This is a genomic window from Defluviitalea raffinosedens, from assembly GCF_016908775.1.
In the GTDB taxonomy this organism is placed as follows: Bacteria; Bacillota; Clostridia; order Lachnospirales; family Defluviitaleaceae; genus Defluviitalea; species Defluviitalea raffinosedens.
This window is the reverse complement of record NZ_JAFBEP010000001.1, coordinates 57,672-115,342: the sequence shown is the minus strand read 5'-3', so window position 1 is coordinate 115,342 and position 57,671 is coordinate 57,672. Positions and strand designations below refer to the sequence as shown.

Below are 57,671 nucleotides of genomic sequence, written 5' to 3'. Positions count from 1 at the left end.
TAATTTGGCAGTAGATAAATCTGTAGAAATTGGGGTTGCAAAAACTGGAGACATTATCGTTATTACAGCCGGTGTACCTGTTGGCATATCTGGTACAACGAACATTCTGAAGGTTCATATTGTAGGAAATGTATTGGCAAAAGGAGAAGGAATTGGAAGCAAGGTTGTTTCAGGCACAGCAAGTGTGATTAAAGTTGTTGAAGAAGCCGAAAAGTATTTCAAAAAAGGAGATATATTAATTACTCATAGAACAAACAATGATTTTCTCCCATATATGAAAAAAGCTTCTGCAATTGTTGTAGAAGATGGAGAAGAAGGAGAGAACAGTCACGCAGCGATCGTGGCAAGAGCATTAGATATTCCTGTTATTATAGGTGCCAAAAATGCAGTAACCTTAATCAGAAGTGGTACTTTAATAACCGTAGACAGCAAAAATGGCTTCATTTACAACGGCATACCTGAAAAAAAGACAAATTCTAAATAATATTATTAGTTAATAAATATTATTTGACAAGAGGAATATAATGGTGGTATATTATGCATAAGAGATAGGCATATTTAATATAGCATAGATTTTGGATTCTAGAAATCTGTGCTATATACATAAATACTATCATAGAAAAGAGGTATGCGTATGAGTAAATGGGTTTGTTTAGTATGTGGATATGTTTATGATCCTGAAGAAGGTGACCCAGATAACGGAGTTCAACCAGGAACAGCTTTCGAAGATCTTCCTGAAGACTGGGTTTGTCCTGTATGCGGTGTAGGCAAGGATGAATTTGAAGAACAATAAGAATGAGTAGGGTAACCCCCTACTTATTTTTTAATTTAATAAATCAAAGACGGAGTGATATTATGGGGCAAAACACATATAATTCTAAGGAAATTTTAAAACTAGCGATCAGCATGGAAGAAGAAGGCGTCCAATTCTATGAAGCCTTAGCACAAAAAACTAAAGGGGAAGTTAAGGAAGGGTTGCTTTCTCTGGCTGAAGATGAAAAAAGACATAAAAAGATTTTTACAAAATGGTATGAAGATTTTGATAAAGAAGAAGACGATTATCTCTTTGAAGAAAGTGTGGATTTATTCTTTCGCAATTATGCAAAAGCAAAGGGATTTGAGAAAAGAGCCTCTGTTCCGGATTCTTTGGAAGAAGCCATTGATACAGGAATGGAAACAGAAAAAATTACGATTGAATATTATAAAAGTTTATTGGACCATGTAAAATCTCCAGCTGACGAGATTTTGAAGAAATTAATTGCTGAAGAAGAAGGACATTATAATAAATTAAAATCTTATAAATCCAATTTAAAAAAGTAGGGTAAAGACCCTACTTTTTCTTTGTGTCTGAGGAACATTTTTTGAAAAAAGAACAACCCTTACATTCTTCGCATTTTTTGTACGGATAAGCAACGATGGTATTGCACCTGGGACATCTAGGGGTTAATTTTACATCGACTTCATTGCCGCAAGTGGGGCATTTCATTCAATCACCTTCTGAATTTTAAATATATAGTCTTTTTATACCAATACAAATGCTAATAGTCCTCCTACCAAAAATGCGATCAACATACTGCCAAACCAAATGATCAGGGCTTCTTTTAAGCTGCGTTCTTTAAATATAACCAGGATAGCAGCGATACATGGTACGAACAAAGTAATGACCACAAGAGAAATTAAAATCTGTACAGTACTAAGCAGGCCTTCCTCAGCCAGCTTAAAAAGACCTGCAGCTCCAAAATCCCGTCTTACAATCCCCATAATAAAAGCATTTGCAACTTCTTTAGGAAGTTTTAAGAAACCTTCAGTTAAAGGTGCGACAGCATTTTGAATAGCAAGAAGAATTCCAAAGTAATCCATGAAGGTTATGAGCACCGCTCCAATGACAAATAAGGGAGAAGCTTCTTTTAAAAATGCTACAGATTTAGAATAAGTTTTTGATAAAACATTTTTAATTCGTGGCATTCTAAGGGGTGGAATATCAATTAAAAGGTCCGTAGATTCCCCAGGCACCACGAGATTTAAAAGAGTTCCGGCAAGTATGAAAACAATCATAATGGTTGCTAAATAAATCAGGAAATACACCGGTCCTATGGCGCTGATCATACCTGCAATAACGCCCAATTGAGCAGAACAGGGAATAGCAAGTCCAAGGAGCATTGTAGCAATAAAGCGTTCTCGTTTTGAGCCTAGAATCCTGGTTGTAATTGTTGCCATCGTTACACAACCAAAGCCCAGAATAATAGGAATAATCGCCCGACCATTTAATCCTAATTTGGTCAGGACCCTGTCCATCAATGCTGCAATACGTGGAAGATATCCTGAGTCTTCTAATATGGATAAAAGAAAATAAAAACCGATAACCAGAGGAAGCAAAAGCCCAACGATATAAACAGGAACCATGGTTAATACACCAAATTCACCAATTAAAAACTTTTCTAAAAAGTCATAGCCCTTTACCAAAGGACTAAATACATTCATAATGAAGTTATTATAGTAAGTGCCCATAACCACTTCTTCTGTAAAGCCTACAACTATTTGGGCAATTAATACCCCAAGAAATTGATACATAATAAAAAGGGTCAAAAGCAATATAGGAATTCCTGTAAGGGGCTTTAGCATCCATTGACTTAAACGTGTCTTAAAGGAAGCACCTTTTGAAGTTTCGGTCACCACAGAATTCACAATTTCATTAACCCTTTTACGTCTTTGAAGATAGATTTTTTCTCTAAAAGGATATTTTTCATCTATATGGTTTCTTTCTATGACATTTTCATCTTCTTCCAACACAAGAAGAGCTTCAGCAGGATTGGATACTTTTGGTATCACAGATTGCATAAGATTTTTAATGCCGCTTATGGTATTACCTGTAGAGGCTGTTTCGAGCTTACTTTTAAGTTTTTCCATTCCCTGTTTGCTGACTGCGATTGTTGGAATCACAGGAACGCCAAGTAATTCTGACAGCTTTTTAACATCTATTTGCAGTCCGTTACGCTCTACATCATCCATCATATTCAGGGCAACGATTACTCTTTTGCCCATATCGATAAGCTGCTGGGTAAGAAACAAATCCCGGTCCATATGGACAGCATCCACAACGTTTAAAATAATATCTCCATTAAGAATCACATCTCTTGCAACTCTTTCTTCATCATTAAAAGATGAAACCCCATATACTCCCGGGGTATCCAGAACAACATAATTTTTATACACGCCTTGACTGATATCTACAGTTGTACCGGGGAAATTGGATACATCCACATACATCCCTGTTAAAGCGTTAAAAAATACCGATTTACCGACATTAGGATTTCCAGCTAAAACAAGCTTAGTTTTATCCTTATGATTTTTAAGATCAACTTCGGTATTAGTATGACACGAACTCATTATGGTACCTCCCATAAGCTATGAAACAGCTTTGATTTGAATTTTTTCAGCTAATCTATGACCAATGGCAATTTCTTGCATACGATTTTGTAGAATAACTGGACCTGAATGAATCACATAAGAACATTTAACCTGAGCACCTTCATAAATACCAAAACGAATAGCCTGGGCTCTGATAGAAGGGTCAGGGATAGATATAATTTCGATCATTTGGCCAGGGCTTGCATCTGACAGAAGCATGAAAATCCTCCTTGTTTAAAATGATAATTATTTTCAGTAATTGTTAATAAAATGTCCATCGACAGTATATTACAAATGATAATAAAAGTCAATGTAACTTGATAAGAGTTCGTAGAGTTATAATTTATTGACAAGTGTCTATTGGAATATTATTATGGTCTTAGCAATATTTCATAATAGTAGGAGAAAAGTATGGTAGCACATAGGAATATAGGCATTATAAGGATTATGTTATTTCTTGTGAATTTTATAACCGTAATTTTTTTAGCAGGAATCATTTACCGCAGTACCAAACTGATTATATGGGATTTTCATGCTAGAGATTTTTTGGAGAGCATTCAGTATATTCCTGTTATTCCTTGGAAAGTCCCTGCCTATTCTATCCTACTATTACTTATATTTCTACTGAGTATTGAACTTAGGGAACGATTGCTTAAAGAAAGCAGCACAATGCAAATTCTATGGTGTATATTTGACCTTTTCATATGTATTGTTATCATTTATTTATTAAATATGGGGCATAAAGGTCTTTTGCTTTTACCTCTTACGAATATCATTGTTTATATTGACAGTAAGAAAAGCAGATCTCTTTTTATTGCATTTACCTTGGCTCTATACAGCATTTTCGATTATGACATTTTATCTGTAAAGTTTAATATGGTCTCTATTAATGAATACATCCAATATTTTAATCCTGCCCAAAGATTGTATTTGCAAGGCATAAAAAGTATTCTCTTTTCTGCTAATCAAATGCTTTTCATTATATTCATGATTTTTACTGTGCAAAAACAAATTGACGAGAATGAAAAAATTAGAGAGTTGTATAATAAATTAGTCAGAACTACTGAAGAACTCAGAGTTGTTAACATTCAATTGGAGGATTATGCAAAGAAGTCCGAAGAGATGGCGAAGATAAAAGAGAGAAACAGGCTTGCCAGAGAAATTCATGATATTATTGGACATACTTTAACGAGTATTTCTACCGGATTGGATGCATGCTTGGAATTGATTGATATTGATAGCGCAAGAACCAAACATCAACTGACAAAGATTGCAGATCTGGCGAGGCAGGGATTATTGGATGTAAGAAAATCAGTAAAGCAGCTTAGACCCGATGCTCTTGAAAGATATTCCTTAGTTTCAGCAATACAAAAATTGGCTGACAATATTAATGAATGTACCAGTACCAAGGTAGAAGCTCAAATCAGCGGAGAGGAAATCCGACTCAGTGGTGATGAGGAAGAAGCCGTATATAGAGTGGTGCAAGAAAGCATTACCAATGCGGTTCGTCATGGCCAGGCCAAAAATATAAACATATCTCTTAGATTTGATACAGATAAAGTTGAAATAAAGGTTATAGATGATGGAGTTGGCTGCAGTAATATCCATCAGGGATTTGGACTAAAACACATTACAGAAAGAGTCCTTATGCTTCAAGGCAATGCAAGGTTTAGAAGTGAGGAAGGCAAGGGCTTTCAGGTTATAGTGGATATTCCTGTCAGGAATAGAGCTGTATAGTTGGAAGTTCAGTTGGAATAATGGGGGAAAGTGTATGATCAAAGTGATGATAGCAGAAGATCAGGAATTGATTCGTCAAAGTCTGGAATTTGTGATTTCCAATAAAGAAGATATGAAAATTGTAGGTCTGGCAGCAACCGGCAAGGAAGCAGTGGAGCTGGCAAAGGATAAGAAGCCGGATGTCATATTAATGGATATAAGGATGCCAGAGATGGATGGAGTAGAGGCAACCAAGGTTATTAAGAAAATGAATCCAGACATTAAAATCATTATATTGACTACTTTTGATGATGATGAATATGTTTTTGATGCACTAAAAAATGGGGCCAGTGGATATCTCTTAAAAGGGATATCATTAAATGAATTGGTTGAATCCATTCGGATTGTAATGAATGGCGGCTCATTAATTAATCCTTCAGTGGCTACTAAAGTATGCAAGTTTTTTTCTCAAATGGCTGAAGCGGATTATACAAGTAAAATCCAAAATGATGCACTTTCGTCTTTAAATAAAAACGAACTTAAAATTATGAAACTTATTGGGATGGGGCTTTCAAATAAGGAGATTACAAAAGAGCTTAATTTCAGCGAAGGAACAGTGAGAAATTATATCAGCAATATATTAAGTAAATTAAATTTAAGAGACAGGACTCAAATTGCTATTTTGGCAGTGCAGAGTGGAATTACCATGGGAAATAACATAGATAGTGATTGAACAGGACCCTTAAATATAGTTCATATATTTAAGGGTTTTATTTTATATTAAATCAAAAATGCTGTAAGAAACTTGTACATATTTTAGAAAGCAGACAAACAGATATTGTGAAAATACACAAATGTAATTTAGATGATGACAAATGTAATTATAATTAAATGACATAATACACATGATGTATTTTGCATTTAGCTGTATAATTTGCACATATAAAATTCAATTTTAACTTTTAGGAGGGGTTTTGATGAAAAAGAGAGTTTTCCCAATTCTAATGGTGCTTACCATGGCATTTTCCTTGTTTGCAGGGTGTGGTACAAGCAATCAAAAGTCGACAGTCAGTGAGCCTGAATCTACATCTGCTGAAATTGAGGCATCCAAAGCGTCAAAAGATGAAAACAAGCAAAGAAGATTTGGTGCAACATTTATGACCTTAAACAATCCATTCTTTGTAACTTTAAACGAAGGATTAAAACAAGCTATTGAAGCCAACGGAGATAAATTAATCACCCTTGACCCACAGTTAGATCTTAACAAACAAATAGCAGGAGTAGAAGATTTGATTGCACAAGGTGTTGATGGAATCTTCTTAAACCCTGTTGACTGGAAAGGAATTAAGCCAGCATTAGAAGCAGCCAATAAGGCAGGTGTGCCTGTATTCGTAGTGGATGCCCCCGTATTTGATGATGATTTGGTAGTCACAACAGTAGCATCGAATAACTGGGAAGCAGGAGTATTGGCTGCTAAACACTTAACAGAAACCTTAGGGATTACAGAAGGTAATGTGGTTATTCTGGAGCATCCAACAGCAAAATCTGCTATAGAGAGAACAGACAGCTTTATTGAAACGATTAAGCAATATCCGGGACTTAAAATTGTAGCACAACAATCTTCGGAGGGACAATTAGAACAAGCAATGCCTGTCATGGAAAACATCATTCAGGCAAATCCGGACATTACAGTGGTTATGGCGTTGAATGATCCAACGGCCTTGGGAGCCATTGCAGCTTTAGAAGCGGCTGGAAAATTAGATGATGTAAAAGCAATCTATGGAGTAGACGGCTCAGAAGATGGAAAGAAGATGGTTAAAGAAGGAAAATTGACTGCAACAGCTGCACAATATCCTTCAGAAATAGGAAGGATAGCAGTAGAAGCAGCATACAAACACCTCAATGGAGAAACGGTAGACCACGAAATTAAGGTGCCTGTAAAACTATTAACGAAGGAAAATGTAGATACAGATGGAAATAACGGTTTCTAATCAGGATGTATGAAAAATGCTTGTGGATTTACTGTGGGTAAGTCCACAAGCATTTCTAAGAGGAGGGGTGAAATGGACGAAGTCATTTTAAGCATGAGAAATATTCATAAACGATTTCCGGGAGTATATGCACTAAAAGATGCCAAATTAGAATTGAAACAGGGTGAAGTTCATGCATTGCTTGGAGAAAATGGAGCTGGGAAGTCCACGTTGATGAAAATTTTAGGCGGCATCTATCAGGCAGATGAAGGAGATATTTATATAAAGGGAAGAAAAGTAGAAATAACAGGTGTTCACAGTGCTCACGCCAATGGAATCAGCATTATTCATCAGGAGTTGTGTCTGGCGCCTAATATGACTGTAGCAGAAAATATCTTTTTAGGAAGAGAAGAGATTAAAAAAGGGTTAGGATTTGTAAACTTCTCTGAGATGAATAAAAAAGCTCGTAATTTAATGGATTCTCTAGGATTAAGTATTGAGCCTACAGAGATTGTTGGCACTTTAAGTGTAGCAAAGCAGCAAATGATAGAAATTGTAAAAGCACTTTCTGTGGGGGCAAATATTCTTGTGATGGATGAACCGACAGCATCCCTTTCTAAAAAAGAAGTAGAAATGTTGTTTAAAACCATTGAGGAGTTAAAGAAAAAAGGCATTTCGATTATTTATATCTCTCACAGAATGGAAGAACTCTTTAGAATTACTGATAGAATTACTGTCATGAGAGATGGGCAGTATATCGGCACCAAAATAACGAAAGAAACCTCAAGAGATGAGCTTATTACCATGATGGTAGGCCGTGAATTAAAAGATTTATATGTAAAATCAGACCATGAAATAGGAGAGATTGTTCTTGAGGTCAGAAATCTTAATAGAAAAGGCGTTTTAAATAATATCAGTTTTTCCCTTCGTAAAGGGGAGATTTTAGGCATTTCCGGCCTTGTAGGAGCGGGAAGAACAGAATTAGCCAGAGCAATCTTTGGGATAGATAAATATGATTCAGGTACCATTATGATTGAAGGGAAGGAAGTTAAAATAAATTGTCCGTTAGATGCGATGAACAATGGGATTGGTCTGGTACCGGAGGACAGAAAGAAACAAGGTTTAGTATTAATTAGGAGTATAGGATATAATGTTACACTTCCGGTATTAAGCAAATTCATTAAAGGACCACGGGTGAATAAAGCATTAGAAGAAGAAATTGCTCAAGACTTTATTTCAAAACTATCTATAAAAACTCCCTCTATGAATCAAGCTGCCAAAAACTTAAGCGGTGGCAATCAGCAAAAAGTGGTTATTGCTAAATGGCTGGCGACCAACCCTAAAGTATTGATTCTGGATGAACCAACAAGAGGTGTTGACGTAGGAGCGAAAGCAGAGATTTATGGGATTATGAGCATGTTGGCAAAACAAGGGGTTGGAATTATTATGATTTCTTCTGAATTACCGGAAGTCATTAACATGAGTGACAGGGTTTTGGTTATGTACCAAGGAAACATAACAGGAGAATTAAGGAGGGAACAGTTAAATCAAGAGTGCATTATGCATTATGCTACAGGAGGGATGAAAAATGTCGGCTAAAACAGATGCAGCAATTGGGAATCATAACTTAAATAATAAGATTCTCGATAAACTTCAACAGGGTATTATGGGCTATGTTAAAAGATATGGAGGCATATTGATTGGGTTTATTACAATGTGTATTGCATTGAGTATATTGTCGCCAGTATTTTTAACAGCCAGTAATATTTTAAATGTATTAAGACAAATTTCAACCAATGCCATATTAGCTTTTGGGATGACATTTGCAATTATTATCTGTGGAATTGATTTATCTGTCGGTTCGGTATTGGCATTATCAGGAACATTATCAGCAGGATTGATTACATTATCGGGAATACCTACGCCGATCGCTGTTTTAATTGGGTTAACTTTAGGGACACTGATTGGATTACTAAATGGAGTCATTATTGCAAAGACTGGACTTCCGGCATTTATTGTAACATTATGTACAATGCTTATGGCCAGAGGGGCAGCTTATGTGTATACAGACGGAATGCCTGTCCGTACCATTGAAGAAAGTTTTAATTTCATAGGTAACGGCTATTTAGGCCCTATACCTTTACCCATTATCTATATGGCTGCTTTTTTTGTATTTACAACGATTTTATTAAATAAAACAAAATTCGGCAGACATGTATACGCTGTAGGAGGTAATGTGGATGCTGCAAAATTCTCGGGGATAGATATTCAGAAAGTCCAAATAGGCGTATTCACTCTTCTTGGATTCTCATCGGCTTTTGCAGGAATTGTATTATGTGCCAGAATGTATTCAGGACAGCCGACAGTAGGTCAGGGCTTTGAGATGGATGCCATCGCAGCCTCTGTACTGGGTGGAACCAGCATGTCCGGTGGAATTGGTACCATTGGTGGAACCATGATCGGAGCACTGATTATAGGGGTATTAAATAATGGGCTTAATATCTTAAATGTTTCATCTTTTTGGCAATCTATTATAAAAGGAGCGGTTATATTAACTGCTGTATACGTTGATTCTGTTAAAAAGAGAAAAGAAATAAAGTAAAATATTAGGTATATTTTACTAATAAAGTTATTGAACAGGCTGATATTTTATAGTATAATTAATAAAAATTATACTTTTGGTAATATTCAATCAATTTTGTTTCTTCTTATTAATTTCATTTGATGGAGTGAAAAAAATGTATGACGTTGTGGCACTTGGAGAGTTATTAATCGATTTTACTCCTGCAGGATTATCTTCAGACAAATGTTTTTTATTCGAGCAAAATCCTGGAGGTGCACCGGCGAATGTATTGGGTGTTCTGGCTAAACTCAATATGAAAACTGAATTTATCGGAAAAGTAGGTAAAGACCAATTCGGATACTTTTTAAAGGGTGTACTGGAAAACATTCGAGTTGGAACTAAAAATCTTATATTTAGCGATGAAGCGAATACGACATTGGCTTTCGTGCACTTAGATGAGAATGGAGATAGAAAGTTTAGTTTTTACCGTAATCCAGGAGCAGATATGTTGCTTAGGGAAGAGGAGATAAATTTTAGCATTATTGAAAATGCAAGAGTGTTTCATTTTGGCTCTGTTTCAATGACACATGAACTTTCCAGAAATGCTACGTTAAAAGCAGTAGAATATGCTAAAGAAAAAAAGGTCCTTATATCATATGATCCCAATTACAGACCTTTGCTTTGGAAAACGGCCGATGAAGCTAAGAAATACATGGAAAAGGGACTGGCGTATGCTGACGTTTTAAAAGTATCGGAAGAAGAGCTGCAGCTTTTAACGGGTATGACTGCAATAGAAGAGGCTGCAGGATATTTGGAAAAAAAGTATAGCATACCTCTTATTGTTGTGACATTAGGAGAGAGAGGAAGTTATTTTAGAAAATCCGGTTATGAAGCCTATATACCTTCCTATAAAGTTAAAGCGGTGGATACAACCGGAGCCGGAGATGGATTTTTAGGAGGCTTATTGTATCAAATATTGGCCAGCGGAAAAGATTTCTGCGATATAGAAGGAATGGAATTTGAAAAAATGCTGAAATTCGCCAATGCAGTGGGAGCCTTCATAACAACAAAAAGAGGAGCAATCCCTGCCATTCCTGAATTGAAAGAAATTGAGGAATTCATAAATAATCACATCAATAAATAATTGCTAAAGACGGGGAGAGAGCAATGAAAGTGTTTGATATTCGTTCCATAGGAAGAAAGATAAAGTTAGGATTAATAGTAGCTATTCTTCCATTGCTATTTGCAATTATAATTTCGCTTATAGTATCTATTCAAAATAATAGGGCTTATAATGAAGTTTGTCAGACAATTTTGATAACAAATCATATAGAAAATGTCATTAATGAACATATCCCCACTTTAGTAAGACAGCTGGCGATAGAGAGAGAAAATATATATGAAAATTCAAAAGAAGTACATGAAATTTTAGAAAGAGACCTGAAATTTTTAAGCCAAAGTATCACTGAAGAAAATAAAGAAAGCAGAAAATATTTAGAAGGCATAGAGGGATTGATTGGCACTTATTTTGGTCATATAAAAGCAATTGCAGAAAACAAACAGATGTCAATGGCAGAAGTAAGTGCAAAGTATGATGAGATTAAGAAAACGGCAGAATTTATAAATAACCAAGTGGATAATCTCATCAACAGCCAATTAACCTATAGTGAATATATTATGGAACACATTAATAAAAAGTTTCAAATGATGATTATAATATTCACGAGCATTATTATAGGGGCTATATCCATTTCTGTTATATATTCTATTTATTTATCCAATAAAATCACCCAATCTTTTAAGAAGCTGACTAAAGGGGCTATAACTATTGGCACAGGAGATTTGACAGGAGACGATATTATAATTGATTCTGATGATGAGTTAAAGATACTGGCAGATTCTTTTAATCAGATGAAAAACAATATAAAAAATATCGGTATGAGAGTTCATGAAGCTTGCTCTAATCTTGCGGTACTTGCAGAACAGTTAAACAAGAGCATAGAGCAATTTGCCAATGGAAGCAGGCAAATTGCAGAAGCAACAGAGGAAACTGCCAAAGGGGCAGAAGATCAAGTTATACATGCAAATATCTCTACAAAGATAGCAGAATCTGTCCATAAAGAACTTCTAAAAATTGCCGCAAGGTCTCAACAGATTATTAAATTATCTGATTGCTCCAATGTGCTAACTCAAGAAGGGATGGCCTCCATACATAATTTTATTCAAAAAATTGATGGCATTAATGTTGTAATGAAAAGAATAGCGTTGCAAATGGATGGGCTTAATAAAAAATCCTGTGAAATAGAAACGAGTATCCAATCCATTGGGCAAATTGCTGAACAGACGAATTTATTAGCTTTAAATGCCTCTATAGAAGCGGTAAGAGCTGGAGAAGCAGGGAAAGGGTTTTCTGTAGTAGCCAGTGAGGTAAAAAAACTTGCAGAAGAAACTGAAAAGGTAACCAAAGGAGTAATCTATGCAATTAGTGGAATTCGGTCCGAAACCATGAGCATTTCAGAGACTATTGCAGAAGGAATGAAAGAAGTATCAAATGCTGTATGCTTTATAAAAGATGCAGATGACAGCTTTAAAAATATTGAAGCCTCCAATGAAACGGTCTACAAAGAAGTTAAAGAAATTTCAAAGAGTATTGACGATTTGCTGCAGAATGTAGATAAGCTTAGTAAAGCCAGCAAAGAAATTACCCATATAGCAGAATTGGTTGCGGCCAGCAGTGAAGAAGTAGCAGCATCAACCCAGGAACAGAGTGAAAGCTTACGGGAAATGGTGCTGAATTCTAATACTCTGACCAAACAGGCAGAAGCCTTGGAAGAAACAATCAAATATTTAAAAATAGTTTGAAATTTAAACAATATAAAATCATCAATAAAAGACTTAAGGTGATTACTTTGCAGAAAGCTAAAAAGATATCAGTAAAAATTGCTTTGATTATAGCCGTACTAATAATTATAGGCTCAATTGGAAATTATAAGAAAAATCAAGAAATAGTTCTGGAGTTTGGGATATTTTCGGGAAATGCATATGATGTTCCAAATACCAACATAAACAGCTACCAAATTGTAGATGAGGCAATAGAAGAATTTCAAAAACTACATCCCGGAATAAAAGTAAAATACAGCAGGGTAGGAATTTTAAAAAATGATTACCCTGAATGGTTATCGGGAAAAATAATAGAAGGTAAAGAACCCGATGTATTTGTGGTTCAGGAAGGAGATTTTAATACTTTTGCATCCATCGGCATTATGAAAGATTTAGGCCCTTTAATAAGTAAGGACAAAGATTTTGATATCAGCAGAATGTATGAAAATGCTGTCCGATCAGGACAACTTGACGGAATTCAGTATGCTTTGCCCAGAGAAGTGGAACCTACATTAATGTTTGTGAATAAAACCCTTCTGGAAAAAGAGAATATAGAAATGCCTAAGAATGATTGGACCTGGAATGATTTTTATGAAATATGTAAAAAAGTAACAAAAGATACGGATGGTGATGGAAAAATCGATCAATTTGGGGCGGTAGATTTTACCTGGGAAGATGGTGTTTATACCAATGGACAGCAATTGTTTACTACCGACGGGAAAAAAGCCTTATTTACGCAGCCGGAGGTATTGGAAGCCATTCAATTTGTTAAGAAAATTAATGACTTAAACCAGAATATGAAAGTTACGATTGATGATTTTGATAAAGGGAATGTTGCTTTTCGTCCTTTTCCATTTTCCTGGTACAGAGTTTATAAATCTTATCCTTACCGAATTATCAGATATGACGATTTTGAATGGGAATGTGTCAAACTTCCCAAAGGGCCCAATGGAAACAATGCTTCGGAGCTTCACAGTTTTTTAATAGGCATTAGTTCAAGATCAAAACATGAAAAAGAAGCATGGGAATTTTTGAAGTTTATGGTCTGCCATCCTCAAAGTCAAAGGAATGTATTCAAATATTCCCAGGGCGTACCTGTCCTTAGGGAAGTAACAGAGTCAAAGGATGCCGATGAGGAATTGAGAAGGTACAATCCTGATGAAGAGCTTGCGGTGGATACCAGAGTTCTGGGTGAGGTGATTGAGCATTCTATTGTGACGCCTCGTTTTCATAAATACGAGAAGGCAATGGATATGGCAGATAAAGCAATTTATCAGATTATCAATGGAGGCGCTGAAATAGAAAAAACTTTAAAAAAATTAGACGATGATTTAAATGAATTTCTAAAGTAAGGCACAGGAAGAGGAGGAAAACAATGTTAATTAATAAAAATCTGATTACGCTTCATCTTGATTCTCGTACAAAAGAAGAAACTATCCGAAAGATGGCTCAAATGGCTGCTGATGAAGGCAGAGTGGTGAATATTGAGGACTATGTTAAAGCTGTATTAAGAAGGGAGGAAGAATACAGTACGGCAGTTGGTTTTGGCGTTGCCATACCCCATGGAAAAACGGATGCGGTTAAGGAGCCTTTATTGGCCTTTGCAAGAGTTAATAATATTGAATGGGGGGCTCCTGATGGAAAACCTGTCAATATGGTTTTTCTTATAGGTGTTCCGGAAAGTCAGGCTGGAACAGAACATCTAAAAATACTGGCTAATATTTCAAGAAAGCTTATGAAGCAGGAATTCAGGGATTCTTTAAACAATGCAAAAACCCCGGAGGACATTCTGAATGTTTTGGGAGAGGTCTAAAAACATAATATATAAAAGTTTGAAAGATGCCACAGGAATATATTTGGGGCAACTGCCTCATATATATAAAAATTTAATATGGGGGTTGAGAATATGAAGATTTTGGCAGTTACATCATGTCCAACAGGAATTGCCCATACCTATATGGCAGCAGAAGCCATTATGGATGCGGCAAAGGCTAAAGGTTATGAAGCAAAAGTTGAAACCAGAGGATCAGTAGGCGTTGAAAACGAATTAACGGACGATGAAATCAAACAAGCAGACGCCATTATCGTAGCAGCAGACACAGATGTTCCTATGGATCGCTTTGCCGGTAAAAAAGTTTTACAAGTTTCTGTAGGAGATGCTATAAAAGATCCAGCTGGCTTGATTGAAAAATCTCTAAAGGCACCAGTGTATGGAAAGAGCAGAGATGCATTTGATGAAGTAGAGAAAATCAAAGCTCAAAGAGCTCAGGAAAGAAAAGGTGCATATAAGCATTTGATGAATGGAGTTTCCTTTATGATCCCCTTTGTAGTAGCCGGAGGAATCGCTATCGCAATCAGCTTTATTTTTGGATATGATGCAGCAAGCAATGCAGGAACTTTGCCGGCTTACTTGAATGCAATTGGTGGTGGCAGTGCCTTTGCATTAATGGTCCCGATATTGGCTGGATATATCGCTTATTCTATTGCTGACAGACCGGGCTTAGCTCCAGGTATGGTTGGAGGAATGATCGCCAATACAATGGGCGCAGGATTTCTAGGCGGAATTATTGCAGGTTTTCTTGCAGGCTATATCGTTGTAGCTATTAAAAAATACATTAGATTGCCAAAGACTTTGCAAGGAATCATGCCTGTACTTGTTATTCCGGTATTGGGAGTTATATCCACAGGCCTTATATTATTTTATATAGTAGGAACTCCTGTAGCAGCCATAAATACGGCAATGAATAACTTTTTGGCAAATATGCAGGGTGCTAATGCAGTTGTTTTAGGAATCATTTTAGGCTTAATGATGGCGTTTGATATGGGAGGACCGGTCAATAAAGCGGCATATGCATTTGCAACCGGAACTTTAACAGCTGCAGCAGGTACAGGCTCTATGGTTATGGCAGCAGTCATGGCAGCGGGTATGGTGCCTCCTTTAGGTTTGGCTTTGGCAACTGTATTATTTAAAGACAAATTTACTCCGGCAGAAAAAGAGGCAGGAAAAGCTGCATGGGTACTTGGAATCAGTTTCATTACAGAAGGGGCAATTCCATTTGCAGCAGCAGATCCGATTAGAGTTATTCCATCCATTATGCTGGGTTCAGCTGTAACTGGTGCATTATCTATGCTGTTAGGTTGTACTTTGTCAGTACCCCATGGTGGAATATTCGTTACATTTGCAGTAACTAATATTTTGGGCTACGTTATAGCTCTTGCAGCAGGAACTGTTGTAACTGCTTTCGTTGTAGGATTTTTAAAGAAATCACAATGAATGAGACGATAGAATAAATGAGGAACGCAAAACAGCGTTCCTCATTTTGGACTGTTTTTTCAGTAAAGGAGGAGAAGGTTTTGAAACGAATTTTAGACTTAAATGCTTCCGACTTAGCTTCCATGACTAAAGAAGAAAAGCTTTTAAGCATCAAGGCAGCAGAAGGAAGAACTCTTGTTAGTGAAATTATTGGGGTATTTCCACCGATTCTTTATGACGTCAGTAACGTTGAAGTAGCGTGTGCTTTTGGCGCAGATATTATTCTTTTGAATTTTTATGATGTGGACAATCCTATGGTTTTGGGGCTTCCAACAGAAAAGGGAGAATCGGTGATCAAAGAAATCAAGCGTCTTACAGGGAGAATGGTAGGGATCAATCTGGAACCTGTGGATGAAAATGCTGTGGTGATTGATGAAAGAGTCAATCTTTCAAAAGGAAGGATGGCTTCTGCCGAAAATGTTCAAAAAGCTATTGAACAGGGAGTGGATATGGTAGTGCTCACTGGTAACCCCAAAACAGGTGTGACCAATGAAGCGATCGTAAAGAAGATTAATGAAATTTCCAGTGTTGCGGGTGATAAAATAATTATAGCTGCAGGGAAAATGCATGCTGCAGGCAGCAGAAATGAAAGCGGAAAAGGGATTATTGATCAGGAAACGGTCCTTCAATTTATTAAGGCGGGGACGGATATATTGCTTTTACCAGCGCCGGGCACAGTTCCGGGAATGACGGTAGAATACGTAAAGAGTTTAGTTGATTTTGCCCATGAGCATCATTGTATGGCCATGACAACCATAGGTACATCACAGGAGGGTGCAGACCCCGATACCATTAAGTCCATAGCATTATACAGTAAAATGACAGGAACGGATATGCATCATATTGGTGACTGTGGTATGTCTCCGGGAATTGCAACGCCGGAAAATATTATGACATATTCCATTGTTATTAAGGGGAAAAGACATACTTACAGACGCATGGCCAGGTCTGTTAACCGTTAGAAAGATTATAAGAGTTAATGCTTAAGATTAAAAATATCGAATGCTATATCCTGATATTGTACAAAAAATCAATAAAAGAGTGGGGAGATGATACCCTGCTTTTTTATTGTATAAGAATTCTTTTGAATTTCTTATACAATAAAAAGTCCTCCGCGGGATGCGCAGCCGTATGCGTTGTATTTGGTCCACTTTGCCGACCACGCTCGGTGCAAGAGATGTGTTTGTGAAACTCTTTTTGTGTTATATGAATCTTTTAAGCATTCATTCCATTGTTTTGAAAGAGTTTATTCAATATAATAACTCTAGAGTGATAAGTTTTGAAGGAGGACATTTAATTATGGTTACGATCAAGGAATTGGCACAAAGAGCAGGGGTGTCTCCTACAACGGTGTCGAATGTACTGCATGGAAGAACCAATAAGGTTTCTGTAGAAACACTGCAAAGAGTAGAGAAAGTGATTAAAGAAGCAAATTACGTTTCAAATATGGGAGCCAGATTGTTAGCCAATAATGGTTCCAAGATTATTGGCGTTCTTATTAATTACGGCAGAGAGGATCTTAGCAGCCCTGTACAAGATCCTTTTTTCAGTGAATTGGTAGGTGCATTGGAAGGAGAAATCAGAACTCAGGGTTATTATATGATGTTATACATGGCAAGAAATGTTGAAGAAAATTTAAAAATGGCACTGGCCTGGAATGTTGAGGGTTTAATTGCGGTGGGGTTTGATGCAGATGCTTGTGCAAAAATGAAGCAAAATACCCAAAAACCCATTGTATTTATTGATTGTTACTTCCATGAAGATGATCTTCTTTATACCAATGTGGGTCTTCAAGATAAAGAAGGCGGCTATGAAATGACAAAGTATCTATTGGATAACGGACATCGAAAAATTGCTTTTTTGGCAGACAGAAGAAATCCGATTGGAGTAGATGGAGAACGATTGGCAGGGTACAAACTTGCATTGAAAGAAAGAGGTATTGAGTTTCAAAAAGAAGATTTTATATTTATTGGTCATAACAAAGAGGAAAGAACAAAAGTTTTAGATGGAATTGTTAAAAATGTCATAGGAAAATATACTGCTCTGTTTTTTGCTTCTGATTTTTACGCTGCCAATGCAATTTACTATTTTAATGATCATAACATAAATGTTCCGGAGGATATTTCAGTTGTTGGATTTGACGATAATGTCTATGCAACTTTATGCCGCCCTATGCTGACTACAATGCACCAGGATGTGACACAGAAAGCCACCATTGCAATCCAGTATATCAGAGATTTAATCGCAGGGAAAAAGATCGAAATTCATGATATTAAACTGCCAACGAGATTGGTTATAAGAAACAGCGTAAAAACCATTTAAAAATATAAATGTTTTAAGGCTTATCAACAAATAATATTATTATAATCACTATTGAAATATATTTTTTGTTGTGATAATATCAAGTTATCATCATAGGTGTTTCGAAACACCTATAAAAATCACTGAAAAAATAAGCAGTGATTTAATAATGGTGTAAAAACTTCAATTAATAGGAGTGAGTTTAATGGATAAGAAGTGGTGGAAAGAAAGCGTCGTATATCAGATTTATCCCAGAAGTTTTAAGGATAGTAATGGAGACGGCATAGGTGATTTAAAAGGTATTATAGAAAAGCTGGATTATTTAAAAGAGCTGGGCATAGATGTGATCTGGCTTTCTCCGATCTATAAATCTCCTAATGATGATAATGGGTATGATATTAGCGATTATCGTGATATTATGGATGAGTTCGGAACTTTGGAAGACTTTGATACTTTACTGGAAGAAGCCCATAAAAGAGGTATTAAAATCGTTATGGATTTAGTTGTCAACCATACTTCGGATGAACATAAATGGTTTATAGAAAGCAGAAAATCCAAAGATAATCCTTACAGAGACTATTACATATGGAGAGAGAAATCAGCGGATGGAGGTCCTCCGAACAACTGGGGTTCTGTATTTGGAGGGTCAGCATGGGAATATGATGCAAATACCGATATGTACTACCTGCATTTGTTCTCCAGAAAGCAGCCGGATCTGAACTGGGATAATCCTAAAGTTCGTGAAGAAGTATTTGATATGATGACATGGTGGCTGGATAAAGGTATTGACGGATTCAGAATGGATGTAATCAGTATGATTTCAAAGACCCCTGAAATGCCTGACGGCGAAGTAAAAAACGGACTTTATGGAGATCCATTCCCTTATTGTGTTCATGGCCCGCATGTTCATGAATATTTGCAGGAAATGAATAAAAGAGTACTTTCAAAATATGATATTATGACTGTTGGGGAAACTGCCGGAGTAACTGTAGAGGAAGCAAAAAAATATGCCGGCTATGACCGCTCTGAATTAAACATGGTTTTCCATTTCGAACACATGGATTTAACCCATGGAGAACACGGCAAATGGAGCAATAAACGATTCAAACTGACAGATTTAAAAGAAGTAATGAATCGATGGCAAAAGGGTCTTGCCGGAAAGGCCTGGAACAGTTTGTATCTGAGTAATCACGATCAGCCGAGGGCTGTTTCACGCTTTGGAAATGACTCTGAAGAGTATAGAGAAGTATCTGCTAAGATGTTGGCAACCTTTCTTCATATGCATCAGGGAACACCTTATGTCTATCAGGGAGAAGAACTTGGTATGACCAATGTAAGTTTTGACTCCATAGAAGATTACAGAGATATTGAGACTCTTAATGCTTATGATGAGTTAATCAATAAGAAAGGTTTGGACAAAGATTTGGTGATGGATTATATCCATCATGTCAGCAGAGATAATGCAAGAACACCAATGCAGTGGGATGACAGCACCAATGCCGGATTTACTGCAGGCACTCCCTGGATTAATGTAAATCCAAATTATAAGTGGATCAATGCTAAGTCCCAGGTCCATGACCCAAATTCAGTATTCAATTATTATAAAAGGCTTATTGAGTTAAGAAAAGAGCATGACATTATTGTTTATGGAGATTTTGAGCTTTTATTGCCTGACAGCGAAGAAATTTATGCTTTTGTCAGAACCCTGGGCGATGAAAAATTATTGATTGTATGCAACTTTACAGACAAACATGTAGAATTTGAAATACCAGAAGCGATGAAAGGAAGCAAAAAAGAAATCTTAATTTCAAACTATGATGCGGACAGTATTGACACAACAGAAGAAAAAGCAACTTTAAGGGCATATGAGGCCAGAGTATATAAAATGTAGGAAAGCACAGCTTTCCTACATTTTATATTTTACTAATGGTTTAATCTAATCTCATTTCGTTCTAGTTCTTGGTTTTTGAAGTTTTATGAGATCAATAATATTTTCTTAATCAAAGGTTTAAATTTTTAAATAAATATGTTATGATTATTTGGTATTATTGCATAATTGAGTATAATGATTATTTAAAAACTATACTTTACTCTGCAATCATAGATTGTATAAGAGTTTGCGGCGAATGAATCAAGGCTGAAAGAGTGAAATATGCCTAAACTACTTGTACAATAATCTTTCTTATGAATTTTGATATCTGTAATGCTTAGGTGAAACACCATAAACCTGCTTAAACATCTTGGAAAATGTAAGAGGATTTTCATATCCAACTTTTACAGCGATGTCCTGGATGGACATATTGGTTGTACGAATCAATTCTGCAGCCTTTTTCAGCCGGTAGTTGAGTAAATATTTCTGTGGTGAAATATTGAGATTTTTTTTGAATATGTGGGTTAAATAAGAGCGGTTAATGCCTATATACTTTGCTATATCGCTGACTTTAATATGGTCATAATTTAAAGAGATATACTGCATGGCATAATCAATATAAGCATCGCTGGAATAATCATATTGATTTTTATTACGATTCAGGGCACTTTGAGCTTCTATTAAAATCCCCAATATTTCAAACAAATATCCAACCCGTTTGATTTCATTGGCGTAGGTCAGTTCATTGGCATCCAGGATTTTTTGAACCAGCGGCAAATATACTTTGGTGGGAATAGCAGAGGTAATCACAGGATTACTGTCTGAAAGCCCGGCATAGGAAAAATAATTGGATGCAACTGTACCGTCAAAGGTTACCCAGATATATTCCCATGGGTCTTCACTGTCCGCAAAGTATTGGATCGGAACCCCTTTAGGGATAATGAATATATCATCTTTTTTAATATGATGGACTTTATTATGAACAATCAATACCCCTTTTCCGTCCAGTACAAAATGCAAGTGGTGTTCGTTGGGAATTTTATGGTCATAAGTATATCCAGGAGGACATTTTTGTTGACCGCAGTGCACCAGGTATAAATCATTGGTTTGCTTCTTTATATTTCTTAAACAACGCAAACCCACCACATTTTTATATGTTGTTTGCTTATTCACAAAATAGTCCCCCTATTCCTTTTATAGTTACTTTCATTATATAAAAGAAAAAGGGGGAATGCAAATAGTGCTTATTTCAGGTGAAAATGTTTCATATAATCTCCGTGAGCTTCAATTAATTCATCACACATTTTTACGATATCGTCAATGCTTAGCTCTGAAGAGGTATGGGGATCTAACATAGCTGCCTGATAAATGTATTGGCGATCTTTGGTTACTGCAGCTTCTATGGTGAGCAATTGAACATTGATATTTGTCATATTCATAGCTGCCAACTGTACAGGTAATCTTCCCACATGACAAGGGGTTATTCCTCTGCCATCCACAAGACAAGGTACTTCTACGCAGGCATCTGAAGGAAGATTATCAATAAGGCCTGTATTTAATACATTTCCGCCTATTTTATAAGGTTTATTCGTAAGGATTGATTCCATGATATAAGAAGCATATTCAACAGAACGAGTATGGGTGATTTGGCCATTATTCAAAATCGCTGCTTTGTCTTTTTCCCAGTTTTCAATCTGTTCGATGCATCTTCTGGGATATTCATCCAAAGGAATATTATAAGCATCGATCAATTCAGGGTATTTTGATTTTATATAAAATGGGTTATACTCAGCATTGTGTTCGCTGGATTCTGTACAGTAATATCCCAGATGCTTTATGTATTCAAAACGCACCATGTCTGAATGTTTTTCTGTGGCATTCTTAGCAGCAGCGCGTTTTTTGATTTCAGGATAAAGATCATTACCGTATTTGTCTTTGATTTCAAGAAGCCAGCCCATATGATTGATACCTGCGATTAATTCCTTTCGGCCTTCCAGTTTATCTTCCATGCCAAGGGATTTTAATAATGTTTCAGAACATATCTGGACACTGTGGCACAATCCGATAGTTTTGACATTTGTATAACGCTGCATATATCCTGTCAACATTGCCATGGGATTGGTATAGTTTAAGAACAATGCATCGGGACATACTTCTTCTATGTCGTGAGCAAATTCTTCCATCACAGGGATCGTGCGAAGGGCTCTCATAATGCCGCCAATGCCTAAAGTATCTCCTATGGTTTGTCTTAAACCATATTTTTTCGGAATTTCAAAATCAATAATGGTGCAAGGATCATATCCACCCACTTGAATGGCATTGACTACAAAAGTTGCACCTCTTAGGGCCTCTTTACGGTTTTGAACCCCGAGATAGGTTTTTATTTTTGCCCTTCCCTGATTAACGTTTTTGTTGATTGCAGAAAGAATGATTTCAGAATCCTTTAAACGATTTTCATCAATATCGTAGAGTGCGATTTCAGCGTCGCAAAGTGATGGTGTACACATACAGTCACCTAATACATTCTTTGCAAAAACAGTACTTCCGGCTCCCATAAAAGTAATCTTTACCATAGCAATCCTCCTTGAATGATTGTGATTTAGATAGATTTATTTTAAAATGTACAGGGGGTATAAGATATAAAATTTGTTTCAAAATAATTGTCGTTTTGTTGCATAGTTGGGGAGAGGGGAAATTATGGGATATAAGAAAAACTTAAGTATCTATTATTGCGGTATGGAAGAGTGCAAACCAGGACACTCCTTCGGACCGGCCATAAGACCTCATTATTTGATGCATTTTGTTTTAAGGGGAAAAGGCATTTATCAGGTGAAAGGTAAAGAATTTAAAGTTAATAAGGGAGAAGCCTTTTTGATTAGGCCCCAGGATGTTACATATTATGAAGCCGATCTGGAGGACCCGTGGGAATATGTGTGGATTGCATTTGATGGAGAAGAAGCAGATGCTATTTTAGAGGAATATCAGTTATTAGAAGACAAATTTATATGCCAGATCGACGAATCTAAAGATTCGGCGCTTTACTTGAGAAAAATTGCAGAGGCCTTTTTAAACCGATATGATGAAAGAGAACTCATGGGATATTTTTATTTAATTATTTCTTCAATTAAGAAAGAAAAATCCGAGCAAAAAAGAGATTATGACAAAAGTTACCTGGATAAAGCCATATCTTATATTCGGTATAATTACAGTTATAACATTAATGTAAGTGATATCGCCCGACATGTAGGGATCGAGCGAACTTACTTATATAAAATCTTTATGCGCTATCAGAAGATGTCCCCAAAGCAGTATCTGACCAGATACCGGCTGCTGGCAGCCAAAGATATGCTCGGCAATACAAAATATACGATTACTGAGATTGCTTTATCCTGTGGTTTTCATAACAGTTCCATGTTCAGTAAAAGCTTTCAGAAGGAGGAGAAGATTTCACCATCACAGTTTCGGAAGCAGTTACTGGAAGCTGATCAGTGAAAAAGACAAAATGACCACACTATGCCATATTTTATAGCTTTATGTGGGCAATTTGCATAAAAAAACAACATTATTCCATAAAAACAGAACATTACTCCATGTTATTTGTAAATTTTGTATAGTATAATAAAATTGACTTCAGAGGAAATAGTCAAAATGACGTAAAGAACCATCATGAAATTAGAGGGAGGAGAAAAAATGGTATTTAAAAAATTAATGGCGGGGCTCTTAAGTTTGGCAATGGTATTTTCATTGACTGCATGCGGTGGAGGAAGCAGCAAGAATACATCGACACAAGAGCAAGGAACTACAACTCAAGATACCACAAAAGAAAGCAGCGCTTCATCTGGAAAAACACTTACAGTGGCAATTTGGGATACAAACCAAGAACCAGGATTAACACAGATTATTAATGATTTTACTGCAGAAACCGGAATTAAAGCTCAGATTCAAGTTACCCCATGGGATCAATACTGGACCATGCTTGAAGCAGGGGCTACAGGTGGTTCACTTCCAGATGTCTTTTGGATGCACTCCAATGAAATAGCAAAATATAGTCAATATGAAATGCTACTGGACTTAACAGATAGAATTAAATCCAGCGATAAAGTTGACTTAAGTAAATTTCCTCAAGATATTGTAGAAATATATAATTGGGATGGTAAGCAGTATGCCGTGCCAAAAGATATCGATACAATAGCTCTTTGGTATAATAAGACCATGTTTGATGAAGCAGGTCTGGAATATCCAAATGAAAACTGGACCTGGGATGATTTTAGGGAAGCTTGCAAAAAACTGACAAAGCCTGATGGCAGTCAATATGGATATGCTATCGATCCATCCAATAACCAGGACGGATGGTACAACATGGTTTATGCTATGGGTGGAGAAATTATTTCAGCCGACAAAAAGAGTTCAGGATTTGATAAAGAAGGAACCATCAAGGCAATTGAATTTGTTACAGATCTTGTAAAACAAGGCTACACACCAAATTATGAAACAATGACAGAAAACAGTGCCAATGCTTTATTTGAAGCAGGAAAAGTGGCAATGATTACAATGGGATCCTGGATGCTTCCAGAACTTTGCAACAATGATTATGTAAAAGAACATGGAGATATTGCAGTTTTACCTAAAGATGCAGCAACAGGAAGAAGAATTTCCATTTACAATGGCCTTGGATGGGCTGCATCCGCTAATACCAGCATGCCTGAAGAAGCATGGAAATTAATCGAATACTTTGGTTCTAAAGAAGCACAGCAAAAACAGTCTGACTTAGGAATAGTAATTTCTGCATACGAAGGAACTACAAGCAATTGGATCAATGCGTATCCTAATTTTAACCTTCAGGCTTATTTGGATATGATGGGAGACCTGGTAATCAGACCTTATTCCAGATCTACAGTAGTATGGGAAAACATGAGTAAAGAAAAATTAATATCAGCTTGGACAGGAGAAAAAGAAGCAAGAGACGTTTGTCTGGAAATTGCCCAGGAAATGAATGCATATTTAGCACAGGAATAATTCAATAGTATTTTAAAGGCAGGCTGAATCTATAAGGGAAAGTCTGCCTTTAAAATTATAACAGGTCTTTTGCTGATCTGAGAATGGGGGATCTGTATGGGAGGGAAAAAATTTAGATCAAAAGAAGCGAAGAAAACGGACTTTTGGCTTAATCCGTTACAAAATATAAGTATTGCTCAAAAGCTCATAGTCTCTTTTATATTGTTAAGCACGATACCGCTCTTTTTGATTGCAGGATTTTCCTATATAAAAGCAGAGAAGACGGTCAGAGATAAGGTGGGATTTTATTCAAAGAAAATGGTAGAGCAGACAGCTGCCAATATTGATTTGAAATTAAAAGAAATCGAAAACATTTCGATGATCATTACTTCCAATACTGAGATCATGGATGCTATAGAAAAAGATATGTATACGAGTATTTCGGAAAAAGTCAGTGATGAGAAAAAGATAGAGAATACCTTATTTTCCATTATAAATTCTAATAAATATATTAAAACTGCCAATATTTACAAAGAAAATGGAACAGTATACGGTTCTGACTTATCCGTAACATCTGGAGAAAGTAAATTTGTGCTTCAAAAAGAAATGGGGAATCAATTTATAGAGATGGTAAAAGCTTCGAATGGGAAGCCTATGTGGATTACAGGGTTTAATGACTCTTATGAAAACATTTATTTGGTAAGGCCTGTGAAAAAGTCCATTACTTCTGAACAGACGGCAGCATTAGTCCTTTCTATTAACAGCAAAGAAATCAACTCAACCTTTGGAGAATCAGAATCTGGTTATTCTGCGGATATTATACTGTTGAACGAGAATGAGCAGATTATTGCTCATACGGATGCAGAGAAATTAGGAACTAAGTTATCAGATATCGATTTTGATGCCATCTATAGTAATAATATCTCCGGTAATTTAATGGACCAGAGCCATGTAATCAGTTATGCAACGACACAAACTGGGTGGAAGGTAGTAACAGTAGAACTTATTGAGTCGCTAATGGAAGAAATGACAGCAGTCCAGCGCGGCATTATTTTGATGGTAATCTCATGTACATTGATTTCTGTTGTTGTGGGAGTAACTATCTCGATTGGTATATCCAGGCCTTTAAAAAGTATTATGAAGCTTATGTCAAGAGTAGAGCAGGGAGATTTAACTGCCCAATCCCCTATTAAAGGCAATAATGAAATCGGGAAATTATCCTATAGCTTTAATAAAATGATCCAAAATGTGAGAAATTTAATCATCGCAGCAGATCATGTTACAAAAAATGTAGAGAAAGATGCTGGTACAATCAAAAATGTTTCTGCCCAATCAGCCATTGCAGCAGGAGAGGTTACCAATGCAATCAATGAACTGGCAGAAGGAGCCCAGAGTCAGGCTAAAGAAGCAGAAGAGACAAATGCTTTAATGGATCGATTAGCAAGCAATATCAATAGTGTTGTAAAAAAGATTGAAGATATGATGAAGGTCATTACATACATTGAAGAAGCCATAAGTGATTCAAGCCATACGATGGTCAGTCTAAATGATAAAACAATCCGTACCATAGAGTCCTTTACTCAAGTAAACCATCACATACAAGAATTAAGTCAGGAAACAAAAGAAATCATTAATGTTGTAAAGGTGATCAATCAAATCAGCGAGCAGATCAACCTTCTTTCGCTAAACGCAGCTATAGAAGCAGCCCGGGCCGGAGAAGCCGGAAGGGGTTTTGCAGTAGTTGCTGAAGAAATTCGTAAATTAGCTGTAGAAACCAATCAATCTACTGAAATGATCAGTAAGATTGTATCCAATATCCAGCAAAAAACCAATAATACTGTATCGGTTGTTAATGTTTCAGGAGAGACCCTGGAAGAAGAAAAGCAAATCGTATTTCAGACAGAGCATGCTTTCCATAAAACTGCAGATTATATAAAGGATTTAATCGGGCAAATAGAAGAAATCAGAATGAAAATGAAACATATGGAGTCTCAGAAAGAACAGGCAGTAGAAGCCATTGAACGCATAACTGCCATCGTCCAAGAGTCTTCAGCATCTATAGAAGAAGTCAATGCCACCAGTGAGGAACAGAATACATTATCAGAACAATTGGCAAACCTGGCAAGTGATTTAGGAGATGCGGTTACGAGACTCAATCAGTCGTTGTCTATTTTCAAGGTTTAGGGATAAAGATTTTGCATTAGGTCATATTGCATAAACTTACATTAGGAAAGAAGTAATATAAACAACATTATTCCATATTACTGCAACATTAGGCTATTTAAGTAGTTTATTTTGTATAGTACTATTGAATTAGATTGAAGATACTTTTGTCTATTTTGTGAGGAGGGGTAGTTTATGGGTCATTCAACGTTAAATCAAAATCAGCCGAAACTCGCTCGAAAAGGAAAATGGTCTGGAAAGAAGCTAAATGAAGCGCTTTGGGGCTGGATGTTTATTTTACCCACGGTGATCGGACTAATTATATTGAACATCATACCTATTTTTCGGACATTATATCAAAGTTTTTTTAAAACAGGAGCCTTTGGGAAGGGTAATATCTTTGTAGGATTAGAAAATTATCGAAAGATGTTTAATGATGAAGCGGTATGGCAGGCATTAATCAATACTTTTAAATATGCAATTGTAGAAGTTCCTTTTTCAATTGCCATAGCTTTGGTTCTGGCAGTTCTTCTTAATCGCGAAATAAAAGGACGAACTATTTATCGAACCACATACTTTTTACCTATGGTAGCAGCACCAGCAGCAATTGCTATGGTCTGGCGATGGCTGTATAATTCAGAGTTTGGATTAATAAATCATATCCTGAATTCATTAGGATTACCTTCTGTAAACTGGATTTCTGATCCCAAGATTGCATACATCTCTATTGCTATTGTGGGCATATGGTCTGTTATCGGGTACAATATGGTACTTTTCCTGGCAGGACTACAGGAGATTCCAACGGATTACTATGAAGCAGCAGAGATAGATGGAGCCAGTGCGGTAAAGCAATTCTTTTCAATTACAATACCACTGATTTCTCCAACCATGTTTTTTGTTACGGTTACTAGAGTCATAGCAGCTCTGCAGGTATTTGATTCAATTTATATGATGATTGGTATTACCAATCCGGCGCTTTATAAGACACAGAGTCTGGTGTATTTATTCTATAAATATTCCTTTGTTGAATATAACAGGGGCTATGGTTCAGCAATCGTAATGTTACTTCTGGCGATTATTATGATTATTACAGCCATTCAAGTCATCTGCCAGAAAAAATGGGTTAACTATAATTAGAAGGGAGATGTGCAGGGGATGAAAAAGGAAAATATATATACTTATTTGGTCCATCTGGTTTTAATTATTGGAGCCATTATTATGATTGTTCCGTTTATCTGGATGGCGTTAACATCCTTTAAGACGATATCAGAAGCGACTCAAATGAATCCGTTTGTGATCTTTCCTTCCAAATGGAGACTGGATGCTTTTAAGTCAGTAATTCGTAAAATGAATTTCTTAAGATTGTATTGGAATACACTGGTTTTAATTGCAGGACGGGTAATTTGTGCCGTATTAACTGCTACGATGGCAGGATATGCTCTGGGACGCCTGAAATTTCCGGGGAAAGATTTAGCTTTTGGTATCGTGTTGTTTCAAATGATGGTACCAGCCCAGATCTTTATCATACCTCAATATTTAATGGTGAGCAAAATGGGGCTTTTAAACACTTCCTTTGCGCTTATATTTCCCGGTCTTGTTACAGCTTTTGGTACTTTCCTTTTAAGGCAGGCGTATATGGGCCTTCCAAAAGACCTGGAAGAAGCAGCAATACTTGATGGATGTAATATTGGACAAATATTCTTGCATGTTATGCTGCCTCTTACCAAATCATCCATGGTTGCCCTGGGAATCTTTACGGCGTTATTTGCTTTTAAAGATTTGATGTGGCCTTTGGTTGTTAATACAGAGCAAACCACCATGCCACTCTCAGCAGCCCTGGCAAAACTGCAGGGACAGTTTGTAACCAACTTCCCAGAATTAATGGCAGCTTCATTGCTTGCATGTATTCCGATGATCATCATATATATCTTGTTCCAGAGACAGTTCGTTGAAGGAATAGCAACATCAGGAAGCAAACTATAATATATATAGAAAAGGGAGATGACTATGCCAGTTATTTATCATGAAACATCACAGGAATTCCACATCTTTAACAATGAAGTAAGTTACATTATTGAAATCATGGAAAACAAGCAATTGGGCAACTTATATTATGGAAAAAGAATCCATGATAAAGAATCCTTTCATTATCTCCACGAGGAAATGCCTCGTCCTCATGCAGCTTTTAGTTGCCCACCCCCTTCAACTTTATGCCTGCAATATACCAAACAGGAATATCCGTCATACGGCATAGGGGATTTTCGTTATGGTGCCTTTACTATAAAACAGGAAAACGGAAGTCATATTACAGATTTTAAATATGTTTCCCACTCCATATACAGTGGAAAGAAAAAAATTGAACCTTTGCCGGCGACTTATACAGAGAAAGACGAAGAAGCAACCAGCCTTGAAATTGTTTTATACGATCAAGTAATTGATACACATTTAATTCTTACTTATACGATTTATGAAGAATTGCCGGTGATTACCCGCCATGCGAAATTCATTCACAATGGGGAAGAAAAGATTGTTTTAACCAATGCTATGAGTGGATGTGTTGATTTACCGGATGCAGATTTTGATATGATCCATTTGTCAGGAGCATGGTCAAGGGAACGCTATGTAAAAGTAAGAAGTCTGGAGCAAGGTGTTCAGTCGATTTATAGCATGCGTGGGATAAGCAGTACAGAGCACAATCCTTTTCTTGCATTAAAGAGAAAAGAAACCACGGAATTATTAGGGGAAGTATATGGATTCAGTCTGGTATACAGTGGAAACTTCCTGGCACAGGCAGAAGTATGTACCCATGATACAACCAGGGTTCTCATGGGCATTCATCCAAATAATTTTGAATGGGTGCTTCATAAGGGAGAATCTTTCCAGACGCCGGAACTGGTTATGGTTTATTCCAATGAAGGTTTAAATAAAATGAGTCAGACCTATCATAAGCTCTACCGCACAAGATTGGCAAGGGGAGTATGGCGAGACAAAGAAAGACCAATCCTTCTTAACAACTGGGAAGCAACTTATATGGACTTTAACGAAGAAAAAATCTTAAACCTTGCGGCGAAAGCCAAAGAAGTAGGAGTAGAATTATTTGTATTGGACGATGGTTGGTTTGGAACAAGAAATGATGACCATCAGGCCCTGGGGGACTGGTACCCAAATCTTGATAAATTGCCCAATGGTATTGCAGGTTTATCGAGAAAAATTGAAGAAATGGGCATGAAATTTGGACTTTGGATTGAACCGGAAATGGTGAATAAGAACAGTGACTTATACAGGAAACATCCTGACTGGATTCTCTCTACTCCGGAACGCTTTGAAAGCCCAAGCCGTCAACAGCATGTATTGGATTTCTCCAGAAAAGAAGTTGTGGATTATATCTATGAAATGATCTCAAAGGTGATCAGAGAATCTAAAATTTCTTATATCAAATGGGATATGAACCGCTATATCACAGAATGCTATTCCAGAGGAGCAAAACCTGAAGAGCAGGGTATGGTGATGCATAAATATATCCTGGGTGTATATGATTTATATACCAGACTTACTACTGAGTTTCCTCATATTCTATTTGAATCCTGTGCCAGCGGAGGAGCAAGATTCGATCCTGGAATGCTCTATTTTGCGCCACAGACCTGGTGCAGTGATGATACCGATGCAGCTGAGCGTATGAAAATTCAATATGGTACCAGTTTTGTATATCCTGTTTCCAGTATTGGTGCCCATGTATCTGCTGTGCCCAACCATCAGGTAAACAGAATTACTCCATTGGACACAAGAGCAAATGTAGCGTATTTTGGAGCTTTTGGATATGAGTTGGATTTGAATAAACTCACTGATGAAGAATTAGAACAGATTAAAGAGCAAATTAAATATTATAAAAAATATAGAAAGCTATTCCAGCAAGGCGTCTTCTATCGCTTAAAGAGTCCTTTTGAAGGCAATGATACGGCTTGGATGGTGGTATCAGAAGATAAAACCCAAGCCATCGCAGCATATTATCAAAAATTGAATAAAGTCAATGCAAGCTGGCTGCGATATAAACTTACAGGCCTCAATCCAGATATGCTTTATAAGGTTACTGCTTTTGGAAAAGCAGATACTTATTACGGCAGTGAACTGATGAATGCAGGGCTTGTAATAGACAGAAGAAAATTTGAAGACATTGGTGATTTTGCATCTGTTTTATTTAATATTGAAAAGGCATAATGTTTATAAACATCTTAAAAAATATAGAGCAGAACAGTTTCTGCTTTTGTGACCCGGTATTAATGTCATAACCCCTGTATATACAGGGGTTATTTTTCTTCCAAGATTGCTTGACCAAATTTTTGGCCGAACTCATAAGCTTGCTTTAATTGGTCTTTTGAAGGATTGAAGTTGATCTTAAGTCCCGGTACAGGTATTTTAAATCTTAATTGCTTTAATCGTCCTTCTATATTGGATACTGCTTCTCCGCTCCAGCCGTAAGATCCAAAAGCTCCGGCCAGTTTTCCCTTATGAATCACCGGATTTAGAGAAGTAAGAAGGTTCCAGATCGGGGGAAGAGTATCGCCAACAATCGTAGGGGAACCAAAGAGTAATCCTTTTGCACTTTGCATTTCCCCTATTACCTTTGAAGGGTTTTCGTAAACCATATCAAATATGAATACGTCCACGTCTCCAGCTGAGGAAACGCCTTTGGCGATTTCTTCAGCCATTTTTTTCGTATAGCCGTAAGCTGAAACATAGGCAATGACGACGCTTGGCTTTTCTCTTTCTTTTACAGAGGACCATTCTCTGTATAGATCCAGGTATTTTTGAATGTCATTTCTAAGAATTAAGCCGTGTCCCGGGCAGACAATCTTGATATCCAAATCTTTAATTTTATCCAATGCCTGAGTGACATAAGACTTAAAAGGACCCATAATCATATCAAAGTAATACTTATATGCATCCAGAATATCTGCTCCTTTTTCCTTTTCCATCACATCATTAAATACCCTTTCGTCACAATAATGAGCTCCGAAGGAATCACAAGTAATTAATACTTTGTCTTCTTCAACATATGAATACATGGTATCTGGCCAATGGAGGAAAGGGGTCATGATAAATCGAATGGTTCTGTCCCCTATATTAAGTGTATCTCCATCGGAAACAGGAAGGCTATTAAAAGGGCGGTTGGTAATTTCTTTTAAAAACCTCAAGGCTGGGCCGGTTCCCACGATGGTTGCATCGGGACAGTAATCCAGCAAAGTGGCAACAGAGCCCACATGATCCGGTTCTGTGTGATTGACTACGATATAGTCAATTTCTTTAATATCGATGACGTCCTTGATTCTGTCTATAAATTGATTTGCGAATTTATCTTTGGCAGTTTCAAATAATACGGTTTTTTGGCTGCCTTTTAATATATATGAATTGTAGGTTGTTCCGTATTTCGTTTCCATAACAATATCGAATATCTTAAGGTCTGGGTCCAAAGCACCAACCCAATATAAGTTATCTAATATTTTTATTGATTTATACATACTTTCACACTCCTGAAGACTAAAATAGAATTTATATTAAAAAATAATTATTATCTTCAAATAAAGATATTAGCAAATGTTTGTTTGCCTGTCAACGGCTCAAATACGCCTTTTGTTTGCGTAATAATTATATTGTGGTATAATTGTTAAGAAAATATTACAAAGAGAGGATTAAATTTATGAAATAAAGTTAATACTAAAAAATGGCAGACCTAGAAATGCAGAATGAAAGAAGTGAAGATATGATTGAAAGCATGCAAAACAGACATATTAAAAGGCTTGTGGGATTGCAAAAAAGTAAAAAGAACAGAAATAAGGAAAAAGCCTTTGTTGTAGAAGGGATTAAAATAGTAGAGGAAATACCAAAGGACTGGGAGATCGATTCTATTTTTGTTGCTTCTTCTTTTAAAAAAGAAAATCCGTCTTTTTTGGATCGAATCTCAGTACATAGGCATTTATCTGAAAATGAAGTTATTGAAGTCAGTGATAAAATTTTCAATGCCATATCGGATACGATGACCCCTCAGGGGGTTTTGGCCATCTGCAGGCAGAAGAGTTTTTCGCTGGAAAAAGTATTGACCAATGAAAATGGATTCTATATCATCCTGGAAGATCTTCAGGACCCGGGGAATTTAGGAACTATTATCAGAACAGGAGATGCCCTGGGGGCGGATGGAATTATTTTAACTAAAGGCAGTGTGGATTTATACAATCCGAAAGTGATCCGTTCCACCATGGGTTCGATTTTTCATCTTCCAATCTTAACAGATGCAGATATAAATGACCTTCTTAACGAACTAAGGATAAGAAATATATCCACACTGTCTGCCCATTTAAAAGGTGAAAAGTATCCCTATCAGTGCGACTTAAGAAAGAATATTGCCCTAATTATAGGCAATGAAGCCAATGGCATTAAAGATTCAACAGCCCAAAAGACGGATCTTTTGGTCAAGATCCCTATGCCGGGGAAAGCTGAATCTCTCAATGCTGCCATGGCAGCAGGGATATTGATGTATGAAGTGCTAAGACAAAGAAGTAATGTTTAAGCCTTAAGAATACCATTAAAAAGGAGTGTGTGTATGAAGAGGCTCAGCAGAGTAAGTTTTCTTTTTATTCTTATGCTTATCATGGTTATTATGAGCATGTACAGGTTTAATCCTGTCCATGCCCAAATGAACATTGAAGAAATCTCTTCATCAGAGCAAAAAGCAGTAAAAAAAGTGATAGAAAATCTGGTTGAAGCCATAAGAACATATGACCCCGACCAGTATATTGCCTTATTTCACAAAAAAAGTCCGATCTATGTTTTACATTATTCTGACTTGAAAGAAACTTTTCGTATTTTATCTTCTTATGATTTGGTTTACGAAATTGAGAACATAAGGTTTATCCAAAAAAAGGATGAAGATGTGACTGTTGAAGTAGATATCATTGTAAAGTCTCATAATAGTGAAGAGTATACAGACCGCAGAAATACTTTCCAGTATATTTTAAAATCAGAAGAGAATCAGTATAAAATTTACGATATGAGTATAAAAAGTATAGAGGCTTTGGGCCAAAAAGACCAGTCCAATACGATTTTAGCAAAGAAAAGATTATATTATGCAGATGGTTCCCTGGCTTATGAGGGAGTTATGGAGAATGGAAAGCCTCACGGACGGGGCATCAGATATTATAAAGATGGAAAGATTATGTACGAAGGTACCTTTAAAGACGGAAAAATATCAGGAACAGGTATCTTTTATGATGCATCTGGTAAAAAAGTTTATGAAGGAGAAGTAGAAAACGGACGCCCTTCCGGCCATGGAAATTCTTATTATCCTAATGGAAGAATTTTTTATTCGGGATATTGGAAGGATGGCGTTTTTGACGGAAGAGGCAAGATTTATTATGAAAACGGAAAAGTGATGTACATGGGAGAGTTTGTGGAAGGAAGAGCTACCGGCCAAGGCAAAGCCTATTATGATAATGGAATAATTCAGTATGAAGGAGAAATGAAAGACGATTATTCCCATGGAAAAGGAATAGAATACTATAAAAATGGGCAAATCATGTATGAAGGCGAATTTGCCAATGGTGTTCCTCATGGAGAAGGAACCAAATACGATGAAGAAGGCAAAATCATTTTTAAAGGCCAATGGGAAAAGGGAGAACCAGTCCAACCCGAAAAATAAATGGAGCGGCGTAAGCCGCTCCTATTTTGTTCTGTTTTTCATCATTTCATGTTCTTTGATCAGTTCATTAATTAATGTTTTAAAAGGCCAATTCTTTGAAACAGGGGTTACGGTAGCAAATATGGGGCGCTCAAGACCGGTATCCTTAAAACCTTTTAAGAAAGCTTGCAGGTCACTTCCTGAAAAGCCGTTCATAATAACTGCTTTTGCCGGAATCAAATAAGAAGAAGCCTCTTTTGTCTGATCAAGTTTAAGGAGCTCCTCCAAAGTCATATCAATAACCGAATCGTTGACCAGGATGAAATGGTCGACAGAGAGTGTATCGCAATAGCTTTTTAAGATCTTTATTTCATTTTTATCGTAACCATAAGCCATCACAGATATTTTGTCTTCTGATCTGGTTTTGTCTTCTAAATCCACTTTCTGAAAAGACATATTTTCACCTCTTTAATTGATTTTATTTTTGTAAGTATATCATATTTGCAGGTTAGGAGAAAGGGTTCTGCTTGCGGAACCCTCATGTCGAGTATGGTCGATAAAGCCGACAAGGCTCAATATGTGCGATTATTTTAAGGTATTCCACAGAAAACATGATAAAAAGACAAGCGTGTATATAAATTAACAAAAAATTTAATTTTAAATAGAATGAACAGGATAATCGTGGTATAATAACCTGTGGGGATAATAGATATAACATTCATAGGATTATTGCCAATTATTAAATTTACATTTAAAGAGGAAGGGGATAAGAATGAATTACACACATGAAGTAGAAAGAATGACTTGTGTAGCTAAAGGACCTAACCATGGACCAGCACCTATACCACAAGAAGGACAATGGACAAAAGCAAAAGAAATAAAGGATATTTCCGGTTTAACTCACGGGGTTGGCTGGTGCGCACCTCAACAAGGAGCATGTAAGCTGACTCTTAACGTTAAGGATGGTGTGATCCAGGAAGCATTAGTAGAAACTATCGGATGCTCTGGAATGACACACTCTGCTGCTATGGCTGCAGAAATCTTAGCTGGAAAAACAATTCTTGAAGCACTTAATACAGACTTAGTTTGTGATGCCATTAACACAGCTATGAGAGAATTATTCCTTCAAATCGTATACGGCAGAAGCCAAACTGCTTTCTCTGAAGGTGGACTTCCAGTAGGAGCAGGCCTTGAAGACTTAGGAAAAGGATTAAGAAGCCAGGTAGGTACAATGTACAGTACTGTGGCTAAGGGACCAAGATACTTAGAAATGGCAGAAGGATATGTTACAAGAACTGGTTTAGATGAAAATGGCGAAATCATCGGATATGAATTCATTCATCTTGGAAAAATGATGGAAATGATTAAAAAAGGTACTGATCCTGCTGAAGCAATCAAGAAAGCTACAGGAACTTACGGAAGATTCGCTGAAGCTGTAAAAGTAATCGACCCAAGAGAAGAATAATAGATTAGGAGGATGAGAAAATGGCGTTATTTGAAGGATATGAAAGAAGAATCAATCAGATTAATTCTGTTCTAAATACATATGGAATTGCTTCTATCGAAGATGCTAAGAAACTTTGTGACGATAAAGGCATAGATGTTTATAAAATCGTAAAAGATATTCAACCCATCTGCTTTGAAAATGCATGTTGGGCATATATCACCGGAGCAGCTATCGCAATTAAAAAAGGATGCACCACTGCTTCTGAAGCAGCTAAAGCAATTGGCGAAGGACTTCAGGCTTTTTGTATCCCAGGTTCTGTTGCTGACGACAGAAAAGTAGGACTTGGACACGGTAACCTTGGAGCAATGCTTCTTGATGAAAACACAAAATGTTTTGCTTTCCTTGCAGGACATGAATCCTTTGCTGCAGCTGAAGGTGCTATTGGTATCGCTAAATCAGCAAACAGAGTAAGAAAAGAACCTTTAAGAGTAATCTTAAACGGTCTTGGAAAAGATGCAGCTCAGATTATTTCAAGAATTAACGGATTTACATATGTTCAAACCACTTTTGATTATGCTACTGGAAAATTAAACATTGTAAAAGAAACAGCTTATTCTAATGGTGAACGTTCAAAAGTAAAATGTTATGGTGCAGATGATGTAAGAGAAGGTGTTGCAATTATGCATCACGAAGGTGTAGATGTATCCATTACAGGAAACTCTACAAACCCAACCAGATTCCAACATCCTGTAGCAGGAACTTACAAAAAAGAATGTACAGAATTAGGCAAGAAATATTTCTCTGTTGCATCCGGTGGTGGAACAGGAAGAACCTTACACCCAGACAACATGGCAGCAGGACCAGCTTCCTATGGTATGACAGATACAATGGGAAGAATGCATTCTGATGCTCAATTTGCTGGATCATCCTCCGTACCTGCCCATGTAGAAATGATGGGACTGATCGGAATGGGTAACAATCCGATGGTTGGTGCTACCGTTGCAGTAGCAGTTGCCATTGAAGAAGCAGCTAAGGCTGGCAAGTTTTAATAAAACACTTACTATAGAGGATTTCTCAAGTCGTAAGATTTGAGAAGTCCTTTTTTATTGTATAGGAAATCCCTTCGGATTTCCTATACAATAAAAAGCCTTTCGGGCAGGATGGAAACTTGCGCGTATTGCGTTTTGTCTGCTTTTACTATTAAACTTAAACTGATGGTATTTTTTGAAGCCTGCTAAAAGTTTAAAACAATTTTTTATGAAATCCGTAATATTATATGTAGAGCGGATCATGAACAATAAGAGAGAATGCTTAAGAATAATACATGCTCCAGAAGGAGGACAGATAGAATGCTGGATATAATATTCGATATGGTTGATGTAATTTTAAATTTAATCATTGATGATACGGTTGAACAAGCAACTCAAAAGAAGGCAAAGAAAAATATAAGATATATACTATTTTCTGCTTTATGTGGGGTTCTAATCATTATTTTTTCGCTTATGATTGTGCATACTTTTAATGCAGGTAATTTTGCTGTTTCTATTTTGCTTTTTGTATTAACTGTTATTGTAGCAGCAAGCTGGCTCAGATTGAGGTTTTTAAAAAAGAAAAAGTGAGTTATAATTTTCTTTTTGCATGCAAATCTTAAAATATAAGAGGTATGAATTTGAAAAAAGGAGCATCCTAATGAAGATTTTTCTTAATATCATCATAACCATTGCACTTGTAGCTGTGACTTTTTTTGGTTTAGGTCCTGTTTTACTGGCAGACGGATCCAAAACAGAAAGACTGCTTACATTATTGGTGGTGCTGGCTCTGTATTTTTTATTAGTCTTGGCTTTAAAATGGGTTAAGAAAAGGTATAGGTAAAGCTTAATAATAAAAGCAGCTCAATACTGAGCTGCTTTTATACATTTAAAGAGGGGGAATAAGATGTTCTAAGTATACTAACTTTTTGTCATGTGCTAATATAGAAATAATACTACAACTTCATGAAAATGTCAATAACAATTATCAATTAAAAAATATAATCATTATCAATACGATTAATACTAACGAAAAGACCAGGTTTAACTGTTTAATTTTATAAAAGGAGGATCAAGAATGAACAATGAAACATTATCAGAACCTAAAATAAGTTCTAACCTTGATACGAATTTTTTAAAAATCATTGCTATCATCACCATGTTGATTGATCATATTGGATATGTATTTTTCCCGGACAGGATCGAGCTGCGTATTATTGGAAGAATATCTTTCCCTTTATTTGCTTATTGTATAGCAGTAGGGTTCCTGTACACCAGTAACATTAAAAAATATATCTTAAGACTGGCTGCTTTTAGCATACTCTCTCAGCCTTTTTATGTTCTGGCTTTTGATTTGCCATGGTATGAGCTGAATATCTTTCCTACCTTACTTATGGGATTACTGATCCTTTATTTTTTAAAAGAAAAGAAATGGATTGCAGCGATCTTATTAATGATGATTACATCCATCGGAAATTTCAGCTATGGTTTATCAGGCATTCTGCTTATAATTATGTTTTATTATTTTAGAAATCATAGAGAACTTTCTGCAATGATAGCAGGGATGTTCTTAAGCATTCCTTTTTTCTCTGATGGTATGTATCGTATTCAGGGCTTTGCGGTATTTAGCATTCCCTTGATCTATTTACGTACAAATTTCCGTATCAGGATCAATAAATATATTTTCTATATTTTTTATCCCTTGCATTTGCTGATCATATTTCTGATAAAAATTATAATTCATTAATAAGAAATGCCTTCTTGCAGAAAACTGCTTAAAGCTGTATAAAACAGATTTACTGAATAACATGAAGGACAGATATACTGAATAAATATTCTGTAAATATATTGACACAAGGAATTCAGAAGTATATTATTAAAGTATGAAACAGATAATCATTATCATTTTAAGAAGTTTGTCATTATATGACAGAATATTTTTTTGACCTCATCAATATAGTAAGTTACTCTACAGTACACAGAGAACGACAATTTATATAATTTGATGGGAGGTGTTTGAATGGATATTTTATTAAAGGCAAAAAACTTAAGAAAGCAGTATCAGATGGGAGAAGTAACGGTAGATGCTTTAAAGGATGCCAGTTTTGAAATATATGAAGGAGAGTTTATTGTTGTCCTTGGACCCAGTGGCTCTGGGAAAAGTACGATGTTAAACTTAATTGGAGGCATGGATACTATTACTTCAGGAGAATTGTACTATAGAGATCAGAGTCTTCATGGAGCCTCAGAAAAAGAACTTACCTTTTATAGAAGAAATACCGTTGGCTTTGTTTTTCAGTTCTATAACCTGATGCCTAATTTAACTGCCTATGAGAATGTAAAATTATCCGTAGAGATTGCTAAAAATCCTCTAAAAGTGGAAGATGTCTTAAGAGAAGTAGGGTTAGAAGACAGAGCCGATCATTTTCCTTCTCAAATGTCAGGAGGTCAACAACAGAGAGTATCTTTAGCCCGGGCTATTGCTAAAAATCCAGAAATTCTCCTATGTGACGAGCCTACAGGAGCATTAGACCTGGCAACGGGTCTTCAGGTATTGAAGCTGCTCCGTAAATTCAATAAAGAGTACAAAAAAACAGTAATCATCATAACCCACAACGGGGAAATTGCAAAGATGGCAGACAGGGTATTTTATATCAAGGATGGAAAGCTTAGCCGCATTGAAAAAAATGAGAAGCCATTGCCTCCTGAGGAGGTGGCATGGTGATTTTATGGAAAAAATTGTTTCGTGATTTAAAGGAAAATAAGATGGCATACATTGCCTGCCTGATTGTTATTAGTGTTGGATTGATGTCTTATACAGCTATGTCTATTGCTATGGATAATCTTAACCGGGCAAAGGATGAATTTTATGAGGAAAAACATTTTGCAGAAGGATTTGCGAAAGTAAAATCTATTCCATTATCAAAAGTTAAAATCCTTTCCAGAATAGAAGGGATTAAAGAAGTAGAAGGCCGTCTGGTTAAAGATGTGAGAGTGCTTCTTCCGGGACGGGAAGAGGACAATGTATATCTTAGATTAGTAGCCATAGATCCTACAGATCCAACCCACTTAAACGGAGTTCAGAAGCTGGAAGGCAGGGAATTGGATACTGATAAAGCGAATATTTGGATTGGTCCTAAATTTTTTGAGGTTAATGGACTTAAGATGGAGGAGAAAATATCTGTAATCATCAACGGAAAAAAGACAGAATTAGTGATTGCAGGAATAGCTCAAAGTCCGGAATTTGTTTATCCCATGCAAAACGAGCAAAGTATCATGCCCACACCGGAAACTTTCGATATTGCCTATCTTCCTTATGAAGTTATGGATTCTTTATTTGGTTTAAGCGGAAACATTAATGACATTATTTTTACTTTAGAAGAAGGCTATGGTTTTAGAGATGTAGAAGAGGAATTAAAGGAGAAATTAAAAAAATACGGTTTTGAAACTGCCTTTGAAAGAAAGGATCAATTAAGTCATGCCATGCTTCAGCAGGAATTGGATAGTCTTGACTCCATGGCTAAAAGTGTTCCACTTATATTTATTGGTATATCGGCTATCATTTTATACATCATGCTCAAGCGGCTGGTAGAACAGCAAAGAGGTTTGATTGGAACATTAAAAGCTTTTGGTTATACACAAAAAGAGATTCTCTTGCACTATTTATCCTATAGCTGGGTTATTGGACTTGGTGGAGGGATCATAGGGGGACTATTAGGAACACTTTTGTCTGGCTATATAACAGAAATGTATAAGGAATTCTTCCAGCTGCCTGATTTAAAAAATCAGTTTTCCTGGGAGTATTTTATCATAGGAATTATTTTATCCGTTCTTGGATGTCTCTTTGCCGGATTTCAAGGGGTTAAAGGAGTGATGAAGCTTCATCCTGCACAGGCAATGAGACCAGAGGCCCCGCCTGCGGGTAAAAAGATTTTAATCGAAAGAATAAGAATTTTATGGAGTAGTTTAACGGTTCAAGGACGTATGGCCATGAGGAATATTTTTCGCAGCAAAGGAAGAAGTTTTTTCACTCTTATTGGAGTGGTCTTTACCTTTGCAATGATGGCAACTATGATTTCTTTTTATGAAACGATGGATATTATGATGATTGATCAGTTTGAAAAGATCCAAACTTATAATATAAAAATGAATTTCGAATCTCCAATTTATGCGAAAGAGGTTGTCAGAGAACTTAAAAATAGAAAGGGCATTATAGAACTGGAGACGATGCTGGAGGTTCCAGCTACTTTTAAAAATTCGTATCATAAAAAGAACTTGGTGATTCTGGGCCTTAATAGAGAATCCAATTTATATAATATTGTGGATTTTGACGGTAATAAAGTCAAAGTCCCTGCAGAAGGAATTCTTTTATCTGAATCCATAGCCAAATCTCTCCACGTAAAAGTTGGAGATAAAGTTCGAATTGAGAGTCCTTGGGCAAAAGAAGATAAGCTTTATGTCTATGTATCTGGAATCATACCTCAATATATAGGGGGGAATGCCTATATGGAGGAAAAAAGTTTAGGAAGGCTTTTAGGATATGGGGATATTTCGACCAGTGCAATTTTAAAGATTCAACCAGAGGATATTGCTTTACTAAAAGATGATTATAATGCTTCAAGCAAAATTCAATCTATCGAAGAAAGTGGTACAACAGTAAAAAAGTATAAAGAACTTCTTGATACTTATGACTATATGATCTGGGTTATGGTTTTAATTGCGGTAGTTACAGGCTTTGCCATTATATATAATTCCAGTATTATTTCATTGGCGGAGAGAAAAAGAGAACTGGCTTCGTTAAGAGTTTTAGGAATGACAGTCAGAGAAGTGCTGGAAATCATATCTTTTGAGCAATGCACGATAGGAATTGTAGGAATGCTGTTTGGAATACCTATGACTTTTCTTCTAAAACAGATGGTAGCAGATGCTATTAATAATGATGTATTCACTTTGCCTACTTATACGGCGCCATCCTCATTTTTGACGGCTTTTATGGGGACGGTTCTTGCAATTACTTTGGCACAGCTTAATATTGCACGGAATATTAAAAAACTGGATTTAGTGGAAGTGTTAAAAGAAAGAGAATAAAGAAAGAGGGTGCATTGAATGAAAAAATCACTTAAATGGCTTTTTCTCATTTCAGGGGTTGGACTGATTATTTTACTTGCTATTTATTATACACTAAAGCCTTTAAAGGCAGAAGTTATTCAAGTTGATCCCAAAACTGTAGAAGTTTCCTTCAGGGAAGAAGGAACTGTAATGGCACAGCAGGAAGAGACGATTTATCCAGTGGTTCAAGGTTTGATTGAAGAAGTTTATGTGAAAGAAGGAGATAGAGTTAAAAAGGGAGACGTACTCTTAAAAATAGATACCAAAGATTTAACTTATCAACTGGCTCAGCTGGAAGAACAGAAAGTCAGTATACAGGGGCAGGAACAGAAGACCTACGATGAAATGAATCAGCAGCTCATTAGTTTAAGAGCACAACTGCAAGGCCTGGAGGGCCAAAAGGTGGAGGCCAATACTGCTCCCTATAAATCTCAAATCAAACAGCAGCAAGTAAGGATTGAAGAAGCTAAAAGGCAACTTGAACTGGCAGAAGACGACTATAAAAGAATGAATGCCTTGTTTGAAGAAGGGGCAGTTAGTCAAAAAGAAAGGGATGCAGCTGAGGAAGCCCTGAACCAGGTTAAAGACAATCTCAAAATTCAGGAAGAAGTTCTTGCATTACTTAAAGAGCAAACTGAAGGCAGTGATCTTTATTATGAAGCACAAAAGAAAGCAACCAAAAGTCAAATAGCTCTGTTGGAGGCTCAACTTGGTCAAGACTCTGATAAGTCCGGAACCGTTCAATATTATAAAGGAATGATAGAATCTCTGAATGCCCAAATTGAACAAGTAAAATATCAGATCGAAAGGTCGGAAATCAAAGCACCTTTTGATGGAATCGTGAAAGATTTAGAGGCAGAAAAAGGACTCCCAGCATTCCCTCAATCACCGTTACTAACGGTATTCCAGCCTGATTCTTATGAGGTAGAAGTCTTTGTTTTAACAGAAGATATTGTAGAATTAAAAGAAGGGATGGCTGTAGAACTGATTCAGGAGAGAAAAGATCAGGATGTTGTATTTGAAGGCGTTATTGATAAAATTGCGCCATCTGCTGAAGAAAAAATTTCTTCTTTAGGATTAACAGAGCAGCGTGTAAAAGTTACAATCAGACCAAACGACAATGAAAAGGCAGAATTACGCCCAGGATATGCCTTGGATGTAAAATTCGTAACCCATAAAGAAGACAATAGACTTGCAGTACCTAAAGCGGTACTTTTCCCCTATGAAGATAGGGATGCCCTTTGGGTAGTGAGAAATGGTAAGGCAATAATCCAACCTGTTGTCAAAGGATTGGAAAATGATCAGGAAGTAGTTATTTTAGAAGGATTGAAAGATGGAGATACCGTGATCAGAAATCCTCAACTGGAAGGATTAAAACAAGGAAAACGGATTAGCCTGCAATAAATATGAGATAAAATATTTGGATAGTCAAATGTTTCAGTTCGCTAATAAAGTTTAATGAGCAATAGAATAAAAAATACAAATCCCCAAGCTTCTAACTTGGGGATTTGCCATTTGTTTAAACAGTTTACTTATTGAACTGTTTCATATACTTAAAGAGGAGAATAAGACGTTTTAAGTACATTAATTTGTTGTCATGTGCTAATGTAAATATACTATAGATTTTAGAAAAAGTCAAGAATAATTCTCAAATAAAAAATATAATCATTTTCAATTCTACTACCATTAAAACTGTTGACGTTAAATGGATTTAAAGGTATTCTAAATAAGATAAAAGCTTGTGTTTCAGTAAATAGGTTAAAATAATATTATAAGATGCGAAAAAGAAATACTAAAAAAGATATTAAAATGCAATGCATTTGAACAGCCAACAGTATAATATATCGAAAGGATGATCCATATGTTATATCCTTTAAAACTTGATCCTGTATATAAAGAACCCATATGGGGCGGAAAAAAGTTAAGAGAGATATTTGATAAAGATATTCCTTCGGACACAACCGGAGAAAGTTGGGAAATAGCCTGCCATGAAAATGGTACAAGCATTGTTGCCAATGGACCATTAAAAGGCAAGTCCTTAAAAGAAGTGATTGACGATTATGGCGTAGAGGCATTGGGAACGAAGATCGGAGAAGAAGGAAAAAAGAAATTCCCACTTCTTGTTAAAATCATCGATGCTTCCGACAGACTTTCAGTTCAAGTTCATCCTGAAGATGAATATGCTAAAGAACATGAAGGTGAATTAGGCAAAACAGAAATGTGGATTGTACTGGATGCAAAGCCAGGTGCACAGCTTGTATACGGTGTTAAACCTGGCGTTACTAGGGAAATGTTTGAAGAAAATATTAAGAAAGGAACCCTTGAAAATCTACTGAATTTCGTGGATGTCAAAAAAGGCGATGTGTTTTTCATTCCTGCTGGAACCCTTCATGCCATAGGAGAAGGGCTTCTTATAGCAGAAATCCAGCAGAACTCTGATACAACATATAGAGTTTACGATTGGAACAGGGTGGACAGCAGCGGAAAACCAAGAGAGCTTCATATACAAAAAGCTTTGGATGTAACCAATTTATCTGACTGTATAGGGCATGAAAAAGTGGAAGGCACGGTCACTAAAGAAGGTGAAAACATAAGGCATCATCTTGTTTCCTGCAAGTATTTTATTACAGAGATCCTGGAAATTCAAAAAGAAAGCAAAGAACCTTTAAATGGAGACAAATTTGACTTGCTTATGGCTATTGAAGGGAATGGAGTCATTGAGTACAGGGAAGGTGCGGTTCCCTTTAAAGCAGGGGATTCCTTCTTTATGCCTGCAAGTATTGGAGATTATAGTATTGCAGGGCAGTGCAAAGTGATTAAGACTTATGTGCCTGTACGCTAAAGCTGTCAAAATAAATTATTTGTGCAGAAGATAAAGGCTTCAGAAGATTTGGTTTTGTTTTATAAAACCTAAATCTTTGGAGGCCTGTTTTGTTTACCGAAATCTTCGATTTTAACATCATATTTTACAGTGATTTTTGCATTTTTATATTTCTCAGACCAATTATAGTCTCTAAAGTCTTTATAAAGCCAAAATTTTTTCCTTGCTACTTGGGACCATAAAAAAGGCTCAGCACCGAATTCTTCTTGAGTTTTTTTAATTAATTCCATAGTGACTGTTTCAAGGCGTTTTTCAATAGCAGCGATAAGAAGTTTTTGGTTTGACTGGTTTTTCACGTAGTCTATATTGCTTGGAATAGATGCTATGCTTAATGTTAAAGGTATTTTTACATCAATAATGGGATAGTCATCGGTAATTGTAATTTTAATTTTGTTTTTTCCCCTTACGAGTTTTGCAGATATTTTTTCTCCTTCTTTTAAGGGATCGGGAAAAGTTGCAAGAATATTATTGGTTTGCACAGTTGGCCGCAATATCAAAGCTAATCTGGTTTCATCCCCGGTCAGTTTGCCGATCATTTTCCCTTCTTTAAACACTGCTGAACCCATCATTTGCATTGGATTTTCATCTATTTTATCCAGTTGCCCTGCAATAATATCTCCTTCACTGTCAAGATGTGTTTTTGGATGATCCGGCTTTGTGGTAGCGTAGGTTACAAGAAATAAGCCCATGTCATCCAAAGTCCTGAGAGAAAATTTATGAAGGGTAGAAAGGGGAACAAAGCCCACATCTTCCCACCTTGATGTAAGGAATTCATAATATTTTGATGCTCTTATATCAAAAGGAGGACGATTGTTCCTGATAAAGTCAGCTGCATCTTCTTTGCATACGATGAGATTTAGTTCTCTTCTGATGTCTCTGTCCCTTTGGGTCGCTTCAATGATTGGGTAGAATTTATTCGACTTTGCTAAATCTTCGCTTACAATAAACGCTTTAGCATGGGAAAAGGTTAAACGTCTTGCGATAGAAGTACTTGCTAAATCCCTGGATGCAACAAGGTCTTCCGACAAGAATGTGATGATATCGCTGGGTGGTTCGTCTACCTGAACCTTGGTGGAGGTACCGATCTGAGGATTTGTGATCTGAAAGGTAATTCTAAGCATACCATCCTCCCCTTCATCAAGCCCAATAACTGAAACAAATGCGAATTCCTCGATTTCTATTCTGTCCCAGCAGCCAGTAAGAAAAAGGGTAACCAATAATATAAAAATGAGTTTTAATCTCTTTTTTGATTTTTTCAAGATTTAAATTCTCCTTTCAGTTTTGCAACTACCCATAAAAATGGAGAGAGAAAAGTGAAAAAAATCCATAATACCATAAGCCCAACTTTCCGGATGGAAAACACATATTGTGTATAATTTTCAGGAAGTCTTGCAAGGATATAGACCACCACGGCGATATAGGGAAGCAGAGTATTTGGACTTTTTACTTTTATAAGGGAGGTACCTAATGTAGCAAGGGTATAAAAATAAATACTAAAGCGTATTGCAATAGCAATGGACCAAAAACCTAAGAAGAAGGATTCCAGATTTTTTGCAAACCGTCCCAGTCCAACCAGCCTTGTAAGATGGTGATGCGGATAGTTCAGTGTAGACAAGACAGTATATCCATAAGAAGAGATATAAATAACCATAAATACAGTAATTAAAAGAATAGAAAGTCCAAGGCCTAGAAGACTGGCATTTTTAAATTCTTTATAGGATCTTACTTGTGTGAAAAAGATGGATAATGAAATAACTTCACTGACTACAGAGGTATGGAGGATACCTAATTTTAATAAAGTTTTTACACCTGGTCCGCCTAAGGGGAATAAATAACTAAAATCCAGATCTTTCAGTGCCAATGGTATTAATAACAGGACTACCCCTTGCATGAGAGGATATGTAAGCCAGCATAGACTGCCAATAATATTAATTCCTTTATGAGATACATAAAAAGCTGTAACAATAAGCATTAACAGCAGGTATTTTAAAGGCGTTCTTAAGTAAAACATCGTGCTTAATATGTCTGCATAATCCCTTATGGATACAACCAAGTATTCGAGCAGAATTAAAAATAACATGAGGATAATTACAAATCCAAAGAACTTACCGGTAAGATGATAGATGATATCTGTTAAATCTTTGTTTTTATATAATTTAAACAAGGATAAAAGAAACAAAAAAGAAAGATAACCAACCCAGACAGAATAGGAACTAACCAGGCTGCGTTTAAGCCTTCATCCAGCAGTAAGAGAGGTGTTGTATCTGATAATTTAAGGGCAATACAAAAAAATATAATAGCCAGCAACTCTCTAAAACCGATTTTTCCATCATATTTCTTGATCACTTTTTCACTACTTTCTTTTAGGGTTTCTTCTTATAGAATCAGACTTAGAGATATTAGTCGGTCTAAGCCATTGCTTAAAGATCACAGATCGTGTATAACTATCGTTTGTTGAAGAGAAATGGGGAGCTACCGGAGACATAAAAGGAACAACGAAGGAAGTAATACTGAGGATATAGGCAAGGCCTATAACAATGCAAAAGGAAATTCCTAAAAAGCCCATAGTAGCTCCTGCTAGCAGCAGAATGAATCTGGAGATCCGAATGGTATAGCTTAAGGTAGTTTCTGGTATTGCGAAGGAAGAAAGTCCTGTAATCGCTACGACTATTACTAAAATAGGGCTTACGATATTGGCTTCTACGGCAGCCTGTCCCAGAATCAGTGCACCGACGATACCAATGGTTGGGCCAATGGTGGTAGGTACTCTTACCCCGGCTTCCCGGATTAATTCGAAGGATACTTCCATCAGAAGGATTTCGGTGATAACGGGAAAAGGAAGCACTTCCCTGGATGCAGCAATCGATACAGCCAGATCGGTAGGAATCATTTCACCATGAAAATTCACTACGGCAATATATAAAGCAGGAGTTAACCATGAAATCACTACTGCCAAAAGACGAATCATCCTGATAAAATTACCATACCACCACCGTTGATACTGATCTTCTGCAGCATGAAAGAAAGCCCAGAAGGTTACCGGGACAATCAGACAGGCGGGAGAACCGTCCGTAATCAGTATGATGTGTCCTTCGTTCAAAAAGGCAGCCGCTCTGTCAGGTCGTTCTGAGTAGAGTACAGTAGAAATAAGAGAATAACTTCTGTCTTCTATAAACTGCTCAAGTGTAGAAAGATTGGGAAGGAAATCGGTTCTGATGCTTTTGATTTTTTCTTTGACGGCGTTGACTAAGTCGGGATCAGCGATGCCTTTGATATACATGATATATACTTCATTTTTAGATTTTTCGCCGACTTCAATACTCTCAGAAATGAGATTTTCATATTTAAGATACTTTCTTATAAGAGAACGATTGACATCAGCCGATTCCACAAAAGATTCTTTTGGCCCTTTGATAACGTTTTCGTTGACTGGCTTTTCCACAGAACGGTGTTCAAATTCTGCAGTGGAAACAGAAAGTGCTTCAGTAGAATTGTGAATCAGCAGTATCGTATTGCCTTTAACGATATCTTTGGTGATATCCGAGATTTTGGAGATACGTTGAGCATCTTTAGGAGTAATAATATTATTGATAATATAATCTATAGGATTATTTTCTGCATTTTCAGGAGAACCTTCCATTAAAGGCCTGATAATATCCTCAGTAAGGGTATGGATGGAGGAGGAGCCGTCCAAATAGAGGATGCATCCATCTACATCAAAGCCTTTTAACCGTATGTTGCGTATAACAAAGTCTTTATTTTGGGGGAAGAAAAAGATTTTTTTAAAAGTATCTAAATCGGTTTGCAGATCACCAGTAAGCGTATCGCTATTATTTGTGGGAGAAATAGAAGTATTGCCGGTATTATTATTTTTATTATTTTTTCTGATTGTATAAGAAGGAATATTATCACTCCCAATTCACTTTATATAGAGTATGTTATCTTTTTTATGAGATTTTATGTATTCACCATTAATTTTTAAGGACAGCTTAAATGCAATCAAAAGGTCTTTCTTTTTATTCAGTTTAGATGTAAAATCAAATGTATAATACATAGTGAATGAACGTATATGAAAGGTGATAGACTTGAAAGTACTTATAGTAGGCATAGGGAAGCTTGGATACAGACTGGCAGAATCCCTGATCAACGAAGATATTGATGTAACTTTAATGGATCAAAACCCAAAAGTGTTGGAGAGGATCAATGACTATTTAGATGTATTGACTATTAGAGCCAATGGTATTGAAATCGAAGTACTAAAAGAAATTAACATTAAATCCTATGATTTTCTAATAGCTACAACTTATAGTGATGAGACCAACGCCATGATTTGCAGCATAGCAAAAAAATTAGGTTGTAAAAAGACTATTGCAAGGATAAGAAATCCTGAATATACGAAGCAAATAGATTTTATTAAAGAAGAAATGGGCATTGATCATATTATCAATCCGGAACTGGCTACTTCCAATGAAATAGTGAGGTATCTTCTTAAAAGCTATAACTTTTATTCTGAAGATTTTGCTAAGGGAAAGGTTTCAATTCTGGATTTTAATATAAAAAACTTATCCGATTTTGTAGGAAAAAATATTGTTGAATTGGGTGACATGGAAGATTTACTGATTGCAGCCATAACTAGAAATGATGAGATTATTATTCCCCATGGATATACACAGCTTATTGAAAATGATATTATCCATGTTATTGGAAGCACTGAAAAAATTGATCGATTTGGTGAAAGATTTAATATCTACGCTGATAGAGGCAAAATTAAAAGAGTAATGATTTTAGGCGGAGGGAATATTGCATACTATTTGGCCCAGAAGCTTAAAGCTTTCAATATAAAGGTTAGTATCATTGAACAGGACAGAGAAAGGTGCAGGTACCTTTCTGAAAGATTAAGCGATGCCTTAATCATTAGAGGAGATGGAACAGATATTAATCTTTTGGAAGAAGAAGGATTAGAGTCCATGGATGCCTTTATCGGAGCAACTGGTTTTGACGAGCAAAATCTTCTGATGACCCTCATGGCCAATCAGGCTGGAGTAAATAAAACCATTGCTAAAATAAGCAGACCCAATTATATAAAAATCATTGACAATCTGGGGATAGATGTTGCCCTAAACCCAACCAATATTGCAGTCAGCAGTGTTCTTAAGTTTATAAGAGGCGGAAAAGTTGTATCGGTTTCACTTCTATTGGGAGGACAGGCGGAAGTTACTGAAGTTATTGCAATCAAAGGTTCTCGTATTGTTGGGAAACCTATTTCAGAGCTGGGATTGCCTAAAGGAATTATCATTGGTGCCATAGTGCATCAAGGGAAGGTAGCAATACCTAGTGGGAATACTGTAATAGAGCCTGATGATAGGTTGATTATTTTTTGTTTATCATCCAATGTGCCGGATTTAGAAATGTTCATTAAGCCAGCGAAGGGTGGACTATTCAAATGAACTATAGAATTATAGGAAAGACATTGGGGATCATACTGATGACAGAGGCTTTACTTATGATTCCATCTTTTCTTATATCAATATACCATAATCAAGAAGACAAATATCCTTTTCTTTTTTGTATTTTATTAACCGGTGCAGTTGGTTTTATTTTGTATAAGTTAAAAACTGAAAAAAAAGCAATCAGGATTAAAGAAGGATTGGCTATAGCATCTTTTGGATGGATTGCTCTTTCTATATTTGGTGCACTTCCTTTTGTATTTTCAGGGAGTATACCTTCTTATATAGATGCATTATTTGAGACAATTTCTGGCTTTACGACTACTGGAGCTACTTTAGTAAACAATGTTGAGGCTTTGCCCAAGGGGATTCTATTTTGGCGTTCTTTTACCCACTGGATTGGTGGGATGGGGATTTTAGTTTTTACAGTTGCATTTTTGCCTGTTGTAGGAGGCTTCCAAATGTTTAAAGCAGAAAGCCCGGGACCTACAGCAGACAGGTTTGTACCGAGAATAAAAGATACGGCAAAGATCTTGTATATCACTTATATTGCCCTTACACTCATGCAAATGGCTTTACTTTTATTAGGAGGGATGAGTCTTTTTGAATCAGCTGTTCATACCTTTGGAACCGTAGGAACTGGAGGGCTTTCAACCAGAAGCGCCAGCATAGGTGCTTTTAACAGTACTTATATTCATATGGTGATAGCTGTATTCATGGTATTGTCGGGGATAAATTTTTCGCTGTATTATGCCTTGCTGAAAAGAAAATGGAGAGATGTATTAAGAGACCAGGAACTTATCTTTTATTTGGCGATTATTTTCGTCTCAACTTTATTAATTGCATTTAATCTAAAATCTACTCTATATAGAAATTTTGGATTAGCCTTAAAAGATGCATTTTTCCAGGTAAGTTCTATTATTACCACTACGGGATATACTACGGTGGATTTTGATCTGTGGCCGTCTTTTAGCAAAGCGTTGTTATTCTTGCTTATGTTTGTTGGGGGCTGTGCTGGCTCTACTGCCGGTGGGGTAAAAGTCATTAGAATTTTAGTTTTATTCAAACTGATTAAAAAAGAAATTAAAAAGATTTTTCATCCCAGAGCCATCATTCCTATCAGAGCCGGTGAAGATAAGGTGATTCATAATGATACGATCACGGGAATTACCAGTTTTGTGGCTTTATATTTCTTCATCTTTATGCTATCAACAGTTCTTATTTCTCTTGAAGGAATTGATTTAGAAAGCACGATCACTGCCGTAGCTGCAACCCTTGGAAATATAGGTCCGGGCTTTGGACTCGTAGGTCCAGCAAGGTCATTCAGTCCGTTTAGTCCCCTGAGTAAAATACTCTTTTCAATCTTGATGCTGCTTGGAAGACTTGAACTGTTTACCATGGTAGCCCTGTTTGCGCCGAAGTCCTGGAGAAATGAAATATAAGTGAAAGAAAACATCCTCAGAGGATCTGAGGATGTTTTAATATTCTTCTTCATATTTGTCCCAATCTTTTAATACCCCTTGGTAATCTATGAGCTTCGTAATCTCTGCAAACACCAGATCATACAGAAGATCATAACCCTTTTCACTGAGATGCAGACCGTCATCTGCTAGCAATTCATAGTAATTTTCATGGCTTATTACCTGTTCAAAAAAGTCAATCAAGGGGCAGTGATATTCTTTGGCCAATGTTTTAACGATATACCCGTACTGCTTTAGCCGATTATTGGTTCGAACAGGCGCACATACTTCTTCCCGAACAGGGGGAGGCGTAATTAATACAGGAATAGGGATGCAGCCGTTTAATCCCGTACGGTTATTATGATTCTTGATTTTTACGATGATTTCTTTTAAATTATTTTCATATTCTTCGAGAGATCTGAATTGCTTTTCGTTCATAGCAGAGTCATTTGATCCGAACAGAATAAATACGATATTCGGATGAAAGGAAAGAACATTCTTTTCTAATCTCATTAAACCTTCTCTGGTGGTATCTCCCGAAGTGCCGCTATTGCATATATGCCATGAGATATTGGGAAAGTACTGGGGCATAAATTTTTCTAGCCTTTCAACATATCCAGCATTTCGTGGAACCCCATATCCATAAGTAAGACTGTCTCCAAAGCCGACGATAGTAGTTTTGATCATTTTTTCACCCTCCAATAATTCATCATGGCATGTTCAATTCATGGATATATTATATTCGAATCTTTAAAATTGTGCAATCAGGCTTTTAAGACAGAATCAAACTTAAAGCTTTTCAAGACAAGAAAAGAAGTCTGGGAAAGAAATGTTTACGCAGTCACTGTTATGGATCCTTGTTTCACCTTTTGCTCTTAAGGCAGCAATGGCAAGAGACATAGCAACCCTGTGGTCATGATAGCTTTCTACTTCTGAACCTCTTAAAGAATGACTTCCTTCTATAATCATTCCGTCATCTGTTTCTGTAATGGATGCTCCCATCTTCTTAAGTTCCGATACCATAGTTTGAATTCTGTTGGATTCTTTTACTTTTAATTCCTGTGCATCTTTTATAATGGTTGTACCTTGAGCATAACATGCAGCTGCAGCAATGACAGGAATTTCATCAATCAGTTTGGGAATTAAACTTCCTCCAATTTCTGTGCCATGAAGATCGGAAGAACGAACCAAAATGTCCGCTACCGGTTCACCGCATTGAGTGCGCTGATTAAGAAGTTCAATATCGGCGCCCATTTGCTTAAATACGGTAATAATTCCATCCCGAGTGGGATTAACACCGACATTTTTAATTAATAGCTCTGAATTTGGAAGGATCAGTGCAGCGGCAATAAAGTAGGCGGCTGAAGAGATGTCTCCGGGAACCTCTATGTATTGTCCGGTAAGCTTTTCTACCGGGGAACTTATGATGACATTGTCTTTTTGGACGATTTTTCCGCCAAAAAAATTTACCATAATCTCTGTATGATTTCTGGAAGGAGCAGGTTCTATAATTATAGTTTCTCCTTCAGCATATAAAGAAGCAAGGAGTATGGCAGATTTTACCTGAGCGCTGGCTACAGGAAGATTATAATGGATCCCTTTTAAGGGTTGGCCTTCAATATGCAGAGGGCAGTATTTGCCGCCTTCTTTTCCATCTATTTTGGCTCCCATTTCTCTTAGCGGCGCCACTATTCTCAGCATTGGCCTTTTTTGAATGGAAGCATCTCCTGTAAGCTCCGATGAGAAAGACTGAGCGGAGAGAATTCCTGACATAAGTCTTATCGTTGTGCCACTATTGCCCACATCTAAGGTCTTTGCTGGTGCCGCAAGTCCCAGAAGTCCTTTCCCGTGGATGGTGACCTTCTTGTCATTTACTTCAATAGGAATACCAAGTGTTCTAAAGCATTCAATGGTAGAAAGACAATCTGCGCCCATCAGAAATCCTGTAACTTCAGTTATGCCCTCAGCAATGGAACCAAGCATAACGGCTCTGTGAGAGATGGATTTATCTCCTGGAACAGTAATTTCTCCATTGATTCGATCCTTAGGATTGACGATCATAATGGGCCTCCTTTTTACTTTTTATAGATCACATAATTCATTTCCTGAAGTAGTCTAATGCTTTTCTCCTGACTTGTTTCATCGTCAAATATAATCTGGAGAACGCCATTTTCATATTCTCTGCTGTTGATGATGCCTATATTTTTAATATTGATACCATGATTGCTTAATAAAGTAGCGATGCTTGCAATGCTTCCCGGTTGGTCTATAATATCCACTATAATTTCGTAAGTTTTCATAAATGGTCCGGGACTTCTGTTGGAGAAGGTATCCCGATACTGTTTGGCGCTGTTAAAAAAGTTCCAGATATAATCATCTTCTTTGTTTCTGACAGCAGATGAGAATTGCATGAGGATTTCTATTAAGTAATCGATCACATATAAGATTTCTTTTTGGTTGGTCATGCAAATATTATGCCACATTTCAGGAGAAGAGGAAGCTATACGGGTAATGTCTTTAAATCCTCCGGCAGCCAATTTATGCATGTATTTGTCCTTGCCGTCCAAAGATTTTACCATGTTGACCAAAGCTGAAGCCAGAATATGTGGCACATGGCTTATGGATGCAGTTACTAAATCGTGATCCTGGGGAGAGAGAATAACCGGTATAGCTCCTATGGAAACAATGATGTTTTTTAATTGTTCCACTTTGTTCTCAGGGGTTGAAGGTTGGGGCGTAAGAATGTAATAGGCATTTTCAAACAAGTGTCCCTTAGAGGCACCATAACCGGCTTTTTCAGAGCCAGTCATAGGATGCCCTCCAATAAAGTGAATGTTCGTATTGTCCAGGATGACATTTAATTCATTTAAAATAACAGACTTTGTACTTCCCACATCTGTAAGGATACAGTCATCTTTTATAAAAGGAAGCAACTTTTTTACATAAGAGGAAATCTGCTTAACCGGTGTACATATAAATATGAGATCACAGTCAGAAAAATGTTCGTCTACAACTGTTGTAAAATCATTAATAACTTTTTCATCCAGTGCTTTTTTTAGGGCACTGTTTTCTATATCCATTGCAATGATATTATTGATGTTGCATTTTTGCTTCAGGGCTTTTGCCAAAGAGCCTCCAATCAGTCCAAGACCAATGATTCCAACCTTATTCATGGCCGTTAAAGCTTCTTCCTATAACCTCAGCAAGAGGTTTTAATTCGGAACATAATTTAAAGAAGTCATCGGGATTAAGGGATTGAGGCCCATCTGACAGAGCGCAGGAAGGATTGGGATGTACTTCGATCATAAGACCATCAGCCCCTGCAGCAACAGCAGCTTTTGCCAAAGAAGGAACGTAGGCACGAACTCCAGTAGCATGGCTTGGGTCTACGATGATTGGAAGATGGCTTTTTGATTTAATAACTGGTACGGCACTGATATCCAGTGTATTTCTTGTAGCAGTTTCATAAGTTCTGATGCCTCTTTCGCACAGTACAACATTGGTGTTTCCTTCACTCATGATATACTCTGCAGCGTTGAGCCATTCTTCAATAGTGGCGCAAAGACCTCTTTTTAACAGGACAGGGATATTCGTTTTGCCCACTTCTTTAAGCAGTTGGAAATTCTGCATATTTCTTGCGCCAATCTGCAACATATCCACATATTTGACAGCAGTTTCTACAGCCTGTATACTGGTTACTTCGCAAACGATAGCAAGACCGGTTTCTTCCCTTGCTTCAGCCATATATTTAAGGCCTTCTTCTTCAAGCCCTTGGAAAGCATAGGGAGATGTTCGGGGTTTATAAGCTCCGCCTCTTAAGATCTGTGCGCCTGCTTTTTTAACTGCATGGGCGGTTTCTAAGAGTTGCTCCTTGCTTTCAACTGCACAGGGACCAGCCATAATAACAATTTCATTTCCGCCAATTTCACAGTTACCAACTTTTATGACAGAAGAACCTACATGGAATTTCTTATTTGCCAATTTATATGATTCTGTTACGGGCACGAGTTTTTCTACTCCGGGCAACAGATCAAGGTTGATTTTACTTAATTTTGATTTGTCTCCTATAACACCGACGATTGTAATTTCAGAACCTTTTGATAGATGAGTTGTTAATCCACACTGTTCGATTGCCTGAACAACGTTTCTAATATTCTCCTCCGTAGCATCATGACGCATTACAACAATCATTTTAAAGCCTCCTTGTATAATTAAAAACATTTCTTATAAATACTAGAATGTTTTTAACATTTTACACTTATAAAGTATGTGTGTCAATTATGAGAGAATATAAAAAAATATGTACAATATTATTAGAAGCAAATACATAAAAATAAGATGAATGGAATAAAGGATTTGGATAAAAATATTAAAATCAAGAAGGAAATCTTGCTTTCGCGTAGAATATAATAAATATACTGAAAATGAAGTCTATTGTGAAGACTTTGTAAAAATATAACGGGGGAGGAAACTTCAATGAAAACCTATACCATGGATCAAATTCGAAATGTTGTACTTTTGGGTCACGGGGGATGTGGAAAGACTACTATAGCAGAAGCAATGTTATATGTTACAGGGCAAATTAAAAGACAGGGAAAAGTTGATGAAGGCAATACCGTAAGTGATTATGACCCTGAAGAAATAAGAAGAAAGTTTAGTATTAATACATCTATTATTCCTGTTGAGTGGAAAGATGCCAAAATTAATATTTTAGATACACCGGGATATTTTGATTTTGTAGGAGAAGTAAAGCAGGCAGTCCGTGCTGCAGATTCAGCCATTATCGTTGTGTCTGCCAAATCCGGCATAGAAGTAGGAACAGAGAAAGCTTGGGAATACGCAGAAGAAGCAAATCTTCCCAGAATGATTTTTGTGAATGCTATGGATGATGAACATGCTAATTTACCTAAAATATTGGAAGAGCTGAAAGAAAAATTTGGAAAATGTATCGCGCCCTTCCAGGTACCCTTTAAAGAAAATGAGCGATTTGCAGGCTTTGTAAATGTGGTTAAGATGGAAGGAAGAAGATTTGCCAATGGTACAGTTGTTCCTTGTGATATTCCTGAAGGCATGGAAGATGAAATTGATCCTGTCAGAAATATGATCCTGGAAGCAGTGGCAGAAACTTCAGAAGAATTGATGGAGAAATATTTTAATGAAGAAGAATTCACTTTGGAAGAAATCCAGGAAGCCCTGCATAAAGGAGTGTTGGATGGAAGCATCGTACCTGTATTATGTGGTACAGCACTGAACAATACAGGAATTCGTGTTCTGCTTAACTCGATCATTGAGTACATGCCAAATCCATCAGAAGTTCATGCTGTTCTAAAAGGAAAAAATCCAAAGACAGAAAAAGACGAAGAGAGAAAATGTGCTGTGGATGAACCAACTTCTGTATTCGTTTTCAAGACCATTGTAGACCCTTATATTGGAAGGCTCTCTATATTCAAA

The 57,671-nt window shown here is 36.6% G+C and carries 49 protein-coding genes (2 of these 49 cut by a window edge); 36 read left to right on the top strand and 13 right to left on the bottom strand.

The window, feature by feature from the left end; genetic code table 11:
- From pyk to JOD07_RS00525, 3 genes are all read left to right on the top strand, one after another.
- Positions 1–484, top strand: partial view of a pyruvate kinase gene (gene pyk, locus JOD07_RS00535; protein ID WP_158739724.1) — the 3' portion only. 1,289 nt of this gene lie to the left of the window's left edge; only the last 484 of its 1,773 coding nucleotides appear in the window; its start codon lies beyond the left edge, outside the window; it ends in the stop codon at positions 482–484.
- Positions 485–634: 150 nt separating this feature from the next.
- Positions 635–793, top strand: coding sequence for a rubredoxin (gene rd, locus JOD07_RS00530; RefSeq protein WP_158739723.1), 159 nt, complete (start codon positions 635–637; stop codon positions 791–793).
- Between the two features lie 62 nt (positions 794–855).
- Positions 856–1,320 (top strand): ferritin family protein, encoded by a 465-nt coding sequence (locus tag JOD07_RS00525; protein WP_158739722.1) that lies wholly within the window; start codon positions 856–858, stop codon positions 1,318–1,320.
- A 201-nt stretch (positions 1,321–1,521) separates the two neighbouring features.
- Here JOD07_RS00525 and feoB read toward each other — a convergent pair whose 3' ends face one another.
- On the bottom strand, positions 1,522–3,387 hold the full coding sequence (feoB, locus tag JOD07_RS00520) for a ferrous iron transport protein B (protein WP_204611611.1): 1,866 nt from the start codon (positions 3,385–3,387) through the stop codon (positions 1,522–1,524).
- Positions 3,388–3,405: 18 nt separating this feature from the next.
- Complete coding sequence (locus JOD07_RS00515) at positions 3,406–3,627, bottom strand: FeoA family protein (RefSeq protein WP_158739720.1); 222 nt, start codon at positions 3,625–3,627, stop codon at positions 3,406–3,408.
- A 192-nt stretch (positions 3,628–3,819) separates the two neighbouring features.
- Here JOD07_RS00515 and JOD07_RS00510 point away from each other — a divergent pair, with 192 nt between their 5' ends.
- From JOD07_RS00510 to JOD07_RS00450, 13 genes are all read left to right on the top strand, one after another.
- A complete protein-coding gene (locus JOD07_RS00510; RefSeq protein ID WP_158739719.1) occupies positions 3,820–5,145 on the top strand; it encodes a sensor histidine kinase in 1,326 nt (441 codons plus the stop codon).
- 34 nt (positions 5,146–5,179) lie between these two features.
- Positions 5,180–5,857 (top strand): response regulator transcription factor, encoded by a 678-nt coding sequence (locus JOD07_RS00505; protein ID WP_158739718.1) that lies wholly within the window; start codon positions 5,180–5,182, stop codon positions 5,855–5,857.
- A 244-nt stretch (positions 5,858–6,101) separates the two neighbouring features.
- The gene (locus JOD07_RS00500) at positions 6,102–7,115 is read left to right on the top strand and encodes a sugar ABC transporter substrate-binding protein (RefSeq protein WP_201800574.1); all 1,014 of its coding nucleotides are present in this window, start codon (positions 6,102–6,104) and stop codon (positions 7,113–7,115) included.
- A gap of 72 nt (positions 7,116–7,187) precedes the next feature.
- Positions 7,188–8,693: a sugar ABC transporter ATP-binding protein gene (locus JOD07_RS00495; RefSeq protein ID WP_158739717.1), complete on the top strand. Its 1,506-nt coding sequence runs from the start codon at positions 7,188–7,190 to the stop codon at positions 8,691–8,693.
- A 67-nt stretch (positions 8,694–8,760) separates the two neighbouring features.
- Positions 8,761–9,696 (top strand): ABC transporter permease, encoded by a 936-nt coding sequence (locus JOD07_RS00490; RefSeq protein WP_201800576.1) that lies wholly within the window; start codon positions 8,761–8,763, stop codon positions 9,694–9,696.
- 136 nt (positions 9,697–9,832) lie between these two features.
- Entirely contained in the window at positions 9,833–10,801 is a 969-nt protein-coding gene (locus JOD07_RS00485) for a carbohydrate kinase family protein (RefSeq protein WP_158739715.1), read from the top strand.
- A 23-nt stretch (positions 10,802–10,824) separates the two neighbouring features.
- A complete protein-coding gene (locus JOD07_RS00480) occupies positions 10,825–12,519 on the top strand; it encodes a methyl-accepting chemotaxis protein (protein WP_204611609.1) in 1,695 nt (564 codons plus the stop codon).
- Positions 12,516–13,889, top strand: a complete 1,374-nt coding sequence (locus JOD07_RS00475) for an ABC transporter substrate-binding protein (protein ID WP_201800573.1) — start codon at positions 12,516–12,518, stop codon at positions 13,887–13,889. Before JOD07_RS00480 ends, JOD07_RS00475 begins: the two co-directional genes overlap by 4 nt.
- A gap of 23 nt (positions 13,890–13,912) precedes the next feature.
- The gene (locus tag JOD07_RS00470; RefSeq protein WP_158739713.1) at positions 13,913–14,350 is read left to right on the top strand and encodes a PTS sugar transporter subunit IIA; all 438 of its coding nucleotides are present in this window, start codon (positions 13,913–13,915) and stop codon (positions 14,348–14,350) included.
- 93 nt (positions 14,351–14,443) lie between these two features.
- Positions 14,444–15,811 carry a PTS fructose transporter subunit IIC gene (locus JOD07_RS00465; RefSeq protein ID WP_158739712.1) on the top strand — a complete coding sequence of 456 codons (1,368 nt, stop codon included), beginning with the start codon at positions 14,444–14,446 and terminating at the stop codon, positions 15,809–15,811.
- 80 nt (positions 15,812–15,891) lie between these two features.
- Entirely contained in the window at positions 15,892–16,812 is a 921-nt protein-coding gene (locus tag JOD07_RS00460) for a DUF7916 family protein (RefSeq protein ID WP_158739711.1), read from the top strand.
- Between the two features lie 337 nt (positions 16,813–17,149).
- Positions 17,150–18,172: a LacI family DNA-binding transcriptional regulator gene (locus JOD07_RS00455; RefSeq protein WP_158739710.1), complete on the top strand. Its 1,023-nt coding sequence runs from the start codon at positions 17,150–17,152 to the stop codon at positions 18,170–18,172.
- A 184-nt stretch (positions 18,173–18,356) separates the two neighbouring features.
- Complete coding sequence (locus JOD07_RS00450; protein WP_204611607.1) at positions 18,357–20,042, top strand: glycoside hydrolase family 13 protein; 1,686 nt, start codon at positions 18,357–18,359, stop codon at positions 20,040–20,042.
- Between the two features lie 291 nt (positions 20,043–20,333).
- On the opposite strand, the gene JOD07_RS00445 is transcribed toward JOD07_RS00450, so the two are convergent.
- A complete protein-coding gene (locus JOD07_RS00445; protein ID WP_204611605.1) occupies positions 20,334–21,194 on the bottom strand; it encodes a helix-turn-helix domain-containing protein in 861 nt (286 codons plus the stop codon).
- A 71-nt stretch (positions 21,195–21,265) separates the two neighbouring features.
- Positions 21,266–22,594, bottom strand: a complete 1,329-nt coding sequence (melA, locus tag JOD07_RS00440) for an alpha-glucosidase/alpha-galactosidase (protein ID WP_204611603.1) — start codon at positions 22,592–22,594, stop codon at positions 21,266–21,268.
- 124 nt (positions 22,595–22,718) lie between these two features.
- Between melA and JOD07_RS00435 the strand changes: the two genes are divergently transcribed.
- The 6 genes from JOD07_RS00435 to JOD07_RS00410 all read left to right on the top strand — a co-directional run bounded on the left by JOD07_RS00435 (position 22,719) and on the right by JOD07_RS00410 (position 31,394).
- On the top strand, positions 22,719–23,513 hold the full coding sequence (locus tag JOD07_RS00435; protein WP_158739706.1) for an AraC family transcriptional regulator: 795 nt from the start codon (positions 22,719–22,721) through the stop codon (positions 23,511–23,513).
- A 198-nt stretch (positions 23,514–23,711) separates the two neighbouring features.
- Entirely contained in the window at positions 23,712–25,037 is a 1,326-nt protein-coding gene (locus tag JOD07_RS00430; RefSeq protein ID WP_158739705.1) for an ABC transporter substrate-binding protein, read from the top strand.
- 96 nt (positions 25,038–25,133) lie between these two features.
- Positions 25,134–27,200, top strand: coding sequence for a methyl-accepting chemotaxis protein (locus tag JOD07_RS00425; protein ID WP_204611594.1), 2,067 nt, complete (start codon positions 25,134–25,136; stop codon positions 27,198–27,200).
- A gap of 267 nt (positions 27,201–27,467) precedes the next feature.
- Positions 27,468–28,316, top strand: coding sequence for a carbohydrate ABC transporter permease (locus JOD07_RS00420; protein WP_416387152.1), 849 nt, complete (start codon positions 27,468–27,470; stop codon positions 28,314–28,316).
- 18 nt (positions 28,317–28,334) lie between these two features.
- Entirely contained in the window at positions 28,335–29,162 is an 828-nt protein-coding gene (locus JOD07_RS00415; protein WP_158739702.1) for a carbohydrate ABC transporter permease, read from the top strand.
- Positions 29,163–29,186: 24 nt separating this feature from the next.
- Positions 29,187–31,394: an alpha-galactosidase gene (locus JOD07_RS00410; RefSeq protein WP_158739701.1), complete on the top strand. Its 2,208-nt coding sequence runs from the start codon at positions 29,187–29,189 to the stop codon at positions 31,392–31,394.
- Between the two features lie 89 nt (positions 31,395–31,483).
- Here the strand turns inward: JOD07_RS00410 and JOD07_RS00405 are convergent, their stop codons facing one another.
- Entirely contained in the window at positions 31,484–32,695 is a 1,212-nt protein-coding gene (locus tag JOD07_RS00405) for an FprA family A-type flavoprotein (RefSeq protein ID WP_158739700.1), read from the bottom strand.
- A 203-nt stretch (positions 32,696–32,898) separates the two neighbouring features.
- Here JOD07_RS00405 and JOD07_RS00400 point away from each other — a divergent pair, with 203 nt between their 5' ends.
- Both JOD07_RS00400 and JOD07_RS00395 read left to right on the top strand, forming a co-directional pair.
- Complete coding sequence (locus JOD07_RS00400; protein WP_243429197.1) at positions 32,899–33,741, top strand: TrmH family RNA methyltransferase; 843 nt, start codon at positions 32,899–32,901, stop codon at positions 33,739–33,741.
- Between the two features lie 33 nt (positions 33,742–33,774).
- On the top strand, positions 33,775–34,869 hold the full coding sequence (locus tag JOD07_RS00395; RefSeq protein WP_204611590.1) for an MORN repeat-containing protein: 1,095 nt from the start codon (positions 33,775–33,777) through the stop codon (positions 34,867–34,869).
- A gap of 21 nt (positions 34,870–34,890) precedes the next feature.
- Here JOD07_RS00395 and JOD07_RS00390 read toward each other — a convergent pair whose 3' ends face one another.
- On the bottom strand, positions 34,891–35,304 hold the full coding sequence (locus tag JOD07_RS00390) for a DUF3783 domain-containing protein (protein ID WP_158739698.1): 414 nt from the start codon (positions 35,302–35,304) through the stop codon (positions 34,891–34,893).
- A 316-nt stretch (positions 35,305–35,620) separates the two neighbouring features.
- Here JOD07_RS00390 and JOD07_RS00385 point away from each other — a divergent pair, with 316 nt between their 5' ends.
- The 9 genes from JOD07_RS00385 to JOD07_RS00345 all read left to right on the top strand — a co-directional run bounded on the left by JOD07_RS00385 (position 35,621) and on the right by JOD07_RS00345 (position 45,274).
- Positions 35,621–36,313 (top strand): iron-sulfur cluster assembly scaffold protein, encoded by a 693-nt coding sequence (locus tag JOD07_RS00385; protein WP_158739697.1) that lies wholly within the window; start codon positions 35,621–35,623, stop codon positions 36,311–36,313.
- A 20-nt stretch (positions 36,314–36,333) separates the two neighbouring features.
- Positions 36,334–37,344 (top strand): GGGtGRT protein, encoded by a 1,011-nt coding sequence (locus JOD07_RS00380; RefSeq protein WP_158739696.1) that lies wholly within the window; start codon positions 36,334–36,336, stop codon positions 37,342–37,344.
- A 300-nt stretch (positions 37,345–37,644) separates the two neighbouring features.
- On the top strand, positions 37,645–37,914 hold the full coding sequence (locus JOD07_RS00375; protein WP_158739695.1) for a hypothetical protein: 270 nt from the start codon (positions 37,645–37,647) through the stop codon (positions 37,912–37,914).
- Between the two features lie 70 nt (positions 37,915–37,984).
- On the top strand, positions 37,985–38,167 hold the full coding sequence (locus JOD07_RS00370; RefSeq protein ID WP_204611588.1) for a DUF6954 family protein: 183 nt from the start codon (positions 37,985–37,987) through the stop codon (positions 38,165–38,167).
- Between the two features lie 234 nt (positions 38,168–38,401).
- Entirely contained in the window at positions 38,402–39,070 is a 669-nt protein-coding gene (locus tag JOD07_RS00365; protein ID WP_158739693.1) for a TraX family protein, read from the top strand.
- A 273-nt stretch (positions 39,071–39,343) separates the two neighbouring features.
- Entirely contained in the window at positions 39,344–40,048 is a 705-nt protein-coding gene (locus JOD07_RS00360; protein ID WP_204611586.1) for an ABC transporter ATP-binding protein, read from the top strand.
- A complete protein-coding gene (locus JOD07_RS15745) occupies positions 40,045–42,411 on the top strand; it encodes an ABC transporter permease (RefSeq protein ID WP_201800572.1) in 2,367 nt (788 codons plus the stop codon). The genes JOD07_RS00360 and JOD07_RS15745 overlap by 4 nt, the downstream gene beginning before the upstream one ends.
- Positions 42,412–42,429: 18 nt before the next feature.
- Complete coding sequence (locus JOD07_RS00350; protein ID WP_204611584.1) at positions 42,430–43,836, top strand: efflux RND transporter periplasmic adaptor subunit; 1,407 nt, start codon at positions 42,430–42,432, stop codon at positions 43,834–43,836.
- A 457-nt stretch (positions 43,837–44,293) separates the two neighbouring features.
- The gene (locus tag JOD07_RS00345) at positions 44,294–45,274 is read left to right on the top strand and encodes a type I phosphomannose isomerase catalytic subunit (RefSeq protein ID WP_204611581.1); all 981 of its coding nucleotides are present in this window, start codon (positions 44,294–44,296) and stop codon (positions 45,272–45,274) included.
- 68 nt (positions 45,275–45,342) lie between these two features.
- On the opposite strand, the gene JOD07_RS00340 is transcribed toward JOD07_RS00345, so the two are convergent.
- The 3 genes from JOD07_RS00340 to JOD07_RS00330 form a co-directional block, all read right to left on the bottom strand.
- The gene (locus tag JOD07_RS00340; RefSeq protein ID WP_204611580.1) at positions 45,343–46,572 is read right to left on the bottom strand and encodes a Ger(x)C family spore germination protein; all 1,230 of its coding nucleotides are present in this window, start codon (positions 46,570–46,572) and stop codon (positions 45,343–45,345) included.
- Positions 46,569–47,534 (bottom strand): GerAB/ArcD/ProY family transporter, encoded by a 966-nt coding sequence (locus JOD07_RS00335; protein ID WP_279380834.1) that lies wholly within the window; start codon positions 47,532–47,534, stop codon positions 46,569–46,571. The genes JOD07_RS00340 and JOD07_RS00335 overlap by 4 nt, the downstream gene beginning before the upstream one ends.
- Before the next feature lie 132 nt (positions 47,535–47,666).
- On the bottom strand, positions 47,667–49,091 hold the full coding sequence (locus tag JOD07_RS00330) for a spore germination protein (RefSeq protein WP_330636082.1): 1,425 nt from the start codon (positions 49,089–49,091) through the stop codon (positions 47,667–47,669).
- 307 nt (positions 49,092–49,398) lie between these two features.
- Here JOD07_RS00330 and trkA point away from each other — a divergent pair, with 307 nt between their 5' ends.
- Complete coding sequence (gene trkA, locus JOD07_RS00325; RefSeq protein ID WP_204611576.1) at positions 49,399–50,760, top strand: Trk system potassium transporter TrkA; 1,362 nt, start codon at positions 49,399–49,401, stop codon at positions 50,758–50,760.
- Positions 50,757–52,202: a TrkH family potassium uptake protein gene (locus JOD07_RS00320; RefSeq protein ID WP_204611574.1), complete on the top strand. Its 1,446-nt coding sequence runs from the start codon at positions 50,757–50,759 to the stop codon at positions 52,200–52,202. Before trkA ends, JOD07_RS00320 begins: the two co-directional genes overlap by 4 nt.
- 36 nt (positions 52,203–52,238) lie before the next feature.
- Here the strand turns inward: JOD07_RS00320 and JOD07_RS00315 are convergent, their stop codons facing one another.
- From JOD07_RS00315 to aroF, 4 genes are all read right to left on the bottom strand, one after another.
- The gene (locus tag JOD07_RS00315; protein ID WP_204611572.1) at positions 52,239–52,907 is read right to left on the bottom strand and encodes an SGNH/GDSL hydrolase family protein; all 669 of its coding nucleotides are present in this window, start codon (positions 52,905–52,907) and stop codon (positions 52,239–52,241) included.
- Positions 52,908–53,009: 102 nt separating this feature from the next.
- Entirely contained in the window at positions 53,010–54,281 is a 1,272-nt protein-coding gene (gene aroA / locus JOD07_RS00310) for a 3-phosphoshikimate 1-carboxyvinyltransferase (protein ID WP_204611570.1), read from the bottom strand.
- Between the two features lie 14 nt (positions 54,282–54,295).
- The gene (locus tag JOD07_RS00305; protein WP_204611568.1) at positions 54,296–55,393 is read right to left on the bottom strand and encodes a prephenate dehydrogenase; all 1,098 of its coding nucleotides are present in this window, start codon (positions 55,391–55,393) and stop codon (positions 54,296–54,298) included.
- Positions 55,386–56,411 (bottom strand): 3-deoxy-7-phosphoheptulonate synthase, encoded by a 1,026-nt coding sequence (gene aroF, locus JOD07_RS00300; RefSeq protein WP_158739681.1) that lies wholly within the window; start codon positions 56,409–56,411, stop codon positions 55,386–55,388. Before aroF ends, JOD07_RS00305 begins: the two co-directional genes overlap by 8 nt.
- Positions 56,412–56,696: 285 nt before the next feature.
- On the opposite strand from aroF, the gene fusA reads away from it, so the two are divergent.
- On the top strand, positions 56,697–57,671 hold the 5' portion of the coding sequence (gene fusA / locus JOD07_RS00295; RefSeq protein ID WP_158739680.1) for an elongation factor G. The gene runs 1,101 nt beyond the window's last position; the window shows 975 of its 2,076 coding nt (coding positions 1–975); its start codon is at positions 56,697–56,699; its stop codon lies beyond the right edge, outside the window.

What these genes read in the sequence shown, in the direction of transcription:
- JOD07_RS00365 (WP_158739693.1), top strand. Translation starts at nt 38,402, where the DNA reads ATGAACAATGAAACATTATCAGAACCTAAAATAAGTTCTAACCTTGAT.
- JOD07_RS00385 (WP_158739697.1), top strand. Translation starts at nt 35,621, where the DNA reads ATGAATTACACACATGAAGTAGAAAGAATGACTTGTGTAGCTAAAGGA.
- JOD07_RS00375 (WP_158739695.1), top strand. Translation starts at nt 37,645, where the DNA reads ATGCTGGATATAATATTCGATATGGTTGATGTAATTTTAAATTTAATC.
- JOD07_RS00400 (WP_243429197.1), top strand. Translation starts at nt 32,899, where the DNA reads ATGGCAGACCTAGAAATGCAGAATGAAAGAAGTGAAGATATGATTGAA.
- JOD07_RS00525 (WP_158739722.1), top strand. Translation starts at nt 856, where the DNA reads ATGGGGCAAAACACATATAATTCTAAGGAAATTTTAAAACTAGCGATC.
- JOD07_RS00420 (WP_416387152.1), top strand. Translation starts at nt 27,468, where the DNA reads ATGTTTATTTTACCCACGGTGATCGGACTAATTATATTGAACATCATA.
- JOD07_RS00305 (WP_204611568.1), bottom strand. Translation starts at nt 55,393, where the DNA reads ATGAATAAGGTTGGAATCATTGGTCTTGGACTGATTGGAGGCTCTTTG.
- JOD07_RS00465 (WP_158739712.1), top strand. Translation starts at nt 14,444, where the DNA reads ATGAAGATTTTGGCAGTTACATCATGTCCAACAGGAATTGCCCATACC.
- JOD07_RS00380 (WP_158739696.1), top strand. Translation starts at nt 36,334, where the DNA reads ATGGCGTTATTTGAAGGATATGAAAGAAGAATCAATCAGATTAATTCT.
- JOD07_RS00490 (WP_201800576.1), top strand. Translation starts at nt 8,761, where the DNA reads ATGGGCTATGTTAAAAGATATGGAGGCATATTGATTGGGTTTATTACA.
- JOD07_RS00370 (WP_204611588.1), top strand. Translation starts at nt 37,985, where the DNA reads ATGAAGATTTTTCTTAATATCATCATAACCATTGCACTTGTAGCTGTG.
- JOD07_RS00425 (WP_204611594.1), top strand. Translation starts at nt 25,134, where the DNA reads ATGGGAGGGAAAAAATTTAGATCAAAAGAAGCGAAGAAAACGGACTTT.
- JOD07_RS00350 (WP_204611584.1), top strand. Translation starts at nt 42,430, where the DNA reads ATGAAAAAATCACTTAAATGGCTTTTTCTCATTTCAGGGGTTGGACTG.
- aroA (WP_204611570.1), bottom strand. Translation starts at nt 54,281, where the DNA reads ATGATCGTCAATCCTAAGGATCGAATCAATGGAGAAATTACTGTTCCA.
- JOD07_RS00430 (WP_158739705.1), top strand. Translation starts at nt 23,712, where the DNA reads ATGGTATTTAAAAAATTAATGGCGGGGCTCTTAAGTTTGGCAATGGTA.
- JOD07_RS00470 (WP_158739713.1), top strand. Translation starts at nt 13,913, where the DNA reads ATGTTAATTAATAAAAATCTGATTACGCTTCATCTTGATTCTCGTACA.
- JOD07_RS00510 (WP_158739719.1), top strand. Translation starts at nt 3,820, where the DNA reads ATGGTAGCACATAGGAATATAGGCATTATAAGGATTATGTTATTTCTT.
- JOD07_RS00315 (WP_204611572.1), bottom strand. Translation starts at nt 52,907, where the DNA reads ATGATCAAAACTACTATCGTCGGCTTTGGAGACAGTCTTACTTATGGA.
- JOD07_RS00480 (WP_204611609.1), top strand. Translation starts at nt 10,825, where the DNA reads ATGAAAGTGTTTGATATTCGTTCCATAGGAAGAAAGATAAAGTTAGGA.
- JOD07_RS00345 (WP_204611581.1), top strand. Translation starts at nt 44,294, where the DNA reads ATGTTATATCCTTTAAAACTTGATCCTGTATATAAAGAACCCATATGG.
- rd (WP_158739723.1), top strand. Translation starts at nt 635, where the DNA reads ATGAGTAAATGGGTTTGTTTAGTATGTGGATATGTTTATGATCCTGAA.
- JOD07_RS00360 (WP_204611586.1), top strand. Translation starts at nt 39,344, where the DNA reads ATGGATATTTTATTAAAGGCAAAAAACTTAAGAAAGCAGTATCAGATG.
- aroF (WP_158739681.1), bottom strand. Translation starts at nt 56,411, where the DNA reads ATGATTGTTGTAATGCGTCATGATGCTACGGAGGAGAATATTAGAAAC.
- JOD07_RS00405 (WP_158739700.1), bottom strand. Translation starts at nt 32,695, where the DNA reads ATGTATAAATCAATAAAAATATTAGATAACTTATATTGGGTTGGTGCT.
- JOD07_RS00435 (WP_158739706.1), top strand. Translation starts at nt 22,719, where the DNA reads ATGGGATATAAGAAAAACTTAAGTATCTATTATTGCGGTATGGAAGAG.
- JOD07_RS00320 (WP_204611574.1), top strand. Translation starts at nt 50,757, where the DNA reads ATGAACTATAGAATTATAGGAAAGACATTGGGGATCATACTGATGACA.
- JOD07_RS00395 (WP_204611590.1), top strand. Translation starts at nt 33,775, where the DNA reads ATGAAGAGGCTCAGCAGAGTAAGTTTTCTTTTTATTCTTATGCTTATC.
- JOD07_RS00415 (WP_158739702.1), top strand. Translation starts at nt 28,335, where the DNA reads ATGAAAAAGGAAAATATATATACTTATTTGGTCCATCTGGTTTTAATT.
- JOD07_RS00495 (WP_158739717.1), top strand. Translation starts at nt 7,188, where the DNA reads ATGGACGAAGTCATTTTAAGCATGAGAAATATTCATAAACGATTTCCG.
- JOD07_RS00485 (WP_158739715.1), top strand. Translation starts at nt 9,833, where the DNA reads ATGTATGACGTTGTGGCACTTGGAGAGTTATTAATCGATTTTACTCCT.
- JOD07_RS00515 (WP_158739720.1), bottom strand. Translation starts at nt 3,627, where the DNA reads ATGCTTCTGTCAGATGCAAGCCCTGGCCAAATGATCGAAATTATATCT.
- feoB (WP_204611611.1), bottom strand. Translation starts at nt 3,387, where the DNA reads ATGAGTTCGTGTCATACTAATACCGAAGTTGATCTTAAAAATCATAAG.
- JOD07_RS00500 (WP_201800574.1), top strand. Translation starts at nt 6,102, where the DNA reads ATGAAAAAGAGAGTTTTCCCAATTCTAATGGTGCTTACCATGGCATTT.
- melA (WP_204611603.1), bottom strand. Translation starts at nt 22,594, where the DNA reads ATGGTAAAGATTACTTTTATGGGAGCCGGAAGTACTGTTTTTGCAAAG.
- JOD07_RS00455 (WP_158739710.1), top strand. Translation starts at nt 17,150, where the DNA reads ATGGTTACGATCAAGGAATTGGCACAAAGAGCAGGGGTGTCTCCTACA.
- JOD07_RS00390 (WP_158739698.1), bottom strand. Translation starts at nt 35,304, where the DNA reads ATGTCTTTTCAGAAAGTGGATTTAGAAGACAAAACCAGATCAGAAGAC.
- JOD07_RS00450 (WP_204611607.1), top strand. Translation starts at nt 18,357, where the DNA reads ATGGATAAGAAGTGGTGGAAAGAAAGCGTCGTATATCAGATTTATCCC.
- JOD07_RS00410 (WP_158739701.1), top strand. Translation starts at nt 29,187, where the DNA reads ATGCCAGTTATTTATCATGAAACATCACAGGAATTCCACATCTTTAAC.
- JOD07_RS00505 (WP_158739718.1), top strand. Translation starts at nt 5,180, where the DNA reads ATGATCAAAGTGATGATAGCAGAAGATCAGGAATTGATTCGTCAAAGT.